This window comes from Bradyrhizobium diversitatis, assembly GCF_016031635.1.
Lineage (GTDB): Bacteria > Pseudomonadota > Alphaproteobacteria > Rhizobiales > Xanthobacteraceae > Bradyrhizobium > Bradyrhizobium diversitatis.
In genome coordinates this window covers 1-56,934 of sequence record NZ_JACEGD010000035.1, presented here as the reverse complement: position 1 = coordinate 56,934, position 56,934 = coordinate 1, and the positions used below count along the sequence as shown (strand labels likewise).

The window sequence follows — 56,934 nt, the reverse complement described above, 5'->3', positions numbered from 1 at the left end:
GCAGGCTTTCCCTTGGTGTCGCGTGAGCTTCGGAAAAATACGCGGCTTCCAATTTATGACATCGCCGACCTGTGCCGGATGGTATTCGCGTCTGTAACATGACGTTTCATGCTCCGCAGGTGCAACACCACTAAGTCGCGGCTCTTCACCAGTGAAATCTAAATAGTTCTCACACTCGTCAGGAGTTCGTAGATATGACTATCAAGAAGGCGCCGCAGCCGTTCCCGAGAGCCGAGTACTTGCGAAGGATGGCAGCAATAAAGAAAGAGATGGTTCGACGTGAAATAGACGCGCTCGTTGTCCCCAGCTCCTCGAATATTACTTATTTGACAGAAAATTGTGCCAGGATCTTTTCACTGCATGCGCTCGTGCGCGCCGACAAGGAAGAACCGGCGCTCATCGTACGTGTTATTGATGTCTCCGCATTTGTTTATCTGACGTTCCTCGATGCGGGCCACATTATTGGTTATTCAGACGACTACGTCGGCAAAGCGGACAAGAACGGTTATGACGCTGTAATAGACTTCCTCCATCAGGAGGGGTTGGGCAATAGGATGGTTGGGGTCGAATTCAACGGCAGCCGCGGGCTGATCTGGGGAATGATGACGATAGCCTCGGCGGAGAAGTTCAAAGCGAGGCTGCCGAACGCCGTTGACTGTACAAGGCTACGCATCGTTAAATCCGACCTTGAGATTGACGTGATCCGAGATGCCGCTTCAATTGCCGATGCCGCAATCCTCCGTGCAGCGGAAGTGCCCTGGAGCAAGAGAAGCCGACGTCGTCGCAGAGATCGTTGCGGCGCAAAATCCGCGGAGCGCCGGGCGGCAAGTCTGCTACTGGGGTGTTCGCGCCTATGTGAACGTCGCCCGTACGGACGCACCTCACATCCTTTGGAGAGAGGATGAATTGCGAAAAGGGCTCACAAATCAAGTATTGAACTGAGCGGTAACAGGTATCAGTAAATGGCCGCCATCACGCGCACATTCACAATCGGCCCCGCGCCGGATCGACTGCGTCGCCTGCACGAGGCAGAAGTTGCCGGTCTTGAGGCTGCGTTAGATGTACCGCGTCCTGGCAATACAGCCGGTGACGTTGCGAGCGCCCTCTACCGCACCATCGAGAAGATGGGTCTTAAGAAGGAGTCCCGCTGCGGGTATGCCATAGGCATCGATTGGCCGGAACCAATCAGCTTAGAGGTAGGTAATATGACTGAGCTGAAGCCAAACATGACGTTCCATCTGATGCTGGGTAACTGGGTGGAGGAAGAGTTTGGCTATGTCGTAAGTGAAACGTGTCGCCTCACCGACTCCCGCGTCGAGGTGCTGACAAAAGCACCGCGCAAGCTATTTGAACTTTGAGTCAGATACGTGACGTCGGGAGCATCGAATACCAACCTCTTCGAAGTAATTAGACGGAGATTAGCATGAGCCTCAAATCAAAGATGCAATTCCTACTAGTTGCGTTGATCGGCTTTTCAGGCCCGGCACTCGCGCAAGCGGATGACCCTGTCATAGCCGCGCTTCGCAAGGCAGGGCAGGTCAAGGCGGCAGTTTCGTCGGTGCCACCCCTGTTGACAATCTCGCGGGATGGAAATGCCACGGGTTACATGGCAAAAATCACGAATCTTGCGCTCAAGGGCCTCGATCTGCCCGAGATCACACCAGTGGTTACAGCGTATGGGTCGATGATCCCTTCTTTGAAGGCAGGCCAGGTTGACCTCGTAGTCCCGATTATGCAGCCCAACAGAGAGCGATGCGAGCAGGTACTATTCTCGGCGCCCGTTTTTCTCAACAGGAATGTCCTATTCGTAAAGGCCGGAAATCCGAAGCACTTGACGAATCTGAGCCAGATTGCCGGCACGCCAGACCTCAAGGTGGCGGTTCAGCCAGGCGGGAGCAATGAAACTCAAGCTTTGAAGGCGGGGGTGAAGCGCGGCCAGCTGGTGCCCACACCGGACAATCAGGCGGGCATGGCCACGGTCATTGGCGGACGAGCGGACGCTTGGTTAGGCGGCCAAGCCTCATTTCCAGCTTCGACGCTGAAGAAGTTGGGCGCGGAGATCGTGGTCGACCCTCAGCTTGACATAGTCCTATACGGCATCGTGGTGCGGAAGGAGAACACTGGTTTTCGCGACGCGCTCAGCGAGCAGGTTAATATCTTGCGCGAGAACGGCAAAATGAAGGAAGCACTGCAAAAGTGGGCCGTTGAAGCTGACTTTGCGGAGAACGACTTTGCCTTGATGTGGGATACGCTATCGAAAGTTCGGACGATTGGAGAATCTATGCCGGATTGCCGATGAAATCGGCGATGATTGTCGGTGAGGTGCAAGAGGCATGATGGCAATTCTGGAGTACTGGCCGGTCCTCTTGAAGGGTTTATGGATTACCGTGACGGTATCGCTATGCACCATAATCGGTGGAGCTATCGGCGCGGTAATCATCGGCGGGCTGAGACTGTCCAGCTCAACGGCTGTGCGCGTTGCGACGATGGTCTTCGTAGAATTGTGGCGCAGTCCGTCGGCGCTTGTCTGGCTATTTTGGGTTTACTACGCGTTGCCGATGGTAACCGGTACACGCATCAATCCTCTCACTGCGGCGATCCTCGTCCTGTTGCTTGAGGCGTCGGTCTACGGCTCTGAGGTTGTTCGCTCCGGCCTCGAAGCTGTCAATCGCGGACAGTCAGACGCATGCTACGCCCTTGGTCTCAACAAAAGCCAAAGTTTCATCAAAGTGGTGCTGCCGCAGGCGCTTTCCCAAATTGTGCCTGGCTTTGGCAGCATGGCACGGACGATGTTTAAGTGGACAGCGATAGTGAGCTTCATAGGCGTACAGGATCTTCTCTACGTATCACAGTTCGTTCGCGCCCAAACTTTTGAGACAACGAAGGTATTCCTCCTTCTCGCCGTTGTCTATTGGATCCTTTGCCTAGGTGTAGCCTTCGCTTTCCGGGCACTTGAGCAGGTGCTTCCTCTCAATCGGGCGTTGCGGGCTGCGCAGGCCTCAAGCAGTGCCAGCCAGCTTGGCGACAACGTCTCCGCCATAGGTGCCGCATGACCTGGGATTGGAATTACGCGTTCGAGATTATGCCCGACCTCTTGGTGGGGGTCTGGTACACGGTGGTGGTTACTTTAGCGAGTTCAGCGATTGCGCTGTCGCTAGGGCTGTTGCTGGCGATATTAGAGAGCGTAAGCACAACATTCGGACGAGCATTTGTGCGGTTCTGGCTCGAGATCTTTCGTGGTGTTCCGATCTTGGTGCTGCTCTACATGGCTTACTACGTTCTGCCAGAATATGGGCTGAATTTTTCAGGAATGGTCATCGGGATTGGCGTCACCGGCCTCGTCTATGCTGCGTACTCCTCGGAGGTGTACAGAGGGAGCCTTATAACGATCCCACCCGAATTGCGCGACGCGTGTGTGGCGTTGAGCCTGAGCCCTTCGGTGACATGGCTGAGTGTTCTCATTCCGTTGATGGTAAAGCGGTCTATCCCAGCATTGCTTAACTACGTCGTTGGCATGTTCCGAGCGACCGTCTTTTTGTTCGCGATAGGAGTGCCAGTACTCATGGGCGAGGCACAAACCGCGGCCGACAGATCATTTCGATACCTTGAACCGTATACTCTAGCAGGCTGCATCTTCATTCTGCTCAATCTGCCCTTCATCTACATTCTATCGAAAGCAAAGGCCGACCATGTCTAGGACCACTGAACTTAGCTCGGCGGGAAATCGAGTGAACCCGGGCGGCGTGGCATCGAGCGAGAGAAAGGTTGACGTGTCAACGAGTAGCAAGCAAGAGCCCGTGTGGGCCATTGAGTTCAAGAAGATCTGCAAATCATTCGGTGCGTTTCGCGTGCTCGTCGACCTCGACCTTAAGGTGCAGCCGGGCGAGAAGGTGACGCTGATCGGGCCGAGTGGCTCCGGCAAGACCACTGTCTTGCGCCTGGCGATGACGCTTGCCAAGCCAACCAGCGGCGATATTCGCATATTCGGCGAAAGCATCCTTTTCGATCAGGCAGGCACTCTACTTTCCAGCGCCGAGGAGGCACGCATCCGGCGGCGCTGCGGCATGGTCTTCCAGCAGTTCAACCTATTTCCGCATCTGACTGTACTGCAAAACTTAATCCTAGCGCCCACGACCGTGTTGAAGCAGTCAAAGGCAGAGGCCAAGGAGAGCGCACTTCGCTATTTGAGAATGGTGGGGCTCGAAGGAAAAGTAGATGCCTACCCGGCTCAGCTTTCCGGAGGCCAGCAGCAGCGTATCGCGATCGCTAGGGCGCTGGTGATGAAGCCCGAGATCCTGCTGCTTGACGAAATCACCTCTGCGCTCGACCCAGAAATCGCCGGCGAGGTGCTCGACGTGGTGCGACGCATCGCGCGGGAGTCGGGCGTCTCAATGCTGATCGTCACGCATGAGATGCGTTTCGCGCGCGAAGTCTCCGACCGCATCGCGGTCTTCGACGGCGGCCGTATCATCGAGCAGGGCACTCCCGAGAAGATTTTCATCAGCCCAGAATCCGAGCGCACGCGTTCATTCCTCCAATCAGTCCTGAACCACTGATCGCCGGATCGGGTGGTTTAAGGTGACCTGCCACTGAGATTTTTTATCCTATCTTCTAATCGGGGAGGAGCGCATGAGCGAAAATTTCCGGCCGCTGGAGGAGTTCCGCGCCAAAATGAGCCACATGGTAGTGGGACCGTCCTGTGGCATATTCCTGACAATTCTGGGGGCGGAGGTCATCAAGATCGAACCCCTGACGGGGCGACAAAACCCATTATCTAGCTGGCAGGCGGCCCGCTGTTCAACCGTGGGATGAGATCCGTCAGCCCAATATCGTGCAGATGATAACGAATGTGGCCCAAATCACGCGGCCGAGCGGGCACGCTTGCCATGGGATTGTCGGTGAATGCCATTGTGGGCGGGAACGGTGAAATATACTGAAGCGATTCTGTCGGCTCCTGGTTTCGAGAAAGAGATCGTCGAAACTGCGAGCCGCGAGACCAAGTAGGCCGCCTGAAATGTCGACCACCACAGCTTATCGGGCCGACGGTGTGACCCTTCGCGAGGTAGCTCTCCGAGATGGCCTACAGTTGGTGAAAGCGTGGCCGACAACGTCGCAGAAGCTTGAGTGGCTTGTTCGTGAACATTCGGCTGGCGTAACGCATTTTGAAGTGGGGTCGTTTCTGCCGGCCAACCGGGCGCCGCAGTTCGCCGATATTCGGGAGTTGCTCTCTTGCGTGACGAGCGCATCTGCCATTCACACATCGGCGCTCGCCATGAATGAGCGAGGCATTGATGAGGCCTTGACCACCCAAGTCTCTGAAATCGCCTGCGTTGTCTCCGCGACTGAAGCGCACAGTCACGCCAACATCCGCCGCTCGCGCGATCAATCCATCGAGCTGGTGCGTTATGCAGCAAAGCGCCGCTTAGAAAGCAATCACGGCGCTCTGATTTCTGTCGGCATCGCGATGTCATTTGGGTGCTCGATTGCGGGCCCTGTGCAGCCAGCTGAGGTCCTGAAGATCGCCGAGGCGTGCTTGAGCGCTGGTGCCGATCTGGTCGGAATCGCTGACACGGTGGGATTTGCTGGGCCAAATCAGGTTTATGAGCTGTCCGCCGCTCTTCACGCGCTGGTTGGATCAGGCCGATTTGTCGTTCACCTTCACGACACCCGCGGTCTGGGCATCGCGAATGCGTCGGCCGCGTTGGATGCCGGCTGCCGCGTGTTGGACGGCTCATTGGGGGGCTTGGGAGGCTGCCCATTCGCACCGGGAGCTACCGGCAACGTCGTCTTCGAGGATCTTGTCTACCTCTGCGAAACGAAAGGATTTCGGACGGGCATTGATATCGATGCCCTTATCGATGTCCGTAGGACCCAGCTCGAGGCCATGCCAGAAGAGAGGCTCTACGGCGCAATCGCGCGCTCGGGCGTGCCAAAAAACATCGACTGGGCAGCAGGAGGCGAACTTCGACGCCAATAGCACCCTCCAAAAAAGGGAGGAAAACAATGAAACGACGCGGATTTCTGAAGAGCAGCCTCGCTATCGGTGCGGCAGTTGGGTTTCCACGGCTGGCATCGGCCCAGAAAACCTCGATCGTGAAGTTCATTCCATCATCGAATTTGACAATCTTTGACCCTCTTGCGAACACAGCCGATCCCACTCGGCTGCACGGGTTCATGGTGTTCGACACCGTGTACCGTCTCGATAGCAATTTTCTTCTGCAGCCTCAGATGGTAGAGGGCCACGAAGTCTCGGCAGACGGCCTGGAGTGGAAGATCAAGCTACGAGAGCGGGTGTTGTTCCACGACGGAGAGCCTGTGCGCGCGAAGGACGTCATCGCTAGTCTTAGCCGCTGGGCGAAGCGCGACATTTTTGGCGAGACCTTGTTCAGCCAGACGAACGAGCTCTCAGCTGCCGATGACAAGACGGTGTACTTCAGATTAAAGCAGCCATTCATCTTGCTGCCCGCTGCATTGGGGAAAGTCGGGTGTCTCGGTCAGCGTCGCTTTGCCTCTGGAGGTGCTCGCTGCTTGGAAGCGCGGAACGCTGATTGATCGTGCAATCATGGTTTTTTGCGCCGCCGGTTTGAATCTCATTGTCGACCTGCTTTACACTATATTCGATCAAAGGATCAGCTATTGACCACGACCGTTGAGGACCCACGAGCTAGATGAGGGGCGTACCTAGTATGGCGGAGCCGCTCGACGGCGTAGATCTGAAGATCCTGGTGGAACTGCAGCAAGACGGTCGTGTCCGCAACAATGAGCTGGCGCATCGGGTCGGCGTGTCTGCGCCCAACTCTTTGCGGCGCCTGAAATCTCTGTTCAGTCGCGGCGTGATCAGGGCCATCCACGCTGTCCTCGACGAGCGCTTGCTCGGCTACGAGATGGTGTCGTTCGTCGCGATCCAGCTGTCCAGCCAGGCCCAGCCGATACTGAAGACGTTCGAAGCCTCTATAACCACAGTCCCGCGCATTCAGCAATGTTGGCGGATTTCGGGCGATACCGACTATCTGCTGAAATGCGTCGCCCCGAGTGTGGAGGGTATGCATCAGCAGCTTCTATTTTTCGCAGCAATGCCTAGCGTGAAGAACGTGCGCAGCTTTCCGGTGCTGGGCGTGGCGAAAGACTCGCCGCTGCCGCTGCAGTACCTCGCCGTGGCATCCGCGCCGGCAGGCCAGGAGTAGAGGCCCGCGCGTGCTTGCAGCATCGCGATGTCCTCTTGTCAGGCCAAAGCGTGCATCATCAGTGCACGAGTCTGTTGAAGGGGAGGCTATTGCGAGGCATCAGTGGTTCAGTTCGGTGAACTGGTAGGGCTGACGCCGGCAAGTCGGAACGGGCTGTATTATTCTACGAATTCTGGTTCGAAAGTAAGCCTGCAGCGAAGCCGCCTTGCGAGTTGATCTCTGATGTTCAGAACGGTCCTTAGGGAGAGTGATAGGCACAGTGCCCAAATCGGGCGGCTTGAAGTGGTGGAGATCGGCCGGCGGCGGCGCTGGTCCGAGGATGAGAAGCTCAGGATCGTACTAGAGAACTGCAGGACTGCGACAAGTGTCTGCGACATCCCGGCGATACGGCGTCTCGCGTTCATTGCTCCTCGAGTGGCGACGGTCACTTCGAGCCGAGCAGAATAACGCTGATGGACGACCAAATCGGGTTCGTGCCGGCGACGGTGATCGCGGAACCCGAACTGCAGATACCTGCACAAGCATCGGCCAGCCAGCGGTGCGATCGAGATCGAGTTTGCGACCGGGGCGCGGATGCGGATCGCGAGTGCGGTCGACGCGGCAACAGTCGTGGCTTTGTCCGATGGTCCACGACAGCGATGATCCCGCTTCCGACGGGCATGCGGGTGTGGCTTGCGACCGGCCACACCGATATGCGCAAGCCCACTCGCTGCTGGCCGAAGTTCTCGGACATGGGATATGGACGTGCATTACCTGATCCTGATCTTTGCATTCGGGATAGCACTCGCTTACTGCATTATCTACACTCCGACCTTTGCCCTTTGCGTCCTCCACATGCCCGGCAGCAGCGGGCAGTTCGCCACAATTGTGGCTGGCGCCGCAATAGCAGTGTTCAGGCCTCTCGCAGGGGTCCTTAGTGAGTGGCCCGTGAAGAACGGCTAAGTGGCTGATCTGGAAGCGGGTTTGCAAGCCGCCGCGACTTTGCCATTGCAGGCTTGATAGGGCTGTGAGTCGGAAGCCTGCAATTTCGAGATTGAGATTCCGTCGAATCGCCAGCTCTGATTCATTGGCTGCATCGGAGGGACCGATGCGACCGAAGAAGCCGAAGGCGATAGGGGAAGGCGATCTGTTCCGGGCCAGGCTCGATCAGATCATCAACATGAAGCACGAGCCGGTTCAGCTCGCCGCCAAGGTCGATTGGGAGTGGATCGACCAGCAGATCGCGCCAATCTACAGCGACAAGGGCCGACCTGGGATCGAGGCCCGGTTCGTGGTTGGTTGGCTCCTGCTCAAGCACATTTACGGCCTCTCCGATAAGGGGGGTGTGCGAGCGCTGGGTCCATGATCCCTATTTCCAGTACTTTACCGGCGACTTTTTTCAGCACGCATTTCCGCACGAGCGCTCGGATCTGAGCCATTGGCGCAAGCGCTTCGGCGACAGGCTGGAACTTCTGCTGGCGGAGAGCTTAAAAGTGGCACACGACACGGGTGCCTTGCGCACGCGCGACGTCACGCGCGTCACGGTGGACACCACGGTGCAGCCCAAGGCCATCACCTTCCCAACCGATGCCAAGCTGCTGCACGCAGCCATCGAAGGGCGCAATCGGCTGGTCAGCAAGCACGGGGTGCAGCTGCGGCACTCGTATCGGCGTATCGCCAAGAAGGCCGCGATGATGGCAGGGCGATATGCCCACGCCAAACAGTTCAAGCGCCACCACCGCCAATTGCGCTTGTTGAAGAGCCGTCTCGGTCGGGTCATCCGTGACATCCGCCGCAAGATCGAGGGCGCCCCGACCTCGAAGCGGCATTCGAAGCGCCGCTGGCGCGCGCTGCTCAGATCAGGTCGCAGCAGCAGCGCCAGCGCGGCTGGAAGCTCTACTCCTTCCATGCTCCCGAGGTCGAATGCATCGGCAAGGGCAAGGCCTCGGCACCTTACGAATTCGGCGTCAAGGCATCGATCGTCACCACCAACGGGCGCGCGCCGGGCGGCCAGTTCGTGCTCCATGCCACGGCGTTGCCAGGCAATCCGTACGACGGCCATACGCTCGCCAGCGTCATCGACGCGACCGAGAAGCTGACCGGATGCCCTATCGAACGGGCCTATGTCGATAAGGCTATCGCAGCCACACAACGCAAGGCTCGCGCCGCGTCTTCATCTCCGGCCAGAAGCGCGGCGTCTTCGGTGTCATCGAGCGCGAACTCCGGCGCCGCTCCGCCATCGAGGCGATCATCGGCCACATGAAGAGCGACGGGCACCTCGGCCGCGGCCATCTCAAGGGCCGGGAGGGCGACGCCGTCAACGTCATCCTCACCGCCGTCGGTCACAACCTCCGCCGCGTCCTCGCTTGGCTGAGGGCTTTGCTGACCTCAATCCTGATCACCCTCTGGCGGGCTGCCGCACCCTGTCCAGTCGTCAAACCAGCTTCTTAACGGACGACGAATTATCATTTGAGGAGCCTGGAAGTTACGGTTGGCGATGAACGGCGTGTATTAGGTGCTGGCGATGCATATTACGTTTCCAGCCGCCGTCCACGTCGCTTCAGATTCATTGAGCAGGAGACATGCGAATTAGTGAGCGCGTGCGTGCCGCCATCACTCTACTCATGGAGGAAGCCTACATGACTCCGCCTGTCGCCACACCAAGCGCCAACGATCCCGACGCCTTCTTCGTGCGTTCTCGGCAAGCGAGTCAGGAACCGCCGGGTGCTGGCCAGAGCGTGCTTACTGGACGCCGGAGAGGCCGCGCATCATCGGCGAGCCTTGGTGCGTCAAAATTTGGCGCGACGGATCTTTTCGTCTCCACTACTAGCATCCAACCTCGGCTTCCGCGACGCGAACGGAAGCCAATACGGGCCTTTGTCCCGAGTTGTCCGATTGTGCGACCACCCGGAAACGGAATTCCTATTTCATGCCGGCACACACCCATGATGTCACTGAAGGAAGGAACCCTGCGAAGCGTCATCGCGCAACATCGGCAAATGCCGTGCGAGTTTCGTAAGGAGCGGACAGAAAGCCGTCGTGCGAGGGCAGGAGCATCGTGAAAACTCGCGGCGCAACGCTTCTGCATCGAGACGGCGAAGCGCTGCTGATTGTCATTGAACACCTCGGCGGTCAAGCAAAAGTCGAGAAGGGTTGGCTGTGGATCTCAGACAGCTTCGTTAACTTCGCTTCGATCTATGAGCAAGGAGGACTTTCGCGAGCCGCCGAACAATGCAGCGTCGCTGTGTCAGCCCTCAGCCATCATCTATCACTACCGCACGGAATTGTTCACGCGAGAGTCACGTGGCATGCTTCCGACCGCAGCCGGCGAACGCCTCCACGTTCACGCAAAATCGATCCTGAAGGCTGTAGCGACCGCAGAAGACGATCTGCGTCATGCTCGAACCGAACCACCCGGCGAAGTTTCAGTTGTAATGGCGCAGTCAGCAATAAAGGCAGTTGGCATAGATTTCTTTTATCGAGTTGTCGGCGAATTTCCAAAACTTAGAATCTCCATCACCGAAAGCTTATCGGGATCGACATTAAGCGTTTTGATGTCGAACAATGTTGATATCGACGTACAATCCACCAAGCGATCCCAGCCTAAGATCCATACCGCTTCTGGAAGAGGAAATGGTTCTCGTCGGGACGACTCCCATCATCGGCAACACCGATGAGCCGATCACCTTTTCTGAGGTGGCGGCCGGGATCGCGATCAGCATTACCGGCAGCATGAGCGCCGTGTTGCACCAGCGCAACCTGGTCGGCAGAAGACGTCATCTGCGTCATCGCCCAGGCTGCGCCGACGCCTTGATCAGGATGCCGAGATTGGTGAACAGGCTCGCAAACCAGATGCGGTGGAAGTTAGGACAGTGCAACGGTGCCGTGATGCCGTCAGTGCCGGACCAAAGTGGCTTGGACTGATGCGTCATCTCGGCTCCTGCCTGGCTGCCTGGCCTTCCATGATCTAATTCGGGACCACATCAGTGATGATCTAACGACTTTACCGATCGAAAGTGGGCAGGTGCCTCTTCAAGCTCGCCTGTCTCGCACACGCTGTGTCCGAGAACCTTATGAGGCCGGCCAATGTCTCGAGGCTTTCCTCGTAATTCGCAATTGCCTCGGTGCGCGAGAGACATCGTCTCTCGCACCCAAGGCTGAGCGCCAGGCACTTCTCCCGCTGCCTGAATTCTGTAGATAAAGCAGCGCTATTGCCCGCCTGGGACGCGATGATGTCCCGTGACTTGCTTTGGAAATTGATGCCGCCAGCGCAGCGGGCGGGCATGGCATGACATCTCGGTCGTTCGAGACGAGGCCGCCGGTTCGATCAATCGAAGCTCAAATGAACCTCTTCAAGCGCCGAGTTCCTATTCTTGGGACCCTGGTGGTCCAGGTCAACGGCAAGAAGCGGGGTGAGGTCACAGTTGCAACAGCGGCCGAGAATCCGGAAATCGAGGCTGCCGTTTTGGCCCTCGACGCGGTAAAACTGGCGCTGGACGGGGGTGATCTCGCGGAGTGGATGGGTCACACAACCAAATGAAGGGCGATACTCATGGCCTCAGTCGTTCAGAACGTCAATCTGAAGAGAGCTCTCACCGCATTTCGGTGGTGGCATAGAGTAGAGGGGCGACCGTGAAGGTTTTCTGCGTTTTGTGCGAGTCACCGATGCAAAAGCGTGCGGACGTATAGGTCTGCGGAGTGGGACACTCGCATCAATCCTCGGGCGGAGCCTCAATTGGAATGGCAAAGCCCGCCTTTACGCGGTCCATGATGACCATCGTCTTGAAGCCCTTAATGTCCGAGTTCTCATAGAAGAATCGTCGGGTGAACTGCTCATAATCTTCCATGGTACGGGCGGTAATGTATAGGACAAAGTCAGCATCGCCGGTGACGTAAAATCCATTGACAACTTCAGTTGACGATTTGATCGCCTTCTTGAACTTATCGATTATGTCTGAACGCTCGCGCTCCAGGCTCACGAGCACAAGCATTTGAATAGGTCTTCCAACGGCCTTTGCCGAAACAATCGAGACATCGGCCTCGATGATGCCTTCCGAACGCAGCCTCTTCAGGCGTCGTTGACACGCGGTAGCGGAAAGGCCCGCCAGTTCGCCGATCACATCGGAGGTTACGCGATTGTTTTTTTGCACGATCTCGAGGATGCGGGCGTCTATTCGGTCGTACTGCATAGTCGTCTCCAGCATTGAGGTGAATTTCGTCGCAAAATCCCGTGTGATGCAGGAAATCATCCGAACCACGGGAAAATGCGACGCAAATATCTTTGCGATCCCAGTATCCTGAATGCGAAGGCAAATTCAACAATTGGCTGGCTGAGGACCTTCAGATGGCCCTTCAAACTATTGGGCGCAAAAGTCCCCATTTGGTCGGTCTTGCTGCCCGGCACCTGCGGAATCTGCGTCGTCGGGATTTCGCGGCGGGGGCCGCACTCATCGACGGCCGCTGGATTGCGGGTGAACAAAGAGACGTTGTGGTCGATCCCGCTACCGGGGAAGAGATCGCGGATGTTGCTCGTTGCTCTGCCGTAGATATGACTGTAGCGATCGCGGCAGCCGAACGGTCATTTGCTGCATGGCGAGAATTGTTGCCGGCGAGGCGCGGGGCGATCCTTAGGACTTGGGCGTCATTGATGCTCGACCATTCGGAAGAACTCGCCGTCCTGGTGACGAGCGAGCAGGGCAAGCCGCTCGCGGAGGCGCGCCAGGAAATTGCGTACGGTGCGGGATTCCTTGAGTGGTTCGCTGCGGAAGGGGAGCGCGCATACGGAGAGACGATCCCGAGTCACAAGCCTGGAAGTCTGCTTCAAGTGCGAATGCAGCCAATCGGTATTGCGGCGGCAATCACCCCGTGGAACTTTCCTGTTGCCATGATTACACGAAAAGCGGGGGCTGCTCTTGCAGCCGGTTGTCCAATGATTGTGAAGCCTGCCCCCGAGACGCCGCTTTCTGCTCTTGCCGCGGCTAGATTGGCCGAAGAAGCCGGCGTCCCGGCCGGTGTTTTTCAAGTGGTGATTGGCGATCCGATCGAGCTTTCGGCGCCTCTGTTGCGCGATACAAGAATCCGCGCTCTTTCCTTCACCGGTTCTACTCAAGTTGGTCGTCTGCTTCTGGAGGGGGCGGCTGACACAGTAAAGAAGGTGTCGCTGGAGCTGGGGGGGCATGCTCCCTTCCTCATCTTTGATGATGTGGATCTTGGGAAGGCTGTCAAAGGGGCGATGGTCGCAAAATTCGCTACCTCAGGTCAGGATTGTCTGGCCGCTAACCGCATCTACGTGCAAAGGGGGGTCTACAAGGCCTTCATTGAGGCGTTTGCTGCGGAGATGGCTCAGCTCAAAGTCGGTCACGGTCTGGAACCCGCGACAGATATCGGACCGATGACGAAGTTGTCAGTCGCCAAAAAGTGCAGAGGCCAAATAGATGATGCGGAGAGAAAGGGGGCGAGAATTATTTCTGCGAATCAAGAGTCCGTCCTAGGACCGAACTTCGTTCTTCCGACCCTGCTTAGTGACGTCACTGAGGACATGCTCATTGCGCGTGAGGAAACATTCGGGCCGGTAACTGCAGTGCTGCCGTTCGAATCTGAAGAAGAGGTCGTCGCTCGAGCCAATACTAGTGAAATGGGGCTGGCTGGGTACGTCTACACGGACAGTCTGCGTCGGGCGCTCCGACTTTCTGAACGGATCGAGTGTGGCATGGTCGGGATCAATACCGCATCATTCACCGGGCCGCCTGTTCCGTTCGGTGGATGGAAGCAATCTGGCCTTGGTCGCGAAGGGTCGCGGCACGGACTAGCGGAATACATGGAACTCAAATACGTTTGCTTCGGTGATTTGGTAGTCTAGGAGAATCCGTATGATTGATATCAAAATTATCGCCGAACGAGATCGCTCGACGGTTCTGCATCCTTTCACTCAGCTCAAGGAATTTGCCACTGGTAAGATCGGTGATCCCACTATCTTTGTTGGGGGTAAGGGCATCCGCGTCGAGGACGCGCAAGGTCGTAGTTACATCGACGGCTTTGCTGGCCTGTACTGTGTAAATATTGGATACGGCCGGACCGAAGTCGCTGAGGCCATCGCGCGGCAGGCCTATCAATTAGCATACTACCACACCTATGCGGCCCACACGACTGAAGAGCTGGCGACTCTGTCGGAGCGACTCGTACGAATGGCGCCGGGTAAGCCAAGCAAAGTGTTCTTCGGGCTGTCCGGATCGGACGCCAACGAAACCCAAGCGAAGCTCGTCTGGTACTACAACAATCTGTGTGGTCAGCCTAAAAAGAAGAAGATCATCTCGCGCGAGCGAGGCTATCATGGCTGCTCAGTCATTTCCGGTTCGATGACCGGTATGTCGTTCTACCATGATCACATGGACCTTCCGTTCCCTGGCATTCTGCACACGGGCACACCGCACCACTACTGGGGCGCTGAGTCAGGTGAGACGGAGGAATCCTTTTCTCGCCGGCGTGCAGGCGAGCTTGAAGAGCTGATCCTGCGAGAGGGGCCGGAAACGATTGCTGCTTTCATTGCTGAGCCAGTGCTTGGTACGGGCGGTATCACACCGCCTCCTACCGGTTACTGGCGTGAAATTCAGACGGTGCTCAAGCGCTACGACGTTCTTCTGATCGCGGATGAGGTGATTTGTGGATTCGGTCGGACCGGCGCGAACTTTGGCTGCACTCTGTATGGCATCGAGCCCGACTTGGTGACAGTCGCCAAGGGGCTGACGTCCGGTTACGTACCCCTCTCGGGAGCCATTGTTGGTGAGAGGGTTTACGCGGTTATGGAGGAAGCGGCGGATCGAGTGGGGGCATTTTCGCATGGATACACCTATTCGGGCCATCCGATTGCGGCTGCAGCTGCCAACGCGGTCCTCGATATCGTTGAGAAGGAGCGACTAAGCGACCGAGCGAGGATCGTCGGATCGCACTTCCAGAAGCGACTTAAGGAGCGGTTCGCTCAGACGGAGATCGTCGGGGAAGTCCGAGGGGTGGGGTTGCTCGGCGCGATCGAGTTTGTTGCAGATCGCCAGACGAAACGCCGATTTGATCCGCAGCTCAAGGTGGGTGCCCGCATCTCGAAGGCTGCTCGGGATCGGGGGCTGATTGCACGAGCGATGCCGCACGGAGACATTCTCGGGTTTGCACCACCTCTGGTCGTGTCCGAAGCCGAGATAGACGAGATTGTTGATCTAGCCTATCGAGCGACCAGGCAAGTAATGGATGAGCTCGCGAAAGGATCGGTCGGTTGAAAATGGATTCTGGCAGGCTTCTGCCGATTCCGTGCAGAGATTTTTCAGGTCGGCTCCGGCATCAGAGGCGGTTCGAGACAGTGGCAGTCGCAGACCAGGTGAGGGCGCGAGTTTCTATCTATCGAAGGCCGAGCCGTTCCGAATTGGTACCCATAATACCGCAGACGGGCAACTTCGTGAAGCGACGGATCGCTGGCGCGATGATCGGAAAACCGCGGACTCGAACGGAATTTCTTCGGATCGCAGGGGGTTGTTGCGAGTCGCTGCCCGCGACGACCTCACTCGCCCCCGCCGCATGATCATACCAATTACTAACCCGATTGAGCCCCACGTAGCGGATGATGTTCGATTGTCAGAGAATCTCCTTGGCGAGTTATTTGCCAGGAGCTCATGTGAGAACATACCTCTGACACCAAGAATTTCGAAGTTATCACGGCCACACCCGAGCGGCTTGCGGTCAGTCCGGGGGCGAAGCTATCGCACCTGGCCGCGGGAGGCGAAGGAGCGGATCGTCAAGGAACCGTTTTTGCCGGGGGCCGAACGTGTCGGTGATCGTGCGGTCTCACGGGCTCGATCCAGCGCAGTTATTTGCGTGGCGGCGCAGGGCACTGGCCTCGGGACTGGTCGCACCGGTTTCGGGCGCGCCGCCAAGCGGTCAAGTTCGGGCGGTTTGATGCGGTGACGAGCGGTTCGTGCCTCCAAACTGAGGCACGAACCGACGAGCGACATGGTGGAAATCGTGATCGGCGATTTCGTGGTCCGTGTCGGCAGCGGCGCGCTATACTCTTCCTTCGAAAAGAGCGGCCAGGACAAGCCAAAACGCGCGCCGCGGCCGCGCAAGGAGTTTGGCGCGCATCTGGAGCGGGTCGTTCGTCGAGCCGAGGTGCCCTTGGTTGTCGAACTTTGGATAAGGTCCTGATCGGCGAGGATGTGTCGATGCGGCTGGACGTGACACCGGCGAAGTTCCACGTGATCGTCACGCGCCGCTCGAGATACGTCTACCGCGACCGCTATGGCGTGCTTCAGGCCCCCGGGACCCATCCATCTGATCGAGAGCGCCTTCCGACCGAACGCTTCTCGCCCAGATCGCGGTGGCCAAATATGCCGACGGCTGCCGCTCTACCGGCAGGAAGCGATCTACTCTCCGACGTCGATCTCGATGGGTCGTTGATGGCGCAATGGATGGGCAAGGTCGGCTTCGAATTGCAGCCGCTCGCCGACTATGTGCTGGAGAAGATCAAGCAAGGCGAACGGATCTTCGCCGACGAGACAACCTGCCAACGCTCGGCTCCGGTTCCGGCATACGCAAATGGCCTGGCTGAGGGCCTATGCGCGCGCGACAATCGGCCATTTGGCGGCATCGGTCCACCGATGGTCGCTTATCGCTTTGAGGAGTGTCGCAGCGGTGAATGCCCCGAGCGGCATCTGGCGGCTTTACCGGAATCCTGCAGGTCGACGGCTATGCCGCCTACAATCGGCTCGCCAGGTCATCGGGGATCAATGAGGGCGTGACGCTGGCAGTGTGCTATGCCCATGTCAGGAGACGGTTCTACGAGCTTCACGTCAAGGAGGGTTCGCGCCTGGCCCCAGACCGTCACCACCATGGCCGGGCTGTGGGAGATCGAGGCCGACATCCGCGGCTAGAATCCTAAGCGCGCCGGGAAAGTCCCGCCGCTATCGTCGCGGCGCTGTTCGATCCGTGGGACAAGGAGCTTCCGCGCATGTCGGGCAAATCCAAACTCGCCGAGGCGATCCGCTATGCTACATCTAGCCGTACCGCCCTCAGAGCGCTTTCGAAGCGAAGGCCGTATCGAGATCGACTCCAAACACGGTCGAGCGGGCAATCCGGCCGCAAACCATCACAAGAAAAAATGCGCTCTTCGCGGGCGGCCATGGCGGCGGCCGAACCTGGGCGACCATCGCCACCCGCGCGCCTGGCTCACGCAACTCGAACGGATCGCGCAGGGCTGGCCGATCTATCAGATCGATGCTCTCATGCCTTGGCGCTTCAAAGCCTGAACGGCCTCATCTTGGCGCTTACATTGGATCGGAACTCGCGAAGGCCGCAGCGGCGCGCCGCAACCTTCGCCATGTAGGTCTCTCGGACTATGCCGAGATAAGGCGGAAGAAAATTCCGCCCATTGCGCAACGCGAGCTGCTCAAGACCAGACCAACGCCACGCCGTATCAGGCTACAATGAAGGCGACGATGCTCCAAGCCTACCTACGCTTACGACTTTCGAAGCCATGCATTTGGAGCGCAAGTAAGGTTGTCCCCAAACGCGTCGGTGTAATAAGTGTCGACTAAGAATCCTGATTGCTCGACCAACTGCAAGCCATTGATAATCTCCTTATCAGCTCTTATAGGATCATCTTCGATTACATAATAATCTCCGGGCGCTAAAAAGCGGTTCAGGTAAGAAAATATCGAAAACACTTGCACGTGCGCGTCGTCGGTCACAAGCCAAGGATGGGGTAACCTCATCAGCAGGTTTTCATCAAACGCGGCAACGTCCGAAAGGTCAACCTGATGAAACGTAAGAAGGGGGTGCTTTGCATTTTCATGGATACATTTGGTTTGCAGATCAAAGGAGTGAACTTCACCGGGATTCTCACAAAGCATCGACATATGATCAGCAAACCACAGTCCGCTGCCACCCTGATAAGAACCGAGTTCTAGAATTGTCCTCGGCTGAAGTTCCCAAATGAGCCTAGTATAAAGAGCCAGATCAAAGGGGGTCTTAATGGTTATTAACCCTTTGTACGTTAGCGCCAAGGCTCCGATTGTTGTGGAGCGCTTGTGAAAACTCCTTGGGTGCATGGACGGCATCCATCCGCGTCCCGATGGTTTTGCAAAGCGGTCAGAATAGTCAGATTCCACGACGTTGCTTATTCCGAGTCCCATATACAGAAATCCGCCTTCCCCTATTTGATCGGGATAGTTCTTGTGGGCCGCCTCCCAAAACGCCTTATATCCAGAAGCAAGTTTCATAGGTCTTTCTCCGTTCTATGCTGTCATTGATTGGTTTCACAGGTGCAATAGTGCGACCGCAAAAACTTTCCGATTGCGCCAAAGCTCAACATGGCTCGTGCGCGTCTTCTGCTTGAACGACGCTGCAATCTACCGCTTCATCTCGCTGAAGTTCCAGACGACCGCACATCGTTGTTCGCCGCTCCTGCATCCGCACCATCACAGTTGCATCCTGGCAATTGGCGTGCCACTCGCGGAATATGGCCCTTGCTTGCTTAACGAGAGTGAAACACGCGTAGGTGTCACCCCGAGGCTTGGAATGGCCGCGACGCGTCGTAGGGTTCGCGGCATCGGCGTCATCAACCGGACACGGATGGTACGACAAAGATGGAGCTTAACACAGCGTGGGCTGCCTCTCGTGCCGAACGCGGACGTCTGCCTGAGGATGAAGTGCCGTTGACCTGCCACTGAACTTTCATCCAGCGGCAGTAAGAGTATCGGAGTTTTGTACGCCAAGTGGCGCGGTTGTAGCATCGGACGATCGGCCAAGCTGCTCGGGGTTGCGTAGTCGATCATCCGTTGCGGTGGGGTGGGCGGCATAGGTCGCGGGGGTAAGATATTTCAGCGGCGAGTGAGGCCGCTGGAGATTGTAGTCGGCGACCCAGTTGGTGATCTTGGCGCGGGCGTCCGCTAGATCGAAGAACAGGGTCTCGTTGAGCATCTCATCACGCATCCGGCCATTGAAGCTTTCAACGAAACCGTTCTGCATCGGCTTCCCCGACGCAATGAAGTGCCAGTCGGTGGCAGCGTCCTTGCTCCAGGCGAGCATGGCATTGCAGGTGAACTCGGTGCCATGGTCGGATACGATCATGCCGGGCTTGCCTCGGCGTGCGACGTCCCGAGATCGACGTCTCCGGAATGGCGCCCAGGCATTCCTTGGTGACGTCGTCGACGATGTTAAGGATGCGGAAGCGCCGACCGTTGGCAGACTGGTCGTGAACGAATCCAGCGACCAGCGGGCATTGGGCTTGACCTCCACCAAGATCGGCGCGGGGTGCCTGCAGCCTTGCGCCGGGCCCGCCGCTTGCGGACGGTGAGCCCGTCCTCCCGAAAAGGCCGGTAGATCCGGTTGATCCCCGAGGGCTCTCCCTCCCGTCGCAGCAGGACGAACAGCCGGCGGTAGCCGAACCGTCATCGTTCGTTGGCCAGATCACGCAACCGGCCGCGTAGAGCCGCGTCCGGGAAGGCTGGAACGATAGCGGATCATCTTCCGATCCACACCCACGATCGAGCAGGCTCGTCGTTCCGACAGGCTCATGATGACCTGCAGATGCGCGACCGCAGCGCGCTTGGCGGCGGGCTCTACCATTTTGTTGAAAGAAGCTCGCGAAGGGCGGCCGCATCGAGCATCTGCTCGGCCAGAAGCTTCTTCAGCTTCGCGTTCTCGTCCTCCAAGGCCTTCAACCGCTTCGCCTCGGACCGTCCATGCCGCCGCCGAATCTGGCCTTCCAATTGTAGATCGTCGCTTCGGAGATCCGATGCTTGCGAGCCAGGTCGGCCGTCTTCGCCCCAGCCTCATGCTTCTTCAACACCGCGACAATCTGCTCTTCCGTGAACCTGCTCGCTTGATCTGTCCGTCCTTCTTCGGGCCAGACTCCAACTCCTTCTGGAGGAAATACGCAGTGGCAGGTCAAGCCGTACAGGGATGCGGCACACGATACGAAGAGATGCCTCTGCGACAGTCTGTGTGGACGCCAAGTTCCGTAGAGGTCTCCGGACCGATGAAGACGGCCCGGCGGTCGGTGCCGCGCACGTTCGCCTTGGTCAGTTCGTGGTTCGTAGCCGATAGTTTTTAGACCTACTTCTCACGACCGCGGTCCTCGTCATTGATGGCGATGGATTGGCCCGGCTTCGACCGGCCGGGCAGCGACCCACCGTTCTCGTTGCAGACAAGCTTGCATATGCGGGCTACGCTTTTATCAGAAACGTCAGATCCTTTAGTATTGGCTGCCACTGGCGTAAATAAATCGAGCCGTGTCGGGGGAACGTGATTGCGCCCCGGGTGCACAGTTCGGAATCGGCGATGTCGCGCGCAATTGACCAGCCATAGCCCGACGGAACAGCTGTACGTCTTGCATCACTTCGTGGAAGGCCGCACATCCTTCGGAGCGATGCGATACTCGATCTCCACCACCAGTGGCCCGCTGCGGTCGATAAGCGATAGCTGCACCTCGGGATCGGCCATCGCCTCGGCATTCTCGCTGCGCGCTCTAAGGCGCGGCATCCGCAGCCAGAACTCAGAGCGCTGAGAGCAGCATGAGCATGGCGACAAGATGCAGCGCTAGCTTAACGCCAGCGGCATCGCTGAGGCCGCTTCACCCCCAGCTGTCGATGCCAATGCCGCCGGCGTACGAAGCCTGATAAAACCGCAAGCGATCGGCCCGCCACCCAGCGCAGCGCCGTGAGGTGCGCGCCGATATCGATCAACGTAAACGCCATCTCCACATCACCTGGTCCGGTCTCGGGTCAGAATCGACTGGCGGCTCAGCGCAACGAACTCCAATCGCGTCGCCCATCGGAGCGCGCAGGTGCGCATCGCGGCTTCACTGCTTATGCGCTTGCGTACCTCACCGATACAGAGTGCCCCGATGAAGGCGCCAAGGCCAAAGTGCGCCGAGCATGATCCTGTAGGTCTGCGCGCCGCGGTGTAAGAGCGCGCGCGACCAGCGGCATGAGCGCCCAGATCGACTCTCCGATCGCGCCGGTTGCCACGGCTCATTTCAGCACATTCCTGGTGGACGGCGAATTGGTGATGCATCGCACGCTCGAAACAGCGGCGCCAGTCAACTGTCGGCGCGACAGCCGCGACGGCTCCGTCACGATTTTCCAGACGACTGCGTCACAAAGCACCCCATTGAGCACGAAAAGCTGCAATTGCGCTCGCGATCGCAACCACAATGCCGCCGATCGCGGGTCCGAAACTGTACGCGATGCTGAAGCTGATGCCGCTGAGCATAACCGTCGCCGGCAGCGCGCCTCAGTCGGAACCTGCTCGCTGACAGAGGGTTGCCAGGCAGGGCCCATCAGTGCGGCGCCGCTGCCGATCAGAAAGACAGAGTGCAAGCAACAGATTTGGTGTGGTGAGACTCAGCCACTCGAGCGCAATGAGCGCGGTCGCGCCGAAAAGCGCGATCGAGACCGCAACCAGCGCCACGAGGCGACGGTCATACGTGTCGGCAATGGCGCCGGCGGGCAAGGAGATCAGCATCACTGCAGCATTAGGGCCGTCTGCACCCGCGCGACCATGTCGCCCCCTCAGTAGGTCTGTCAAGGAATCCCACGAGTCCACACCAGCTAAGGGCACAGTAAATATCAGCCAACAGACCAGGATTTCTGGTCGACAAGGCCACCGAATGTGACGACCGGGCGACGAGGCCTCTTTGGTGAAGATGCAAGACGCGTCATGCGGGCAAGCTCGTCCGCCCTCATGATCTGTGTGGTTGATTCTATGACCAGCCTCGCTTTGACGCCGTCCTCAACCGAGCGCCTCGGCCGACGCCCGCGATTTACGTCTTGCGAACTCGTATGGATACGCGCCACGGCATTTGATTGCGAAATAGGCAGCAGGCCGCGGCGTCGAACATTGTGTCCCGTCGGCGTAGGCTACCTGTTCTTAGGTTTTATCCATTGATGGATGAGTACTCTGGTCCGCATAATCCGGCTCCCATCGAAAAACCGCGCCCAAGACACTCTGACATGCGAGAACGGGCCTACAAATTCTTCCTCGGAGAAGCGATAGGCCGGAACAGCACGGATGAGTCTGCCGCTACCCTGCCGTTCGCGAAAGGAAGCGGACGAGATTACGAGCGAGTCGCCGGAAGGCACGCGCGTACCCCTCGTCATCTGTATCAGTTTTCACAGTCTGAATCGGAACCCTAACACGCCCCTATTCGGATTTTAACCCTTCACCATCCTAAGCTGGCGTTTCGATCATGAGTTGGCCGTAAAAACTAACTTTTGGAAGTATGAAATTCTGCACACCTTGCCGCTTATTCTCCCATTTCCTTCGCCGTCGAAGCCAACTTCGATTATGTGTGCTTTCCTATCGGTGATATCCCAGTGGCCGCACGAAAGTGGTCGGCCAGCGGGTGCCTTGGATCGCTTTGTTGCTGTCACAAGGGAGTGGAGCGGGACGATGATTGGGCTCAATACAATTCAGGAAGCACGCAGGCGTATCGCGAGCCACGTCCTTTTGACGCCCCTTGTGCCTTCACACACGCTGTCTGAAATTGCGGGCGTCCCGGTGAGCTTAAAGCTGGAGCACCACCAAAAGACTGGTAGTTTCAAACTCCGTGGTGCGACCAATGCCCTCCTTCAACTTTCTGAGGCAGAGAGGACTCGGGGAGTTGTTACAGTTTCAACTGGCAATCACGGCCGCGGGCTCGCTCACGTGGCGCGCGCAATTGGATCTCGCGCCACAATCTGCATGTCCCGGCTTGTCCCGGAGAACAAGGTATTGGAAATCCGTCGTTTAGGCGGCGACATTCGCATCGTAGGTCAATCACAAGACGATGCATTGGCGGAGGCTGAACGTCTGGCTGACGAGCATGGGCTTGTGATGCTTTCGCCATTCGATAATCCCGAGATCGTGGCAGGTCAAGGAACGGTTGGTTTAGAAGTGGTTGACGCGATGCCAGATGTTGCAACGCTTATAGTGCCGCTCTCCGGTGGAGGACTGGCCGCCGGTGTCGCAGCGGCGGTCAAGGGGCTGCGGCCCAATGCTAAAGTAATCGGCGTCACGATGGAGCTCGGTGCCGCTATGAAGGCGAGCTTGAACGCCGGGCATCCTGTGCAAGTCGAGGAGTGGCCAAGTCTCGCTGACTCGCTGGGTGGAGGGATCGGACTCAGAAATACGTTGACCTTCCCGATGTGTCAATCGCTTCTAGATGACGTTGTTCTTCTTAGCGAAAGTGAAATCGCCGCCGGAATTCGCCATGCCTACGAGCAGGAGCGCGAGATCCTGGAAGGTGCGGGCGCGGTGGGCATTGGAGCGCTACTTGCTCGCAAGATTCCCGAATTGAAGGGCCCCGTCGCCCTCGTCCTCTCCGGGCGGAACATCGACGTGGAGCTTCATCGTCGCGTTGTGAACGGCGAGAACGACCCATTCAAGGAGCCAACTAATGGCAAAACTGAAAGTTCTGACAGAGCGCGAGTTAAAGAACATCATTCCACTCGACGTCGAGGCGGTGCAATGCGTTGAGAGCGCATTTCGCGCGCTTGCCACAAAGGCCGTGGCAATGCCCCCTATCCTGCGTCTCGACATTCCAGAATATCGCGGCGAAGTCGATGTGAAAACGGCTTATGTTCCTGGACTCGATGGCTTTGCCGTAAAAATCAGTCCTGGATTTTTTGATAATCCGAAGATTGGCTTGCGAAGCACCAACGGCATGATGGTGCTGCTCTCAAGCAAGACCGGTCTAGTACAAGCTATCATGTTGGACAACGGTTATCTCACGGATGTTCGGACCGCGGCTGCGGGGGCCGTGGCTGCAAACTATCTCGCCCGTCCGAAAGCTTCCGTCGCGGCAATCCTGGGTGCGGGTGTGCAGGCGAGATTGCAACTTCAAGCGCTTACACTCGTTCGCCCTATTTCAGAAGTACGCTTATGGGCGCGGAACCTATCGAAGGCAAAGGCGGTCGCTCAAGAACTCTCGAACCAGCTCGGCATTGTGGTCACCGCCTGTTCGGAGCCCAGAGAGGCTGTAGCTGGCTCACATGTTGTCGTGACCGCAACGCCTGCGAATGAGCCAATTTTTAGCGCTGATTGGTTGGAGCCCGGCCAGCACGTAACAGCAGTGGGTTCGGACGCCGAACACAAGAATGAAATAGATCCAGCCGCGATCGCCCGTGCGGACCTTTATGTCCCAGACAGCCTCAAGCAAACTATGCGACTCGGTGAACTCCACCACGCTATTGCGACCAAAGCGGTTGCGAGCTCCGTACTTTTTCCAGAGCTTGGCGACATTGTCTCCGGAGCCAAATTGGGCCGAGTCAACCAAGGTCAAATCACGATCGCTGACCTCACTGGCACAGGGATTCAAGATACAGCGATCGCTACCTTCGCCTTTGCCCGGGCGGAAGCGGCAGGGGCGGGTATCGTTTTTGATAGCTGATCTGAGCCCTCGGCCCATGCCGGCGGGGCAACCGTGCCTCCTGACCTTGGCAATGACCGTGCTTTGCACATTGACGGGTCGAGCCTTCGGAGTGGGCGCGCGACGAGTTGCATGCCCACTGAGCCAATATTGGAAGCCATTTTGCTCGTCTTCCCGTTCATTCCCAACAAAACTCCAGACCGCTGTCGCAGCATTTCTTTCGTCTGAGCGCCGTGACTTTCTTGTCACCCGCTGCACCGGTCGCAAGTTCAGCCTCCCAGCACGGTGCCAACCGGCGGCGGCGGCTTTTCACATTTACGCATCTTGTCGCGGGTCAGACCGGCAACGGCTTCCGCCATGAACCGCGGCTGCCAGCGCCACACCACCGGCTTAGCCTTGAGCCGCATATCTCGGTCGTGCCACGGCCATCGGGCGTCCCCAGGATGATTTTGGTCCGCCAAACGTGCTTTTGGGGCGCATGCGACGCCCGACGATCGCCTCAGGCTGATTGCAATCGTCAGGCGTGGCCTTCACCATAATGACTGCTCTCATGACACCCGCTTGTCGAGGCCGGCATTTGCCGGCTTTGCGGCAAGCCTCTTACAGCGTGGCGACGCTCACTGGATTGTCCGGATCGCCGCCCGGAAACAGCCAATGGCGCGGTTTGGTCAGACACCAGTAGGATCGCAGGGTGCTGAGCAGCCGCGGCGACAGCATCACGTAACGATGCTTGCCGCCCTTACTTGCAGTGATCAGGATCAGCATGCGCCTGCTGTCGATCGCGCCGGGCTTCAGGCGGCTGACCTCGCCGACCCGTAGGCCGGCAGCGTAGGCCGTCACCAGCGCAACGCGGTTACGCAGGACCGGTACAGCCTCCAGGAAACGGGCGACTTCCTCCTCACTCAGCACCAGCAGTTGCTTGATCGGCTCGTGAGCCGAAATGATGTTCTCAATCGCCTCCTTCCGTCCGAGCGTCACCGCATAGAAGAAGCACAACGCGCGCGTCACTTGGCTTGATGTGGGCACAACCGCTTCAACCCGATCAGCTGCAGTTGGTACGTGCGCACCTGCGCAAGGCTGAACTTGTCAGGCGATCGGCCGAAATGTCAGCTAAAGTTCGCAACCGCGTCGACATAGGATTGCTGCGTCGATGGTGACAAGTTGCGCACCGTCATATCCTCGATCATGCAGCGGCGTAGCGGGCTCTTAGGACATACAGGCTTATAACCAGTTCTTCTGCGGCGCGGAGTTCTTCCAGCACCTGTTGGTGCTCAAGCTGCGCAATCCTACGCCAGGCTGGGCAAGAGTTCGCGCTGATCAAGCATCAGCGCTATGCCTGCGCGTTCCAGACGATCGTGATCACCAATTCCAGCCCATCGTGATCACTCTTGAACGAACCCGCTCCGCGGGAGGGCGTGGCGAGGCCGTTTATCTGAGGGGCATCTGTTTGAGAGGATTGGACTTCAGGTCCGTCCGTGTCGCCCGGAAAATCGGCGCTTGATCAACCGCTTGGATGGTTCTTCACGGAGGACTCGATGCGGCCACCCTCGCAAGGTAGGCGCGTCGGCAAGCGCGCACCAGGCACGCATCTGCAGGCTGTCTTGGGCCTGATCGTCAGCGCCGATCGCAAGATGATCTGCCGCCGCTCAGCCATCCTTTGGACGCGAGTCTGCGCGACAGGTGGTTGCACGATCTCGCTACGAGTAACCGATCGGCTACCTCGGGCTGTCGTGCTGCGGCGCTACGCCGTCCGTACATGAAATATTGAGGCCGACGTGCGCGAGCAAACGCACTCGAGCACCATAGGCGGGCAATTATCTCTCTCGCGAGGAGAGTGCAGGTGACTATGTCGGTCAGTGGCACAGGCGATTTCCATTGCGTTCCCGGTATCCGTCCCCGGGAGGTGCACTCGGTTTGCTGTCACAATGTTCGCGAATCCTCGCCACATCTGATTCGAAATCTCGAATGTCGTTGCTCATTACGGTCCCATCGACGTGTTCGGGCGCTTCTCTGCGCCTCGTCTTGTCAACTTACATAGCTCAAGTATGGCCGGTACAACGAAAAGGTGATGGCTTCAGGTATTTTGGCGATTACCGCCAATGCCGTGATCGCATTGTAATAAATTACCTTTCTCGGCATTCCCTTGTAGCATTGCGCCAGCGCATGCAATACGCTCCGATTGGTGTGCCAATCAATATTGAAGGAAATCGAGGACGATAAGCTGCGAACGTGGTGGAGGGTTCCGGGCGGCATATACAGCATGTCGCCGGCACTTACGGTGATAACTATGGGCGTCGTTTGCCGATACTGCGGAAAGCGCACATAGTCCGGCTGCTCGGGGTCCACATCAAACCACCTCCAACCGCGGCGCCCACAATACGCAGCTTGGTTCGCTGGCAGGATCGTGAACTGCTTCTCGCCGTAGATCTGGAAGAAGAGATTGTGGCTAAGTAGGCTGTCGAAGTGGAGCGGAGTAACCGTGCCTGCTGGACCCATGAAGAACTGCGAGTAGCGCCACCAATGCCGACGATACCAGGGACTAAGAAAGTTTGCGGGAAAGGGCTGACAATCGCTAGCTAGACTTTCAACTAGCCCGAGCAATGGAATGTCGTGGCAGTACGGGATAGGCGCCGGGTCAGATGAGACACCATCCCCGACAGGCGGCTGCCCCATGATGAGCCGCACGTATTCTGCTAGGCGCCAAGACGAGACTTTGATGTCGCCGTTCTTAAGCGTCTTGACGGGCACAGCAAGTGACCCGGCGACCTGATCAAAATACTGAGGGGACCAGCGCTGGCAGGCACTCCAAGCCGCGCACGCGCCACGTACGAGAACCGGCCGCATTGCATCTCGGTAATTCGTCCCAAAGTCCCAGTCGGATAGGTGTGTTACGATGGGAACCGATGACGAGCCTGAGTCTTCCGCCGTCGACAATAATCGATCGCATGGCGCTTGTGGCGTTCCTGCTTTGATTTCAGCCATTTTGGTGCTCTTTGCGAAGTGATTACATTGAAGAACGACTTCCAACTTCGCCAGCGGTCAGGAACACCGGCCAGCAGACCAGCAGAGCATATGACCCTTGCGACTGTTTCATTCGTCTTCCGAAGTCTTCCTATTGTTTGAATAGGGCTCCGTGTGGCTCAGAGTATATGGCGCGCCGAACTTTGAAACTACCAAGATCGATAGCTCATATTGTTGTCACCGAGCAGCATCGAATGCTCAAGAATTCCAGTGATGGTTTGTAAGATTATCGTCCCGCAATTCACGTGTGAGGCGCGTGTGATCACGGCGGATTCGGGCGAGTGACATCGCCCCATGTTTTATCCAATCCTGAGTTCGCCCGTGGCAATAGTGTTGGGCGGTGATAGCGACGGGAGCTAGGGCGGAGCCTTCGGCATAGCACAGGGCCAGTATCCGGCGCGGATTGTAGTTGCTGGCGAACTCGGACGGGGATCTTCCATCCGAGCTGCGAGTGCGGTCGAGTGTTGTTGTACAACGACGTTTGAGAACGCCCACAGGACCGTTCTTCGTGAGGTTCTTTATCGCTTCGTCCTTGGTTTGGTCCCCGAGTTTGTGTTCATGGGGCTGTCGACAAGGCTGCTGATGTCGTTTTTCGCTGCACGCTGGTGGGGCGCGATCGGATCATTGGCTGGAAGTTCCGGCATGGATGTTCGACCGGACGGCATTCCCTGACGTCCAGCGTTTGACAGCCCAGCCGTTTGTCAGCATCGACGAACTTGCGGCGCCCTCAGCGCTTCTCGATCTGCCGTTGGAGGATCGAACGCCATCAGCTGGCCCCTACGAGTACAGTCTCGATCTGCCGGTGAAGCAGACCAATGGCGGCACGGCCTGGCCGCGACCGAGCTACTCCGCGATCCACCGGTCATTGAGAACCCGACTATGCCTATGGTAAGACGGCTGTGGCGGCGGGATACAGCGCCGTGGGCGTGAGCGTGAAGATCCGCCGCAAGGCGCGCAACGAATGGCTGGCGTTGAAGCCCAACACCCACAAAGGGTATGTGAGTTGGCAGAAGTTCGAGGCGATCCGCACCATGCTCAGCAGCAACGTTCCCACGGGTCGGCATCACGGTGCGCCCAAGCATGGTGATGCGCTGCTGGCCGGTCTGATCCGGTGCAAGCGCTGCGGCCGCGAGCTCACACTCTGGTAGTCCGGCATGAAGCACCATATCCCGCGCTACAGCTGCAGCCGTGCCTGGATGGATAATGGCGACCCTCACTGCATCGTCTTTCGCGGATTGCGCGTCGATGATGGGATCGAGGAAACCCTGCTTGGCGTTGTCGGCCCAGGCGCGATCGCCGCTGCAACCGCTGCTGCCAAGGAGGCCGAAGAACGACAGGATCAGGTGCGCGATGCCCCCAGTCGCGATCTGGAAGCGGGCACGCTTTGCCGCAGACCGGGCTTTCCGGCAATACGATGCCGCCGACCCCACGGGCCGGCTGGTGGCGAGTGAACTTGAAGCGCGCAGAAACAGGGCACTCGCTCACGCGGCGGAGGCCGAGGGGCAAGATCGCTATGCAGGTGCGGGGACGCCTGCACCCATTGCTGATCCGGCTTTACTAGTCGTTCTCGCCTAGAACCTCAAAACGGTCTGGAATGCGCCGACGACGGATGCTCGCTCAAGAAACGCATTGTACGCACCTTCGTCGATGAGGTCGTGGCCGATATCGACGACGCAGCGTCCGAGATCATCTCATCGTCCACTGGGTGGGTGGCGCTCATAGCGAGTTGCGCTTGCCCAAGCGCCAGCGCGGACAGCGCAACAGCACTTCTGCTGATATTATCCAAGCCGTGCGTCAACCGGTGCTGATCACCAGCGACGATCTGGCCTCCTCAACCGCAACGGCTTCAAGACGGGCAACGGGAATCGCTGGACCCGCGAGCGCGTCACAGGAGGCGGCTGGATCGAAGCCCTGCTTGAACGGCGTCGGCCCTCGGTCGTCGCCATCGCCGTCGCCAATAAGTTGGCCCGGATCGTCTGGGGGATGATGACACCGGGGAATTCTATCGGCCTAAGCTGGCGGCCTGAGCTACCGCGCATGCTGGCCACATTGTGGTGCGAGGGCAGATGATAGCATGATGGAAACCGGCGGAGCTGGGGATCGAGCAAGCCCGAAGAGCTTTAAGCGCAACAAGCGGGTCCCGTTGATGAGGCCTCGATCCGCGATGTCCATCAGGGCCAGCGGCCATGCCATCGGTCGCGCTAACAGGCCGCATACATGAACGCACCCGATCGGTATCCGAAAGTGCTGCTGAAATCCCTTGCATCCGCGGGGCCGTCTATACATGAAGCTTTCGATGAAGGCATTCTGCATGGGCTTGCCCGGCGCGATGTAGTGCCATGCCGCGCGGCTCTGATCAGCCCATGTCAGGATGACGTTGCTGGTGAGCTCGCTGCCGTTGTCCCTGACCACCATCTTCGGCTTGCTGCGTCCGGTGATCAGTCATTCAGTTTCAGGACCACCCGGGGTACCCGCGAGCGAGGTATCGGCCACCAGCGCAAGGCTCTCGCGGCTGCAGTCATCGCTCACGGTCAGGATACTCGGCGTCGGCCGTGCTCATCCGGCGTGTCCGATCTGGTCGAGACATTCATAGGCGCGAGATGCACCACGACTTTCAGAACGTTGGCGGTAAGCGTGGCGCCGAGGCCCTTCAGATTGCTTGTGCGCAGTCTTGGGAGCACCGTTAGAAGAGTCATCTTCGGTAAGGGTGCTCACAATGGATGAGCATTCGGACGACATAAGACGACCCTTGTCGCCGCGTATTGAAGTGTATGCTGGCGTGGGTCGAAAAGCGCTGGCCGGACGAGAAGGCACAGATCGTCGCTGAGAGCTTCCAGCCGGACGCGGCTGTAACGGACATCGCGCGCCGCCATGGCTGCCGGCCACAGCAGGTGCACGGCTGGCGGCGCATCGCGCATTTGGGCCAATTGTCGCTTCCCGCCTCGGCGGATACAGTATCGTTCGTGCCGTTGGTGTCGGAATCTTCGCGGCCGACGGCTGCGGAGCTTTCCGGATCGCCGGAAGCAGCCGTTGTTACGGTTGAGCTCCTGGGTGTGCGGGTAGAGGTACGCGGAGCGCCTAGCTTTGCCGTGCTGAGTGATATGTTTATGGCGTGCCGAAACACAACTTCTGGGCGCTGTCGCGCGATGACAGGGCTTGGGCCGGGCCTGACCCGCCTGGCGTGGCTTACGCCTATGCACCGGGCCGGGGTGCCGTTCATGGCTTGAAGTTGCTCGAGGGCTATCGCGGCATCATCCATTGTGACGGCTATGAGGCCTATAAGACCATGACCCGCGCGATACGTGGGGACGCGCTGTCTGGGACGCTCGCCTTCTGCTGGTCGCATCTGCGGCGCCAGTTTGTGAAGATCGAGCGCGAGGCTGCCCCGGCGCCGGCTCCCGTTGCCCACGAGGCGCTTGACCGCATCGCCCAGCTCTACGCGATCGAGAAGGCACTGCGCGGTCGAACCGCGGCCGAACGCCGCGCTGGCCGGCAGGCGCATGCCCAACCTCTGGCCGCGGCGTTGAAGCAGTGGTTTGAGGCAAAGCTTGGTGACCTCGCGCAGAAGAGTGAAACGGCGAAGGCTTTGCGCTGTGCGCTGCGTCATTGGGACGATCTGACGCTCTATCTTGATGACGGGCGCATTGAAATGGACACCAACGCGGTCGAGCGTGCGATGCGGCCGATGAAGCTCAATGCCAAGAACGCTCCGTTCGCTGGTTGCGACGAGGGTGCCGAAATTGGGCATTGCTGGCGTCGCTGATTGAGACGGCCCTATGCCCAGCGCGGTATAGGGCCGTTTATGCCGCCCGCCGAACTATGCCGGGTGGGGTCGTTTTCCCCAGATCTAGCCGACCGGCGTTTGGTCGGTTCGGCATAGTTCGTTCTGTGCCTCCGCTTTCAACAGCGGAGAACAGGAAGATGCAAGTTGAAGAGTACTTGGGCCGAAGCCGGCTGTACCGGCGTCTCAGAAGCGGGCCGCACGGACAGTTCGTCGAGCGGTACGCCGCTCGTCTCGTCGAAGAGAGGCTCGTTCAGCACGGCACGTGGCGTTGCCTCAACGTGGTTGGCGAGCTCCTGAGTTGGATCGCGGGCCGTCACTACAAGCTGGTCGATCTCGATGAGCAGGTCGTTGAGCGGTACCTCCGACCTCGAAGCGGGAGGCAATCTATCCAACCCGGTGACGGAGCTGTGCTCAAGCGATGGCTGTCGATGCTGCGCGAGTAAGGCGCGATCGCGGCGTTGGTGCTACCGCCTCTCACCCCGCACGAACGAATCTTCAAGGAGTTCGATGCCGACCTGCGATCAGAGCGCGGCTTGGCCCCGAGGTCTATCGTCCGCCATCTCCCAGTCATGCGCATGTTCCTGCACGAGGTGTACTCCGGCGGCGCCGGCGCCCTGTGCAAGATCAGCCAAGAGGACGTGATCCGCTACGTTGAGCGCCACGCCCAGGATTGGAGCCCGGGAACAGGCAAGGCGATGTGCTGGTCGTTGCGAGCCTTTCTCCGTTACTCCACCATCGGGGGCTGAACTCGCGCCCGTTGGCGGATTGCGTCGTCAAGGCGCCAATCAAAAAGGCCGCAGAGCCACGCTTACCGTTGGCGGGATCAAGGGCCAAGCGAGCGCAGGTTGATGTCGGCCACTCGGCCGGCATCCAGATCAGCTGCGAGTATTCAGCGAGGCCAGCCGCGCAGCCGCGCTCATGAGCGAGTGTGAGCAGGTCGACGTTGATCCAACAGGCCTTCTTGTTCGGCAAGCGTTCACACAGAACTCGAAGTTCCGGCGGTCGGCGTCACATGGGAGCAGCCGGTCGCGATAGACCAGATTGAGAAGCGCCATTGGCTTGCGCAAGCAATGGACAACGTGCCGATAATCGAGGTCCTGGTCGTACTTGCTATTGGGATTTGCGCGCCCGCGCTGGAGTCGAGTAATGCTCGATGGGGGTACGTGGTCCGTCTGAATTCGGGAGTGCGCCTTCGCCACGGCTTGAGATCGTTCTCGCTGCTCTCGGCGCCCATGCACGCCCAACAGTTCCGTCCCACGCACGCAGACAGCTCAAATCAGCGATCATCCGCTCGTTAATCGATCCAGACGTAACACTCTCAATGACAGAAGACTACCGCACTTAGTAGGTTCGCTGTTCCCAATTCTGAGGTAAGTGAGTCGAGCCATTCTGGTGAACAGTATCACGCAACTCCGCCGAAATGCGCGTACGACCGGTCCTATGTCCACACTTGGCGCAGCCGATTAAAGCGTCATTGAAAACTTGCGGAGAAGATGACCATGGAGGGAGTGATTGATACACGGCGTGAGATGAAGGCGTTTGAAGCCCTAGAATCAAACGTCCGCTCATACTCACGTTTGTTCCCGGCTATGTTCAGTCGAGCGCGCGGATCGATTATGTTTACGGAGGATGGTCGAAGGATCATCGACTTCTTCTCCGGTGCTGGAACGCTGAACTATGGCCACAACGATCACACGATCAAAGCTGCTATTGCTGAGTATCTAGCGTCGGATGCCGTCGTCCACGGGCTTGACATGGCCACTCCTGCAAGGTCGGAATTCATGGAGACTTTCAGCTCTGTCATACTCCGGGAGCGGGGGCTGCAATACCGCTTCCAATTCACGGGGCCAACTGGTGCTAATGCGATTGAGGCAGCTTTAAAGCTGTCTCGCAAAGTCACAGGACGGCAAAATACGATTTCATTCACGCATGGATATCATGGCATGAGTCTAGGAGCCATGGCTGCGACCGGTAATCATTTTTATCGGGCAGGCAGCGGCGTTTCTTTGTCTGGCGCAACTTTCATGCCCTATGATGGCTATCTTGGGCCAGCTGTTGATACTGCTGACTACCTGCGAAAGGTATTGCTGGACAAGAGTAGCGGCGTCGACGCTCCAGCGGCCATTCTTGTCGAAACTGTGCAGGGAGAAGGCGGTATAAACGTGGGTAGCAGGCAATGGTTGCGATCAATTCAGACCATAGCAAAAGATGCTGGCGCTCTTTTCATAGTCGACGACATTCAGATGGGCTGTGGTCGTACGGGAGAATTCTTTAGCTTCGAGTTCGCAGCATTGTCGCCAGATATTGTTGTACTGTCGAAATCGCTAAGTGGCTATGGTCTGCCATTGTCAATGTTGTTGATCAAGGAGGAGCTAGACGCGTGGCGGCCAGGAGAGCACACTGGCACATTTCGAGGAAACAACCTTGCGCTTGTATCTGCAACGGCAGCGATAAACATTTATTGGCGCAGTCGGTCGTTCTCGCAGGGGGTTCAGCACATCGGAGGGCTTATGCGGAACCGACTCGAGGCCATTGCAGCCGGGCATCGAAACAGTTTTGCTGTTCGAGGACGGGGTATGGCGATGGGGTTTGACTGCCAAATGGCCGAAATCGCGGAAGCGGCGGCGCGCAAGGCCTTCGATAAGGGATTGGTCATCGAACGATGCGGACCCGATGACCAGGTCGTAAAGTTCTTGCCCGCACTCACGATCGATCTTGAGACACTGAATCAAGGTCTTGACATATTTGAGCAATCTTTGGCCGAAACATTGAAATAGCCCAGCGTCGCAGTCAGTATCTGCTTCAACCAGGCGAGGCCAGAATGGGGTAGGACTTTCATGACTCAACCTCGCGCGTTGGCGCAAAATGGCAGTGCTTATGCTTCGATCCTTGGCAGCGCAATGTGCGCAGATCTGTTGCTGCTGACAGATCGGCAAGACAGTATTTCTTCTCCCCCTGACGTCCTGTGTTAGCCGATCCGCCAGACCTCCTCGTCGCGAAGATGCTGCTGGTCCTTGATCCGCTGCGGCGGCAATCCGCCCCGAACGGCGGCAAAACGGGCTTTCAGTCGGACCTTGGCCTCGTTCGCGAGCTCACATTTTGCCAGTTCGAACCGGCGAGCATGTCTTCGGTTGCCCTCGAGAGGATGTCCGGAATGTGCCGCTTGCAGGAACTGGCCAGATTAGCTTGGCGCAGACGGGGTAAACCTTGAGGTGACGGGGGATGCCAGCGGCCCAGGTAAGCCCGCATGCCGTGAGCTCTTATCGAAACGGCGCGCTGAGGCCGTATCTCGCATCCGCCAGCACAGAACCGAAGCCACGTCGCCTCCCATCACGTGGTCATGTGGCGAATGCAGGTCAAGGTGCTGGGTGCCGAGCGTCGGCGCCGGTGGAGTTACGACGAGAAGGTTCGCCTGGTTGAGGAGACTTTGCAAGCTGGCGAGACTGTGTGCGGCGTTGCGCGCCGGCATGGAATGGCTCAGAGCCTGCTGTTCACCTGGCGTCGGCAGGCGCGCCAGAGCCGCCTAGGCGGCGAGGCTATGCCGGCTCTTGTTCCCGTCGAGATCACATCCACGCCGGCTCCGGCGTCGACGTACGCACCGCAGCCGTCATCTTCGCCTCCTGCAGCGTGCGAGGGTCGGAATAATCGAGATCGACTTGGCGGCTGTCGCGTGCGCGTTGACCGGGACGTGGACACCGAGGCATTGCAGCGGGTCCTTGAGCTTCTGAGGCGGCGATGATCCCGATCCCGAGCGGCGTCCGGGTCTGGATCGCGACTGGCCACACCGACATGCGCCGCGGGATGCGAAGCTTGGCTCTTACGGTTCAGGAGAGCTTGAAGCGCGATCCTCATGCCGGCGATCTCTATATCTTCCGGGGTCGTCGCGGCGATCTGGTCAAGATCCTCTGGCACGATGGGTTGGGCATGTCGCTCTACGCCAAACGCCTGGACCGCGGCAAGTTCATCTGGCCCTCAGCGTCAGCTGGTGCGGTGTCGATCTCGGCCGCGCAGATGGCTTATATGCTCGAAGGCATCGATTGGAGGAATCCCCAACTCAGCTGGCGACCGTTGAGCGCTGGCTGAGCGCAGGAATCTGCGGCCTTTGGCATTTTGGGGAATCACAACGCGTCCCATCTGTGATTCACTGCGTCGCATGATTACTGATCGCGACGCTGCTCCGGCTGACGTTTGCCGCCCTGAAAGAGGCGCTGGCAGTCGAGCGCGCCAACGGTTTGGAGATCGCTGCTGAACTCGCGGTCGCCCGCGAAGGCGTCGGAATGCAGCCCTGATCGCCCAGCAGAAACTTCGGATCGCCAAGCTTGAACGCCAGATTTATGGACAGCGGTCGGAGCTCTCGTCGCGGCTGATCGAGCAATTGGCATTGACGTTCGAAGAGCTGGAGCTCGACGCCGCCGAGGACGAACTGGCGACTGAACAGGCCGTAGCCAAGACGACGACCGTGCGGGGATTTATCCGCAAGCGCGTCGAACGCCAGACCTTCCCTGAGCATCTGCCACGCGAGCGCGTGGTGATCGATCCACCAACGGCTTGCGAGTGCCGTGGCAGCAATCGCCTGCGCAAGCTCGGCGAGAACGTGACGCGGACGCTGGAAGTGGTGCCGCGCCAGTGGAAGGTGATCGAGACGGTCCGGGAGAAGTTCTCCTGCTGCGACTGTGAGAAGATCAACCAGACGCCGGCGCCGTTCCATGCCATTCCCCGGGGATGGGCCGGCCCGAGCCTTCTGGCCATGATCGTGTCCGGGAAGTTCGGCCAGCATCAGCCGCTAAACCGCCAGGCCGAGCGCTATGCTCTGGAGGGCGTGCCGATCGCGCTGTCGACCATGGCGGATGCCGTGGGATCGGCCCGTGCCTCGCTGGATCTCCTCCTGCGCCGCCTCGAAGGCCATGTGAAGGCCATGTGATGCCGGCCGAGCGCCTTCATGCCGATGACACAACCGTACCGGTGGTGGCCAAGGGCAAGACCGACACCGGACGGTGCTGGGGCTACGTCCGGGACGACCGGCCGTTTGGCGGTGCGGGTCCGCCGGCAGCGATGTTCTACTACTCACGTGATCGCAAGGACGAGCATCCCCAGGCGCACCTGGCAGGCTATGCCGGCATCCTGCAGGCCGACGCCTATGACGGACATAACCAGCTCTATCTGGGCGGGCGGCAACCTGCACCAATCCGAGAGGCAGCGCGTTGGGTCCATGCGCGGCGCCCGTTCTTCGCCATGGCCGACATTGAAGCGAATGCGCGACGCAAGGCTGCGGGCAAAAAAGAGATCCTGTTGTCCCTCATCGCTGTCGAGGTCGTGCGTCGGATCGATGCGCTGTTTGAGATCGAGCGCTCCGTCAATCGCAAGAGTGCCGAGGAGCGCCTAGAGGTGCGGCAGACGCTGAGCCGACCCCTGGTCGAGGATCTTCAGGTCTATATGCGCGAACAGCTCGCCAAACTGGCCCGTGGGCACGACCTGGCCAAGGCATTCAATTACATGCTGAAGCGCTGGGCGAGCTTCATTCTGTTCCTCGAGGACGGGCGAGTTTGCCTCTCAAACAATGCCGCCGAGCGGGGGTTACGAGACATCGCGCTTGGGCGAAAGGCCTAGCTGTTCTGCGGCTCTGACCGCGGCGGGCGGCGCGCTGCGGCCATGTACAGCCTGATCGTCATGGCCAAAATGAACGGGGGCGATCCGCAGGCCTGGCTCACGGACATCATGGCCCGCATCGCCGCCCATCCGGATCATCGGCTGGACGAGCTCTTGCCATGGAATTGGACGCCGGTGTCAGCGATCTCCGCTCAAGCCGCATGACCACTCACGTCAACAAGGTCCATCACGTCACCACTATTACCAAGATTTGCAGAAGGACCTCGGTGAAGACGAAGACTGGCTGCGCGACATCGCCCTTGGGATGGACGTCGAGGACGGGCTCATCTGGGTCTCAAGGAGAATCCTGCGCTGCTCGGGCGGTGACCGCGATGCCTGGGGCCTACGCCGGATGGATACCTCTCTGGCTTGGATCGTGGCGCTCGGTATTCGACCGGTACGCCGGCGCGCTTCAAAACCTATCGTATAACTTGTTCAGTTCTCGGGGAGGGAAAGACGCTGTAAGCATCACTGGCACCTCACCACGCGCAAGCGTCAGCGTAATTGCGACCGTTGGCTGAGCTGGATACGCCATGAAGCTTAGCGACTCGAAGTAAGCCCTGATGATGCGAGGAACGCCACGTTCAAGCAAAAGGGCGCGGTACGAGGCGTCTTTCTAGCACTTCGGTGCAACTCTCACCCTGGCTGATTCGACTTGCGCGGCAAATCGAGAGCGGACTCAACTGACCCGATGAGCTATATCATGGCGCTCTCCAACAAAGAAGCATAACCATGGCAATCGGCGCGTGAGGATGTGACTTTAGCTGTGGTCTAACCTGAACCATTGTCTCATCTTTACAGGCTGAGTGTCGTAGCCTGCTCGAAGTTCCTCCCCGTAGCTTATGGCAGCGATTTCAGTTTCAACTAGATTGACGCTGTTTCGTCAAGCTGCATCCGATCCATGATCACTGCGCACTCCGTGCGCTGGCGCGATCTTTGTGCTTTTGCTTGGCCATTGAGGCCTTTCTTGCCACGGTGAGGGACTTGAGGCGACCCGGATGGGACGACCTCTTCTATCGCCGCGATAGTTTTGCAGTGAACCGACTGGCGATAATCCAAATGATCGTTGGCAGAACTAGCTACGATGGTGACGGCTTTCGCGCCGAAATCGTCGATCGCGGCGCCAAGCCCGTCATCCCGAACAAATCCAACACGGTGACTTCCCACAGCTTCAGCAAGCGCGCCTATAAGGGCGCAACGTCATCGAGCTTTGCTTCTGCAGGCTCAAGGATTTCAGGCGTGTCGCAACGCGCTATGACAAACTTGCCAGGAATTTCTTGGCTGCCGTCCACCTCGCTGCCATCGTCTCCTATTGGATGCAATTGAGTCTGGACCCTAGCAAAGTTGATAGTATGCACCGTAAGGCCGGTGGTGTAGCTTCTCTTGAAGAAAGAGTTGCGGTGCGCCCAGTGATCAGACGGGGCGGTCAGACACAGTTCGCGGTCTCGCGCGAGCACAATGTGCGCGGCGAATAAGTAGCAGGAGCCAACGATATCAAGAACCTGCTTACGCAACCGAGCGGATTGGAGGCTTGGATTGCTCATCTTTGATCGACTCCAGAAGGAAGTCGTCGACGCAAGCACAACGGCAGCGCCAGCTTACTCCTCAGCAGCCCAACCACAGCGTTAACTCCGCAGGGCCAGTGTCTGATATGAAGCGCACCAGTGCGAAGCGACGATGCGCCGTTAACAGTTGCCGAAAGGTGATCTCCGTGGATCCTGTTGGGACTGCTATCGCGAGGGAGTATTCTCGTGTCAGCTGCCTATAACGGAGCCAACGTTTTTGGCACAAGTTAGCAAGTAGAAAGGACGGTTCTATGATTTCTTTAACCCCGACCGCTAAGAGCGAACGAATCCTTGTCTTCGATACAACCTTGCGTGACGGTGAGCAGTCGCCAGGCGCGACAATGACTCTTGAAGAAAAGCTTCGGATAGCGGAGATGCTCGACAACATGAGAGTTGACGTAATCGAGGCGGGCTATCCAGCCGCATCGAAAGCAGAGTATGCAGCTGTACATGCGATTGCCAAACAGACAAAGGATGCCGTGGTATGTGGACTGTCGCGTGCTACGCGCGAAGACATCGATCGTTGCGCCGAGGCGATCAAGCCTGCAAAGCATGGCCGTATTAGTACGTTCATTTCCACTTCGCCGATCCACATGAAGTGGAAGCTTCAGATGGAAGAGGAGCAGGTTCACGAATTGGTAGTCGCCCAAGTAAAAAGGGCGAGAACTCATACTGACGACGTCGAGTGGTCCGGCGAAGACGCAACGCGCAGCGATCACGATTTCCTATGCCGTTGCATTGAGGCGGCGATCAACGCGGGAGCCACCACGATCAACCTACCAGATACTGTCGGCTATTCTACGCCGGAAGAATACGCGGCAATGGTTAGGATGGCGCAGGAACGCGTGCCCAACTCCCATAAGGTTAGGTTTTCGGTCCATTGTCACAACGATCTTGGGATGGCCGTTTCGAACTCCCTCGCTGGAATCCACGCTGGCGCTAGACAGGTTGAGTGCACGATCAACGGAATTGGTGAACGCGCAGGCAACGCGTCTCTGGAGGAAATCGTCATGGCTATCAAGGTTCGCGACGATGTACTGCCTTACTGGACCAATATTGAGACTCAGATGCTCGCCCGTGCCTCTAAGCTAGTAAGCGAGGTAACTTCATTTCCGGTACAGTACAACAAGGCGATCGTCGGTCGGAATGCGTTCGCGCACGAAGCCGGTATCCATCAAGATGGTATATTGAAGAATGCTCAGACATACGAAATTATGAAACCGGAGAGTGTTGGTGCAGAGCACACGTCGCTCGTAATGGGAAAGCACTCCGGCCGACATGCGTTCGCACGGAAGGCCCAGGAGCTTGGCTATCGGCACTCAGAGGCCACCTTAGAACACGCATTCGTGCAATTCAAAGCTTTGGCGGATCAAAAAAAACACATCTCCGATGACGATATCAGGTCCTTGGTTGCTGCCGCGCTGGCGCGACAGTAATTCCGGAGAAAGACTCGGCAAAACCAACGTAGCCCACCTTGGAGCCTCTAAATCAGCGGAATTCGTCCTAACGGGCCCGGCAATACTTTGGCAATTCGCCGTTTTTGCCGAGACTCGATGCAAATTGCGCAGCGACACCAACTGAGCGTTCGCCCCTTCTTCGGCATTGCCGTGTCATCGATGAACAGCACCGCAACCTGACGGCCGACGAGCCCGGTCGGCCCGAATGAGCAGTTCTGACGTTACCGGTGCCGCCTCCCAGATCCCATCAGCGACGCAGTGGTGCAACTGATCGCGATCGCCCGCTGCATGGCCCGCCCTCCAAAAGCCGCCACCTATGAATAATTGAAAGATGGATAACAACAAAAGCTGAAATATCTTACCCCCGCGGTAATTTCCACGAACACGTCAGTTAGGCCTAGCAAAGTTGATAGTATGCGCCGCAAGCCCGGCGTTGTAGCATCGCTTAGACAAAGAGAAGCGCTGCTCCCAGTGGTGAGATGGCGTGGTGCGACACATACTCTTGCGAGAGCGCGGATGGTGCGCGGCTACAGAAAGCAACGATGGCGAAGAACCTGAGACACCATCCGAAGAGTCCGCAGCGCGAGCAGCTAATCCATCTTGACGGCATTCGGCATGTCAAAACTGAAACCATGACGACTGACAAGTCGTCCTCTCGGTCAGTGGTGGCGTCGCTGCACACCACGGTTCTGCATCGCTCGATTTCGGGGCTCCCTGACGTCAACCGGAATGCGCTGGGTCCACGATTCCCAGTGAGAAGGCGAGCGAAGGAATCCGAGCCGTGACCATGAAGGTCGTCCATTTGGAGCCGATCGTTCCAAGCAATCTTTGCGAGCGACCTGACGGTCGAGATGGACTGCGCAGTTCTCGATGCGAGGCGGCTGTCTTCAACACCCCAGATGGTCGAAGACGATGACAATCAGCAAAGGATTGCAGGTTTACCCGAGAATAGAGTACCTGCGCAGGCTTGCCGCATTGAAAGCTGAAATGGGACGATGCGAAAACGGTGCCCTTGTCACAAACTCATCGAATATCACCTCTCTTACCGGCAGTTTTGCGCGGAGTTACTCACTTGATGGACTGGTAGTGATGGCCGACAAGAAGCGTCGACGCTCATCAGGCGTGCCGTCGATGTTTCGGCCGTTTGTCCACCCAACGTTCGTGGAGACGGGCAACGTGATCGGATATTCCGACGACTACGTCGGCAGGGCCAACAAGAACGGCTATGACACAGTGACCGATGTTCGCCATCAAGCCAGTTTGGCGAACTGCAGCGTGGGCATCGAATTCGACGGCAGCTACGGCTTGGGCTTGGGTATGACGACCCCGCACTTGGCGGAGAAGTTCAAGGAGAGGTTGGCGAAAAGCGTGGCCCGCACGAAGGTCGACTGGGTGCGTATCGTCATGTCCGACCTCGAGGTCGCCGTCATGCGGGATGCAGCCGCCATCGCCGATGCCGCCATCCTGTATTCCGCATCACCGAAACATGCGTGGGGGTACTGACGCGTGCGCCTCGGAAGCGTTTTGCGCTTTAGCCGGAGTCTTCGTCCATGACATTACACGCTTTCGGAAGCCTCGGGACGGAACGCGGGCTGCCGCCCGACGCCCGGCCCCCGCCGCGAGCACGATCCTGGATGCGGCCATTTTTGACTTCTCGATCATCTCGGACTCCATCGAGCGAGCTTCGCCAAATCGGGGCGCCGGGGGCGATCGGACACTCGAACCGACCGATGTCGCAGCCGTCGGGCGGTAGGTTGCGAGGTGTCATCGCGATCGGCTCGACCTGCGGCTTCATTATCTGGTGTCACTCGCCGCTGGTCGCGGCAGCGAACATGTGCGGATGAGGTTTAGGCAGAGGACGGAATGGATAAGCTCCCGCTACGCGGCATTCAGATAGTCGAAATGAGCCACATGATCATGGGACCTTGTTGTGGTATGATACTCTCTCAACTCGGTGCGGACGTCATCAAGGTCGAGCCGCCCCCAGGCGATAAGACCCGGGCGCTCGAGGGAATGGGGACCAGTTTTTTTCCGCTCTTCAATCGCGGAAAAAGAAGCCTCGTTCTCGACGTAGCCACCAAATCGGGCAGAAACGCATTATTCCGTCTTCTCGAACGCTCGGATGTTTTCATCGAGAACTTCAAGGACGAGACGATAATGAAAAGTGGATTGGACGGGACCAGCCTTACGAAGCACTTTCCAAGACTCATCATCGCGGCTCACAAAGGCTTTCTAAGCGGCCCCTATGAACATCGACCTGCACTCGATGAGGTCGTACAGATGATGGCTGGCCTCGCATATATGACCGGGTCACGCGAGGTGCCGCTTCGGGTCGGCGCTTCTGTGAATGACATCATGGGTGGGATGTTTGGAGTAATCGGAATTCTCGCCGCATTGCGCGAACGGGAAATGAACGGGAAGGGCTCCGAAATTCGCATCGGGCTCTTCGAAAATTGCCTTTTCAGTGTGGCACAGCACATCGTCCAGTTTCAGATGACGGGCGTACCTGTGCCGCCGATGCCGCAGCGAATTCTGTGCTGGCCTGTCTACGACATCTTCACCACGCGAGACGATAAGCGGCTCTTCATCGCCGTGACCACCGATGGTCAATGGAAAGCTCTTTGTCGCACATTCGGCCTTGATGCGCTGCTGGCTGATCCGGACCTTACGAAGGTTCAGCAACGCATCGACGCTCGGCCTCGGCTGTTACCGCCCATCGCGGACCGGCTGCGGCAGCACGACCTAGAATATCTCATGGCAAAGCTCGACGACGTGAGTATACCGTTCGCACCGATCAACGCACCGGAGGAACTGCTAGACGATCCACACGTCCGTCGTCCAGGCGGGCTGGTTACGATGATTGATGAGAAGGGGCATGCAATCGATGTCCCTACGCTGCCGCTCGAGTTCGATAGAGCCAGCATAGGACGAGTTAGCGTCGTCCCGTCGCTAGGCGGCGACACGTTCTCGATCCTCACTTACCTTGGCTATTCAGAGTCGGAGATTCAAGAATTGGCCAAGGGAAGGAGCTTGCGGCCTGATCGCCCACCCCGCTAGACGAAACCTATAATTAGGACCGAATTTTGATCAGCAAGCTTGGATTGTAAGACGACCTCCAGATGGCGAGGCATTTTCGTTCACCGCGAAGAAGAGGGCTCAGCCGGACTGCGTAATTTCGAAATAGGCTCATACCTCCCAAGCGACCGGCTTGGGCAATTCGCCTACTGGTCGATGAGGTTCGACGCGTTAGGGGTGGGACTCAACTGATCCACCAGGTAAATGAACGGCCGCGATTCTTCTCGCGCAATTCGCGGACCCGAATATGTGTCGCCCACGACCAGGAAGAGGCTCTTACCTCGTCGGATCGCATCGTTGTCATGCGGACCGGTCCGAATCGAGTAGATCGACATTTCGGAAGCACATGATATTTCCGCAACATCCTGCTCGCACACGATGAGCCGGCCGCTCCCCACGCGCACGATTGCCGCCGTGGCGTCGCTGCTGACCCTTCTGCCCCTGCTTTGGCTAAGTGCCCTCTACGTCACTTGATGGCAATCGAGTTCAGGTCCTCAGCAAGCGCTCCCGAGAACGGGCCATCAGGCATCAGATGATGGTCTGTCCCGATCGGCAGCGCGAAACCACACTTCATCCCATACATCACGGCGGGCTTGGCGCGTTCTTCTGAAGGACTAGGTGCAAAGTCATAGCCCATCCGCGACCGCAGGCGGGATCATTCTCGTCGTGCCCTTCCCAGTTGTCCATTTCGACGATGCGCCAGCGGCCGGCAAAGGCGCTGGCGAAGCATGGTGCGGCTCTCAGGCTGATTCGAAGCCCGGCTGATGGTCAAGGTGCCTGAGATTGTAGGCGGCGGCAGCGAAGGTAAACCCCACCCAACGCGATCACGGCCACTGAAGCTGGTCTTGTCTCGCCGGGTGACCGTCTTCATCCAGCCGAACGCCCTGCAGCGAGGCCACCCGTTCGGCATGCCCGTCAGCCAGCGTCAGGCAGGCGTCGACCAGCAAGTCGTGGCGGTTCTCCATCAGCCCACGCCCGATGAAGCACAGCTTCGTCTCCTTGCCTTTACCCTTGCGGTAGACCCTGGCATCGGGATCGATGGTCGAAGCATGGGGGTCGTTCGACCGTTTCTAACCGTGGAAGTCCGCTTTGGCATTTCGCGCGCCGCTTGGGTCGGCGGCTCGCCAGAGCCGTCCTTCGGCTTGACGCTCTTCATCGGGGGATCATGCCTCGATCGGCGTGCCATCGACCGAGAAGTGATCGCTCGACAGAAGCTTGTTCCTCCTAGGCTGCGCGAGCACCCGACGCCAGGATCTTCGCCGCTATGTCGCCTTCCAGCAGCCGCTCGGGGTTCTTGAGAAACACCGAATGGTTCCGGGCCGCATCGTCGACGCCGTTTCCAGCGGAACAGCAGGGCGTCGTAATCCGCTCCATCAATACCGCTCCGACCGGATCGAAAAAAAGGCCTGCAACAGCATCGCCCGCGCTCCAGCGCCGGCAGCGCCTCGTGCACAATAGTCCGGATCGCTCGCAGCGGATGGTCGCGGCGCACCCGCGCCTCCAAGTCAAGGTACCTGAACAGCTCATCCGTTTGATTGTCCCCGCAGCGCACGCGCCATCTCCGAATTTCGTCGGAGCCAATGAATCACCCTGTCGGTCGGCGGCGAGCACCCTTTTTAACAGCCTTCTAGTGCTCCATATGATCGGCCGTATGATCTCGGCCACCCGCACGCGCATGACGCCGATTGCCCATGGCTCGGCTAATTTCTCGGGAGATGGCAACATCGCGTCTGTCACGGGTCGCAAACAGCTCTGGAGCCTTGCGGGGCGCGTTATATGCCAACTGCCATTTTGCGAACTCTATAGACCTTGACGAGACATTCCCGGTCATACTTCGGCAGCGGCTGCTGTCGCTCTCGCGCTAGCGGAGGTGCGCAAGGCAACCGATACACAGCTTCTGCGTGTCGTGATCACGGGATAAAAATTGGGGAGCGCGTCTCGAGTGCGCTGCGTTGTGAAAGTCGTGGGGTTCCCTTGCGGTAGCAAATCAGATTCAAGACTGCTTTTTCGGAGGACCTTGGGTATGCTAGACCGTCTGAGCGCGCCGTTCCGTCAGGAACTCACGGCCCGCAGGCTTGCCGCGGCGGTCGTGATTCCGCGGCACCTCAAGATTACCCTGTAGATGTTCAGATGATCGGGCCGGTGGCCAAGCGCGGTCGTCCTCGTCAGCGGCACGTCACGGACATTCTATCGATGCCGACCGAAGACATGCTTGCCAACGACATCAGTTGGCACACCGGCACGGAGAGGAAGCTCAAGGCTCTTGCTGCCGTCCGCGTGCCGGAGCACCGCAGCGGGTCAGGGACAAGAGTCTGCAACATTTGCCAGGCGACGAGGCTTGGCTTGTCGGCGAACATAGGATGTCGGGAGAGAAGAAATACTATTTCGCCAACCGGCCAGCGAAGACGGACCTGCGCACCCTTGCGGCCATCATCAAGGCGCAATGGATTTGCGAGCAGGCTCACCAACAACCTGGGCCTCGACCACTTCGAGGGCGATCCTGGCAAGGCCTTCACCGCCATGCGCTCTTTGACCATGATCGCTTACGCTTTCCTTCAGCATCGCCGGCTCAAAACTGCCAAGGCGGGAAAAAAGAATCAACGGGCAACCACCGCAACCGACCTTGCCCTATCCTGGAACTCATCACTTGACCAGCGCCGCAATGATGCTCGCATTGCCAAAAATGGATTTGCGACGAGTCGCAGCGTGAGTAAATCTACCAAAGTAACGCTAGCTAGGGCAGCCGGTGTTCTTTTCGGATACCCGCAACTTTACAGTTACTCAACGCCGTGGTATTTGCGGCGGCGCGGCGATCCAATTTGAGTCTCTGGCTCGGCAAGTGCTTAGCATTGGCGAGTGTGCCGTGTCGACAGATCTGCCGAACTGAAACTACGCAGACATGGTTTGGGCAGTGTTTGTCGGCGTGTTTGCGGCCCTGCCAGCTGCGTTTGGCGCAACCGGCCATTCTACAATCTTGATGGCGGCCGTGCCTTGATCAAAATGGCCGGTACGGCATCGTTTCGACCGGTACCTCCTGGTCAGCGGATTGGCTCCCGCTATTGCGGTGTGCAGCCTGAAAGACTGCTAGCAACTCCCCATTCAGCTGTGAGTGCACACGAGAAGTGTTCTTGACGCCGCCGGTCGTAAGCTCACATCGCTTGGGCACGTCCACACAGCGCGAGCTCATCGCAATTTCTTCCAGAAAAATGCGTCGTTGTGCCATTCGCCATGAATACGTGCCGTTTCGTGTAGTACCGCCACGCGTTGAAATCCGAAAGGATCAGCGCTTTTTATTGTTCGGATATTTCTTTCATACGCGCGCGACACCAGTAGTCGTAACCCCAAATTGGTGGCTGTTTCAATCAAGTGTGCCAGCATAAGTCTTCCAAGTCCCTTCCCTCGATGATTCTCGTCAATGTAGCGTGACGTTTCGGCGACTTCTATATATTCAGGGCGCACGCAAAATCTGCTCAATGAGCACCAACCAATCACTATACCATTATCAGTTTCATAGACGAACGCAGGATACGGATCTTTATGTTCGCTAAGCCAGAGGGCACGTTCCTTGTAAGTATCGGGAGCGATGTGACTTATAGCAAAAATGCCAGGCTTCATCGCCTGATTGTAGATCTTTGCGATCGCCCCGGTATCGGCATAAGTTGCACGTCGAAACATTGGTCTGACCCGTCCGTTCTTGTTTAAGCGCGCGTACGCGGTGCCTTGTGACACGCTAAACGCCTCAGTATCCAACGAGGTCTGCAAATCGTGACTCGGTAACTTCACGCCCGTTTGTCATCTGCTGAGACGCCATTTACTTGCGCAAAGTGCGGATATCCGCTGCCTCGTCTCCATTACGCCGAACAAACCACAGTCAGGTCTGTCCGCAAAGCTATCAGCTCTGGTAGGTTGCTGCGAGCTCCGGAAACAGGGACTGTCAGATAGCTGTTGCGATCCGAAACGAGATCGGAGGAACGTATTATGTCGTGCCAAGTGCGTCCGTTGCAAACGGCTGACCTGCCAACCGTGACAGAGATCTACAACGCTGCATGCCAGGCCAGAGAATCAACTCAAGGAACGCGCCCGTGGAGCGTCAATGAAATGAAGGAATTCCTTTTCGAATCGCGTCCCTCATTTGAGTCCTACGCCTACGTAGACAAGGACGCCGTGGTCGGCTGGACAGCGCTCACTCGGTATCGCGTCAGGGACGATGTTGAGCACACGGTCGAGATGTCGCTCTTTGTTCAAGAGTCATTTCGTCGTAGGGGAGTTGGGGCCGCCCTTGCGCACACTCTTCTAAACCGAGCAATTATCCTTAATCTACACTGCATTTTCGCGATGGTGTTTAAACATAAGGCAGACGTCGTTTCCTTCGCAGAAAGGAAATGCGGGTTTTCGGTCACGGGATGCCTTCCAGAGGTCTTTTCCGACAGCGGAAACCATTACGACATTTTGGTGCTTGAAAGGCATGTTGGGCCGTGAGCCTGTTGATGCCAACGTGAGTTGCTGCAGATGAACACGCATGCTGACCCTGCCCGGAGGAATGACGATTTTATGGTCATCGAGTCGGCGGGTGCCGCTTCAGCAAACGCCGTCTAGAGGTCGATAAACGTCAAGCTTGAAGACCTTCACGACGTTGCCGCACATGGTCGCAAAATTGTCATGGCACCCACTGTGCTGGAGCTGTTCCAGAAGGGGCGGGCCCAACTCGAAAATCGACCGAGTTCCCGTACGATAATTTTATGGCATCAATACGAGTTTCGGGGTCGACAGTAATCTAGTGATCCCTGGACGATCAGTTGGCGCTCCACCAGAGCAATATTCTTATGTTCTCTATCAGAGGGAACAGGCGAAATGCCTTGCAGAGGAATACGTGCGGGCAGGCTAATGACTAACGATGTCGGCGCTGGCTAGCGGTTGTTCCGCGGTACGTCCCGAGATCGTGAGAATTCTTGCTGAGTACACTAATGTCGGCATTACTGCAATAGCGTTGCGATATGGGTCAGTCGCCGCGAGCGGGATTCGATCCTATCGCGAGCGCGCGCGGTCGCTTTGGTGGACAGAAAATGGGCGCCAATGAAGCGTTCGCTCGCGCCGGCATTGGGCCAGTCCAATTGCACGGAAAGGAGGGGTTGGCTTTTCGCCAATGGAACGAGAGTGATGACGGGCATTGGCATCCTAACTGGGCCGCGACTGCGGATGACGTTTCGAGCCGCTCTCAGTGCGCTATCACTCGCAGCAGAGCATTGCACGCCTTCGAGAGAACACGAGGACCTCCGTATTCAAGCTGCGAAGGTAGTCCAGCGCAAATTGCGGCCGCGCCGGCGCTTCGCAAGATGTTGGCGTCGTATCCTTCTTCAGGTGTTCCGCAAGCCGACTGAACCGAGTGGACTCGTTCAACTCGCGGAAGGCGTCGTCCAAGAGAGATAATCAATCCGATGCGCGCCACAGATACTCGGCATTTGTGCCAGTATCGCCGCGTGAAGCGCGTATCGTGATAGAACGAGAGCCGGGCTCAGCAAACAACACCCATTGATGGATCCGGACACTGGCGATGGTCCTTCACAGCGGAAACTCCATGGGCGATGCGCTTGCGTGTGTTTTTAGCGTTGTGCCCATGAGCCTTGGCGCATGCGGTGGCAAGCAATTTGTACCACCTTTCGCCTTGACCAAGCTGTCCGGTGATGAGCTCAAAATTGACGGCGACCTTCAATGATTGGCCGGGCTGCTTCTCGCGCATGCGCTTTGCTGTATTCTCAACAACCGAAACCAACCACCGTTCGCCGCTAAAGCGCAGCATGTGTAGGTGGGAGGCGACGCGCCAAAGGACTGTTTGACGTATCAGAGGTCGCGAGAGCTCTCCAAAGGCTTAAAAGGCCGCATATTAGAAAGTCACAAAGGTCGGCCGGCGCATAGTAGGTCTTATAAACCACTCACTTGCCCAACAGCATCGTCAGGATGCGGCCTACGCATGTTGCCAGCTCAAGCGCGACGGGGATTGTGCACGTCGTGGCCGCGGTATCCTGTCGACATAGGCCGCTCGATCGCAGCCGGTGACTGTCTCATGTCTTCGAATAAGGGCTCGTAGGGTGTGACCGTCGAAGGGGTGTCGGGCAGCGCCCTGCCGTGCAGCACGTTAGGCCGCCGGCAGCACGGCGGTTGGTGATGACGATGGAGGCCTTCACTCCGAACTCACAAGGCGCGACTGCCTTATCCTTGCCGATGCATTCCACCTCCAGGGGTTGGAAGAGTAAAGCTTCCAGCCGCGCCGGCGCTGCTGCTGCGAGCGGATCTGCATGGCCCCGCCAAGGGCGGCCAAGGGGGAGGGCGAACGTCTCCTCCAGGGCTGGCTGGCCCTCGATTTTGCGGCCGATGTCGCGGAGTCGCCGGCTGACCGTTCTGGATGATCGAATGACCGCAATCATGATCCTGGCGATCGGCTCTTCGTGGAGCTCAGGCACTCGACCCTCCTCAATTGCATCGGCGTATCAGCCACGCGAATCGTCTCGGCGATCGCCGGATCGGTGGAAAGATCGAGTTCGATTTCGTACGACACCTCGACGACGGTTTCTGAGTGATGGCCATTCTCGAACAACGCGTATTTGAACGCTTGAGCACGGTTCGCGAATAGGCCGCCAAAAATACCGTTCTGTTCGCGAGCAACCCAATCGCCGCGACGATTCCTGCCAACAAAGACAGTCGACGCCGCGGAGCTGCACGAAGCAGGTTCGACGAACTTCATGATCATACTCCTTCCATGACCTCAAATGGTATGCTCCCCACCCGGCACCTGCAGCCTGCAGGATGCTTGACTTACAGAGCGCGAATATCCGCGCCGCCGAAGACCAGCATAGTGTCCCATCTTCCACTAAACGTGGCGCCGCTTGTGCCGACGTGTCGCACGGCCCCATGGTCCAGTTCTGTAAAAGCTGCAATAATCTCCTTCTCGGTGAAGTTCGCGGCAACTGCGACATTGATGTTCGCTGCTTCAGCGCTCCCAGTTAGAAGCCACATCGGCGCATTCGGTAGGATCAATCGGGCGAGCTTCGTCGGCAACTCCCGGAATGACCCGCCGTGTCGGCGGTCGCTCCGTCCTTCTCGTCTTAGCAATCGGCGTGCCACTAGCGGAATCTGATAAGCGCCTTGCTTGACGAAGCAAACACGCTCGCCCGACAAAGTCCCCGTGAACGTGCCCACAAGGTTAACGGCTTCGCGAATCCCGAGATCACGACAATCATTCTGGCTAAATCAGGAGTACGAGGACGATCAGAAGCGGCTGCCCTATAACACGCAGATGAGCATTGTCCCCGTAAATCGGCGGTTGCCGGCCGCGCTCCGCTCACCAGCATGATGCATGTGGTCGGTGGGACGATGCGCGACTTCTGCGATATTGGCGATGGAATGCTCATCGTCCGCAATGCCGCGGCTGATAAGCGCGATGTGAGCCGGGCGGCTTGTCGGGAGCTTGTAGATCGGCTGGCGACCGCGGGGCATGTGCGTGCTTCTGTCTGAAACCGAACGCACTTGATGTCTAGGAGCCGCCAAGCTGTTTGGAGCGTGACATTGCGCCCTCAAAAATGGTCGACGTTCCGCCGCCACGTGGTGGCACAGATCCTGCTCCGTCCTCACTGGGGGAAGAGCCAGGAGGACGCCATGCCAGTCGACGGTTCGCTTCCCATTGTCTTCAACCACGCGAGAATTTGTGTATCTTTCTACTGCAATCTTCATTGCGAGCACTGCTATGTTCCCGAAGAGTATCGGGATCAATACAAGCGGCTTTTGGAGCCATCACAATTATCTATCGAGGAGATGACGGAGTTCGTCGACCTTCTCGTCGACAAATATTCCCTGAAGAAAGTCTCATTGACGGGTGGCGAGCCGCTTCTCAAACGCGTGTTTCCGCGGTCCGCAGCCGTGATGGCCCATGCAAACAAGCGAGGCCTTCAAGTCCAGTTGAACACAGGGGGCCTCGGCCAGGTGCCAGTTTATGACGTGGTCTCGTTCTTTGACGATCGCGAGAAGCTGACGTTCCAGTTCAGCTTTGACGGTGCGAAGCGGAACACGGTGGACCGCTTCCGGGGCAAGGCGGGTGTTTACGATTCTGCGCTCCGGCAGATGGCTGAGGCGGCCAATTGCGGGGCCTTGGTGCAGGCCAGGATGACTGCCAACCGGCACAACATCGGTGAGGCGCTCGACGCCTACCGGCTGCTGTCGTCAATCGGCGTCTACTCCTTCAGGGTCAAGCCGATGTTCGCCTCGGGCGTGGCGCTCGGTAATGAGGATGCGCTCTTGGGCTCGGCTGACGAAATTCGAGAGCTGCAGGAAGCCCTGATGGAGATTGCTGCGCAGCCCAGCTCAGCGCGCCTAGAGCTGCCGCCGCCGATTTTCGTCGATACGTCGCAGCCGCGGCCAAACGTCAGATATACCGAATGCGATTGTGGTGCCACCGCGGTCTACCTCTCTACAAACGGCGATTTGTATCCCTGTTCCTTCGTCGTCGGGGATCCCGATAGCCAGGAGTTCCTCCTTGGCAACATCCGATCGCCGGAATTCGACCTGGAGAACGTTTGGCGTACCTCGCCGGCTCTGAAGAAATTTCGGGCGAACAGCGGCTGCGGCCAATGCCCGAGCCAGGTCGCCCTCCTCAAGAATATCGAGAACCGGGCGCTTGCCTGCGCATGACGAAGCGATCGTTGAACGGAAGGTGTCTGCATATCGGCTGGTTCTGAGTGCGCGAGGAGCCAGTATCCCACCTTGTCAGCGTCCGTCAGGTCGACCTAGTGTCTGCCCTCATCGTGTCCGACGTTCCGATTGAGGCAAAGATGAGAGAGTATCAGAAGGCATGCGAGGAGATATCATTCTCGTCGGTCTGGGTGCTTATGCCCGGGCGAAATATCTTCCTCTAATCGAGGATGCCGTCTCCAGCGATCGAGCATCGTCGTTCCATGTCGTCGAGCTCGACAGCGCGCGAGACGACGTGGATGCCTTTTTCCGGACCCGCACCTGCAAGCCGGCGAGCGTCTCATGGGTGCCCGATCTCCGGCGACGGGCAATCTGGTATTCCGGCCATGGGGAGGACGTGCTGACCGCTCTGGCACGTCCGGGCACGAAAGTGATCGTCGCGACCGAACCCAAGGCTCATTTGGGCTACCTTCGCGCGGCTCTTGGACTTGGCCTTGATTGCCTGGTCGACAAGCCCGTCGTTCTTCCCATGGGATCGAATGGACGCCCCGCAGCGGACCGTCTGGTTGATGCGGTAGCCGAGCTCAAGGAGATCTGCGATCGGACTGGCGGCCGTTGCGTGGTCATGACGCCACGCCGCTACAACGCAGTCTATGAGCTGATTGGACGCTATGCGCGCCGCGCCTCCCCGAATCTTGGCACGCCGATCACCTACATTGGTATCGAGCATCATGCGGGAGTATGGAACACGGAGGAGGAGATCCTCTCCCGGGAGGACCATCCTTACCGTTACGGCTACGGAATGCTTTGCCATTCCGGTTATCACTACATCGATATTCTCTCCGGTCTCCTGGCTCACAATGAGGAGCACTTCGGGAAGTTGGCAGTCGAGCTGGATGTGCACCGGGCGACCGCCGCCGACCAGGTCGGGCAGGTTGGTCCGGATCCGGTTCGCAGGCTTCGCGGCGACGCGCCAGTTGCTCGATTGCTTCCCGCGCCACCGTTCTGGGGTGAGACGGATATTGTCTCGTCCGGAGCCGCACGCCGTCCCGGAAGCCGCGATACCGTCTGCCTGTTTCGGCTCGACCTTCTGCAGACAAGCGTGTCGTTGCGCAATTGGCGGCAACTGCCAAGCGATGTTTACAACAAGAACGGACGGTACGGGTCTGAGACCATTCGCTTGAATATCGGTCCCTTCGCAGCGATCGAGGCCAGGATCTTCAAGCGCCCACACCTGAGCCTGGAGGGTTATCCGCAACTGACCAGGGAGGCGCACATCACGCTTTGGCGGAATGCCGGTTTCCTCGGCGGCGCAGTCTTACGCGAACGGCATTACCCCGCGCGCGACACGCTTGTCCGAAACGCTGATCTGGGCGCCGGCCGCAAAAGGTTGTTTGACGATTGGCTGGCGGGACGGAGCGAGAAGAGTTCCCTTGAGTCGCACACCCGGACGATGTCGCTCTTTGCTCACTATTTGGCAGCGCTCACGACGGATGGAGCGAACAGAGATGAAGCGATCCCATCACCCGCCGTCGGCAAAGTGCCGGCATGAATGTCGTTGCTTCCACTTCAGCGCACTTTGGCCATTCTGGGCTTGCGGTGTCCGCCGGATACGGCCCGACATTGGCCCGTGGCCGGGAAGGTGGGGCTCTTGGCCGTGCGTACGGTATGCCAGCCGTATCTTTTCTGACCAACTTCGAGACAATGGATGAATAGTGAGCGTCACGACGTCCTTTTTGACGGTAACCATCCTCTGCCCCGCAAGTACCTTGCCTACAGGCACTCGGTTCTGGCTCGGCTGGTCGAGATCCTTCGACAGAATCCGGGGTGCCGCTTTCTCGAGATTGGCGTAGGACCGATATTCAGGCAGGAGCGGTTCAGGGCCATCGACGAGCTCGGCATCCACTATGTCGGCCTGGACTTCGAACATGTCTGCGCCGAACGCCGGGTCGATCTGGCGGCGGCCGGCATCGCCGATCGAAATATCACCTTTCTGGGAAATGCGTCAGGAACATACCTGTTCAACCTGATCAGGCTGGCCAGAAATCGAGAAACTTTCGATATCCTCTATCTCGATGGGAGCCATTCGATCTATGTCGATTTGGCGGCTGCCATCGCAGCCGTGCGGCTGTTGAGGCCTGGGGCCTTGTTCCTTTTCGTTGATGTGAGGTTTTCCTTCGGAAGGAGACGTTTGATCCCGACCACAACTCAATATGCGGATGCCAATGAGGCCAAGCAGTTGACCGAGGATGAAGCCAGCGAAGCTCATGTCACGATCATCATACGAGACTATCTGATTCCTTTGTTCAGCTTTGAGGTGGAGCGGTCGTGGTCGGATCCTGATTGGATCGCGCTCCGAGCGCCAAAGGCCGCTCCGTGGATGCGGATTGGACGATTCTCCCACGATCGTGCTCCGCGTCGACGTCTGCACCGCTGTCACCAACGAAGCCGGCAGGGTTCGCCATCTTGGCACGCCTGAAGTTGCCGCCATGATCGTTCGAAGCGTTGAACTTGCAAAACCTTCCCGATTGCCGTGTCGTCGTTCTTTCGAAATCGATGATCGATCTATGATCAAGGAGCGGGCGGCAAATTAGCTGCCAGCTCGACACGACGCGCTTCGCACTCCAGGCGCCGGTCGAGGGCTCGGGTCGCGTCGCGCCGCAGGCAAGCTGTGACGTATGCTCGGTCATGGCCTTTGGTTTCTGGTTCACGTGTTCAATTTTTGCAAGACTGCCCCTTGCGCGCGTGGCTAGAGTGAACGAGGCCCATGCTGCTTCCAGTTGACGGCTTTGATGGTCCCCAGCCCAGGTCAGGATGGCGTTGCTGGTAAGTTCGCTGCTTTTATAGCTGACCGCTATCTTCGACTTCCAAGCTCAATCGCCGGCCGCTCCAGTTCCTGCGGCCATCCGGCTGCCGGAAAGCGAGAGGCAGGCGAATTTGCCTTGTCGATGGCGCGCAATCATTGGTCGGGTCGCATCCTCTGAATCCTGCGCAATGGCGCAAAAAATGCTGGATTTCTGCATTTTTTAGTCCTGCGCTGCGAGCTTGCAGCAAAGCGAACTGCTATCCGGACGAGAAAAAGTGTCTCAGGCGACATTGCTAAGGGACTTCGGTGTTACCAAAGAAGTCATGCTGCAGGGTATTAATGTCGTGTAAGCTTTACGGTTAGAGCCGACCGAAAGCATATGATGGCGGCAGGCCACAGCGCGGCAATCGAGACAAATACCGGTGGTGGCATTGGCGGAAGGATGACAAATATGCGCAGGACGTCGAACGATTCTGGATTTCTCTCGCAACGTATTTGCATCGCACGAAATGATCGTACGGCCTCAAAGAGCCGGGCCTTCCGAATGGCCTCACTGCAAGAGAACCGGACTGTCTTGACTTATTTCCATCCCATACGTGTTTTCCACAACGAGAATCACATTACTGGCCAAATGACTAAGAAGAGCATCTGCAGCGAGCCCGTATTTGCAGTGGCGCGCGAACACTCCGTGTGCGGATTCGGCCTATCGGTGAGGTCATGGCGGCCGATCTCTATCGCGCGGACGCGCAGCCGGACATCACCGGCAGCGTACTTGAGCAAAAGCTGGAACGTCTCCACCCTCGCGCTGGCATCGAGGATATGAATATGTGTGTGAGCTGCGGCCTTACGAACGTTGTTCGGGCGGAGCTCTGCGGCGAGGGCGCTTCATGAAGATCGACTGCGAGGTGCATGCTTTCCGTCTTAAGAGCCGGCAGGCTGCGCCCATCGTTGAGGGCTCCATGGAAACGCTGGAAGGCGCCGCGCGCGAGTCGGAGATCACTGGGCTGGTCCTGGTCCAGCCTGCCTTCCTGAACGACGATCCGACCGAACTCTTCGACCAGGCGAGCCAGGACCGGATGCCGGTGAGGCTCATTCCGCCTCTCGTGCAACCGCTGGCGCCTGAGGTGCTGGAGGAGTGGGCCCGATCAGGCGCCGTGGGTTTGGCGCTAACCCTAGCCGATCCAGATCCACTGGCCGAATCCCTTCAGGCCGCTCTCCGGCTGGGCTTTCACTTGCAGGTGTCGGGTGCCTCGAAGGACGTGAGCACCTCGCAGAGTTGCTTCTCGCGGACGGCCATCGACTGGTTTTCCGCGGCTTCGGACTTGCGGATAGTGCCCGCGATCCCGCCTGGGATCCACGCCTCGCACGGCTTCTGGCGCTCGCCAAGGGCGCCGAGGTGTGGGTGAAGCTGTCGGGGATCCGACGGGTCGCAGATGGCTGGGCCCAGGCAGTTGCGGCAACGATGCTGGAGGAGCTCGGCCGAAGCAGCTGCTCTGGGGCTCGGAGTGGCCGCACGTCGCGGCCTCCCACGCCTACGCGCCATCCTATGCGCAGACATTTCGAGTGGCTTGAGGAACTCGTCCCGGACGAGGATGCGGGAGGGCGAATTCTTGGCGATACGCCCGCCGCTCTCTACCGACTTTCCGCCTGCAAGCCAAAGGGACCAAATGAGCATCGTCCACCGGAGCACGGGTTCACCGCCGAAAGAGATTTCGCTCAAGAAGTCGACAGGTCGAAGCGATCCATCAAAGCTTTCCGAGAACCCACACCGACTGCGCGTAGAACCAGTAGAGCGGAAGAGGAAAGCCAGCACCGTATAGGTTTGGCTTTGGATGCAGAAATGCAGGTTACGGTGGAGGTTATCTATTGAGGGGCTGACGACATGTCTGATCGATTTCCAGTCTTCGAGAGCTTCTTGCCATGCACGCGATTTGGCGAACCTGCGCAAACAAGTTGCTCGTTGTAGACCTCCCAATCATCGGCCCGCTCGATCATCGAAAGATCGCGAGCAATCAACATGTCCTGGTCATCCGACGATGTCGGCTGAGATAGCGACCTAGACGACCGATTCCGTGAACTTGGCAGTGATGGAACGGTACGTTCGTTCGTGGATTCCTCGTTTGCGATTGACTGAACGAGGAGTTTCACCATGGCAGGACGGCGGCAAGCGGTCGAGTTGGCGATGACCGATGAGGAGATTGAAACGTTGACGGCTCTTTCGCGGTCGAGGACCGAACCGGCACGCCGGGTGTCGCGGGCCGCGATGCTGCTTGCCTACCGTGAGAACCCGTCGTTCTTTGCGGTAGGTCAAAGACTTGGCGCCCATCATCAGACGGTCCAGCGCTGCGT

General features: G+C 58.1%; 44 protein-coding genes and 18 pseudogenes (1 of these 62 only partly in view). 42 read left to right on the top strand and 20 right to left on the bottom strand.

All coding sequences use genetic code 11. From position 1 onward, the window contains the following. From H1B27_RS31050 to H1B27_RS30990, 14 genes and pseudogenes are all read left to right on the top strand, one after another. Positions 1–102: the final stretch of an aspartate/glutamate racemase family protein gene (locus tag H1B27_RS31050; protein WP_311977234.1), read on the top strand. The gene continues 594 nt to the left of window position 1, outside the view; 102 of the gene's 696 nt are visible here — the last part of the coding sequence; its start codon lies off the left edge, out of view; its stop codon occupies positions 100–102. A gap of 92 nt (positions 103–194) precedes the next feature. After that, positions 195–905: an aminopeptidase P family N-terminal domain-containing protein gene (locus H1B27_RS40435; RefSeq protein ID WP_246515825.1), complete on the top strand. Its 711-nt coding sequence runs from the start codon at positions 195–197 to the stop codon at positions 903–905. A 57-nt stretch (positions 906–962) separates the two neighbouring features. Next, positions 963–1,358 carry a M24 family metallopeptidase gene (locus H1B27_RS40430; RefSeq protein ID WP_246515823.1) on the top strand — a complete coding sequence of 132 codons (396 nt, stop codon included), beginning with the start codon at positions 963–965 and terminating at the stop codon, positions 1,356–1,358. 65 nt (positions 1,359–1,423) lie between these two features. Continuing rightward, complete coding sequence (locus tag H1B27_RS31040) at positions 1,424–2,299, top strand: transporter substrate-binding domain-containing protein (RefSeq protein WP_197968656.1); 876 nt, start codon at positions 1,424–1,426, stop codon at positions 2,297–2,299. Between the two features lie 34 nt (positions 2,300–2,333). Further along, on the top strand, positions 2,334–3,053 hold the full coding sequence (locus tag H1B27_RS31035) for an amino acid ABC transporter permease (protein WP_197968655.1): 720 nt from the start codon (positions 2,334–2,336) through the stop codon (positions 3,051–3,053). After that, positions 3,050–3,697, top strand: a complete 648-nt coding sequence (locus H1B27_RS31030) for an amino acid ABC transporter permease (RefSeq protein WP_197968654.1) — start codon at positions 3,050–3,052, stop codon at positions 3,695–3,697. The genes H1B27_RS31035 and H1B27_RS31030 overlap by 4 nt, the downstream gene beginning before the upstream one ends. A 100-nt stretch (positions 3,698–3,797) precedes the next feature. Then, positions 3,798–4,556, top strand: a complete 759-nt coding sequence (locus H1B27_RS31025; RefSeq protein ID WP_311977228.1) for an amino acid ABC transporter ATP-binding protein — start codon at positions 3,798–3,800, stop codon at positions 4,554–4,556. A 73-nt stretch (positions 4,557–4,629) separates the two neighbouring features. Next, positions 4,630–4,812 carry a CoA transferase gene (locus tag H1B27_RS40425; RefSeq protein ID WP_311977227.1) on the top strand — a complete coding sequence of 61 codons (183 nt, stop codon included), beginning with the start codon at positions 4,630–4,632 and terminating at the stop codon, positions 4,810–4,812. 202 nt (positions 4,813–5,014) lie between these two features. Next, a complete protein-coding gene (locus tag H1B27_RS31015) occupies positions 5,015–5,977 on the top strand; it encodes a hydroxymethylglutaryl-CoA lyase-like TIM-barrel protein (protein WP_197968652.1) in 963 nt (320 codons plus the stop codon). A 26-nt stretch (positions 5,978–6,003) separates the two neighbouring features. Further along, entirely contained in the window at positions 6,004–6,552 is a 549-nt protein-coding gene (locus H1B27_RS31010; protein WP_197968651.1) for an ABC transporter substrate-binding protein, read from the top strand. Between the two features lie 134 nt (positions 6,553–6,686). Beyond that, a complete protein-coding gene (locus tag H1B27_RS31005; RefSeq protein WP_197968650.1) occupies positions 6,687–7,184 on the top strand; it encodes an Lrp/AsnC family transcriptional regulator in 498 nt (165 codons plus the stop codon). A 1,087-nt stretch (positions 7,185–8,271) separates the two neighbouring features. Further along, positions 8,272–9,614, top strand: a pseudogene (locus tag H1B27_RS31000) (IS5 family transposase). Positions 9,615–9,641: 27 nt separating this feature from the next. After that, positions 9,642–9,806, top strand: a pseudogene (locus H1B27_RS30995) (cupin domain-containing protein); the annotation flags it as partial. 554 nt (positions 9,807–10,360) lie between these two features. Then, a complete protein-coding gene (locus tag H1B27_RS30990) occupies positions 10,361–10,840 on the top strand; it encodes a LysR family transcriptional regulator (RefSeq protein WP_197968664.1) in 480 nt (159 codons plus the stop codon). A 24-nt stretch (positions 10,841–10,864) separates the two neighbouring features. Here H1B27_RS30990 and H1B27_RS30985 read toward each other — a convergent pair. Beyond that, a pseudogene (locus H1B27_RS30985) lies at positions 10,865–11,095 on the bottom strand (MFS transporter); the annotation flags it as partial. 410 nt (positions 11,096–11,505) lie between these two features. Between H1B27_RS30985 and H1B27_RS30980 the strand changes: the two are divergent. Continuing rightward, complete coding sequence (locus tag H1B27_RS30980; RefSeq protein WP_197968648.1) at positions 11,506–11,703, top strand: hypothetical protein; 198 nt, start codon at positions 11,506–11,508, stop codon at positions 11,701–11,703. A 172-nt stretch (positions 11,704–11,875) separates the two neighbouring features. On the opposite strand, the gene H1B27_RS30975 is transcribed toward H1B27_RS30980, so the two are convergent. Further along, complete coding sequence (locus H1B27_RS30975) at positions 11,876–12,352, bottom strand: Lrp/AsnC family transcriptional regulator (RefSeq protein WP_197968647.1); 477 nt, start codon at positions 12,350–12,352, stop codon at positions 11,876–11,878. A gap of 191 nt (positions 12,353–12,543) precedes the next feature. Between H1B27_RS30975 and H1B27_RS30970 the strand changes: the two genes are divergently transcribed. From H1B27_RS30970 to tnpC (H1B27_RS41400), 3 genes and pseudogenes are all read left to right on the top strand, one after another. Then, positions 12,544–14,022 carry an NAD-dependent succinate-semialdehyde dehydrogenase gene (locus H1B27_RS30970; RefSeq protein WP_197968662.1) on the top strand — a complete coding sequence of 493 codons (1,479 nt, stop codon included), beginning with the start codon at positions 12,544–12,546 and terminating at the stop codon, positions 14,020–14,022. 10 nt (positions 14,023–14,032) lie between these two features. Further along, positions 14,033–15,430 (top strand): aminotransferase, encoded by a 1,398-nt coding sequence (locus H1B27_RS30965; RefSeq protein ID WP_197968646.1) that lies wholly within the window; start codon positions 14,033–14,035, stop codon positions 15,428–15,430. Between the two features lie 802 nt (positions 15,431–16,232). Next, positions 16,233–17,449 (top strand): annotated as a pseudogene (tnpC, locus tag H1B27_RS41400) (IS66 family transposase); the annotation flags it as partial. A gap of 210 nt (positions 17,450–17,659) precedes the next feature. Here tnpC (H1B27_RS41400) and H1B27_RS30935 read toward each other — a convergent pair. The 4 genes and pseudogenes from H1B27_RS30935 to H1B27_RS40405 form a co-directional block, all read right to left on the bottom strand. Continuing rightward, complete coding sequence (locus H1B27_RS30935; protein ID WP_197968642.1) at positions 17,660–18,421, bottom strand: CmcI family methyltransferase; 762 nt, start codon at positions 18,419–18,421, stop codon at positions 17,660–17,662. A 454-nt stretch (positions 18,422–18,875) separates the two neighbouring features. Next, positions 18,876–20,001: pseudogene (locus H1B27_RS30930) on the bottom strand (IS3 family transposase). A gap of 536 nt (positions 20,002–20,537) precedes the next feature. Further along, positions 20,538–20,684, bottom strand: a complete 147-nt coding sequence (locus H1B27_RS40415) for an MFS transporter (RefSeq protein WP_246515821.1) — start codon at positions 20,682–20,684, stop codon at positions 20,538–20,540. 753 nt (positions 20,685–21,437) lie between these two features. Continuing rightward, positions 21,438–21,668 (bottom strand): MFS transporter, encoded by a 231-nt coding sequence (locus H1B27_RS40405; protein WP_246515818.1) that lies wholly within the window; start codon positions 21,666–21,668, stop codon positions 21,438–21,440. Between the two features lie 927 nt (positions 21,669–22,595). Between H1B27_RS40405 and eutB the strand changes: the two are divergent. Further along, positions 22,596–23,573, top strand: a pseudogene (gene eutB, locus H1B27_RS30920) (hydroxyectoine utilization dehydratase EutB); the annotation flags it as partial. 7 nt (positions 23,574–23,580) lie between these two features. Then, positions 23,581–24,573, top strand: coding sequence for an ectoine utilization protein EutC (gene eutC, locus H1B27_RS30915; RefSeq protein ID WP_197968640.1), 993 nt, complete (start codon positions 23,581–23,583; stop codon positions 24,571–24,573). Between the two features lie 248 nt (positions 24,574–24,821). Here eutC and H1B27_RS41285 read toward each other — a convergent pair whose 3' ends face one another. From H1B27_RS41285 to H1B27_RS30900, 3 genes are all read right to left on the bottom strand, one after another. Next, positions 24,822–24,959, bottom strand: a complete 138-nt coding sequence (locus H1B27_RS41285; RefSeq protein WP_197968639.1) for a hypothetical protein — start codon at positions 24,957–24,959, stop codon at positions 24,822–24,824. Positions 24,960–25,152: 193 nt separating this feature from the next. Beyond that, on the bottom strand, positions 25,153–25,578 hold the full coding sequence (locus H1B27_RS30905; RefSeq protein ID WP_197968638.1) for a tyrosine-type recombinase/integrase: 426 nt from the start codon (positions 25,576–25,578) through the stop codon (positions 25,153–25,155). 999 nt (positions 25,579–26,577) lie between these two features. Continuing rightward, positions 26,578–27,534 (bottom strand): cupin-like domain-containing protein, encoded by a 957-nt coding sequence (locus H1B27_RS30900; protein WP_197968637.1) that lies wholly within the window; start codon positions 27,532–27,534, stop codon positions 26,578–26,580. A gap of 965 nt (positions 27,535–28,499) precedes the next feature. Between H1B27_RS30900 and H1B27_RS40395 the strand changes: the two genes are divergently transcribed. Together H1B27_RS40395 and H1B27_RS40390 are read left to right on the top strand one after the other, a co-directional pair. Further along, positions 28,500–28,721, top strand: a complete 222-nt coding sequence (locus H1B27_RS40395) for a hypothetical protein (protein WP_197968636.1) — start codon at positions 28,500–28,502, stop codon at positions 28,719–28,721. Positions 28,722–28,727: 6 nt separating this feature from the next. Beyond that, entirely contained in the window at positions 28,728–29,024 is a 297-nt protein-coding gene (locus H1B27_RS40390) for a hypothetical protein (RefSeq protein WP_197968635.1), read from the top strand. A 577-nt stretch (positions 29,025–29,601) separates the two neighbouring features. On the opposite strand, the pseudogene H1B27_RS40895 reads toward H1B27_RS40390, so the two are convergent. Then, positions 29,602–30,111, bottom strand: a pseudogene (locus tag H1B27_RS40895) (integrase core domain-containing protein); the annotation flags it as partial. Between the two features lie 233 nt (positions 30,112–30,344). On the opposite strand from H1B27_RS40895, the gene H1B27_RS41280 reads away from it, so the two are divergent. The 3 genes and pseudogenes from H1B27_RS41280 (at position 30,345) to H1B27_RS30870 (ending at position 32,103) form a co-directional block, all read left to right on the top strand. Further along, complete coding sequence (locus tag H1B27_RS41280; protein ID WP_197968634.1) at positions 30,345–30,800, top strand: transposase; 456 nt, start codon at positions 30,345–30,347, stop codon at positions 30,798–30,800. Beyond that, positions 30,701–31,344, top strand: a pseudogene (gene tnpC / locus H1B27_RS30875) (IS66 family transposase); the annotation flags it as partial. The gene H1B27_RS41280 and the pseudogene tnpC (H1B27_RS30875), both read left to right, overlap by 100 nt. Before the next feature lie 582 nt (positions 31,345–31,926). Further along, positions 31,927–32,103, top strand: coding sequence for a hypothetical protein (locus tag H1B27_RS30870; protein ID WP_246515816.1), 177 nt, complete (start codon positions 31,927–31,929; stop codon positions 32,101–32,103). 98 nt (positions 32,104–32,201) lie between these two features. On the opposite strand, the pseudogene H1B27_RS40385 reads toward H1B27_RS30870, so the two are convergent. Further along, a pseudogene (locus H1B27_RS40385) lies at positions 32,202–32,538 on the bottom strand (IS21 family transposase); the annotation flags it as partial. 348 nt (positions 32,539–32,886) lie between these two features. Between H1B27_RS40385 and ectB the strand changes: the two are divergent. Continuing rightward, positions 32,887–34,134, top strand: coding sequence for a diaminobutyrate--2-oxoglutarate transaminase (ectB, locus tag H1B27_RS30865; RefSeq protein WP_197968659.1), 1,248 nt, complete (start codon positions 32,887–32,889; stop codon positions 34,132–34,134). A gap of 121 nt (positions 34,135–34,255) precedes the next feature. Here ectB and H1B27_RS30860 read toward each other — a convergent pair. Then, a pseudogene (locus H1B27_RS30860) lies at positions 34,256–34,671 on the bottom strand (transposase); the annotation flags it as partial. A 26-nt stretch (positions 34,672–34,697) separates the two neighbouring features. On the opposite strand from H1B27_RS30860, the gene tnpA reads away from it, so the two are divergent. The 5 genes and pseudogenes from tnpA to H1B27_RS30835 form a co-directional block, all read left to right on the top strand. Further along, on the top strand, positions 34,698–35,096 hold the full coding sequence (gene tnpA / locus H1B27_RS41275) for an IS66-like element accessory protein TnpA (protein WP_376709010.1): 399 nt from the start codon (positions 34,698–34,700) through the stop codon (positions 35,094–35,096). Beyond that, on the top strand, positions 35,093–35,440 hold the full coding sequence (gene tnpB / locus H1B27_RS30850) for an IS66 family insertion sequence element accessory protein TnpB (RefSeq protein ID WP_197968631.1): 348 nt from the start codon (positions 35,093–35,095) through the stop codon (positions 35,438–35,440). The genes tnpA and tnpB overlap by 4 nt, the downstream gene beginning before the upstream one ends. A 70-nt stretch (positions 35,441–35,510) precedes the next feature. Next, positions 35,511–37,168: pseudogene (gene tnpC, locus H1B27_RS30845) on the top strand (IS66 family transposase). A 912-nt stretch (positions 37,169–38,080) separates the two neighbouring features. Next, a pseudogene (locus H1B27_RS41270) lies at positions 38,081–38,322 on the top strand (transposase); the annotation flags it as partial. A 497-nt stretch (positions 38,323–38,819) separates the two neighbouring features. Beyond that, positions 38,820–39,998: pseudogene (locus H1B27_RS30835) on the top strand (2-isopropylmalate synthase); the annotation flags it as partial. Between the two features lie 87 nt (positions 39,999–40,085). On the opposite strand, the pseudogene H1B27_RS30830 reads toward H1B27_RS30835, so the two are convergent. Beyond that, positions 40,086–40,313, bottom strand: a pseudogene (locus H1B27_RS30830) (transposase); the annotation flags it as partial. Between the two features lie 624 nt (positions 40,314–40,937). Here H1B27_RS30830 and H1B27_RS30825 point away from each other — a divergent pair. Both H1B27_RS30825 and H1B27_RS30820 read left to right on the top strand, forming a co-directional pair. Next, complete coding sequence (locus H1B27_RS30825; RefSeq protein WP_197968629.1) at positions 40,938–41,528, top strand: hypothetical protein; 591 nt, start codon at positions 40,938–40,940, stop codon at positions 41,526–41,528. Between the two features lie 360 nt (positions 41,529–41,888). Further along, positions 41,889–43,082 carry a CaiB/BaiF CoA transferase family protein gene (locus tag H1B27_RS30820; protein WP_197968628.1) on the top strand — a complete coding sequence of 398 codons (1,194 nt, stop codon included), beginning with the start codon at positions 41,889–41,891 and terminating at the stop codon, positions 43,080–43,082. 484 nt (positions 43,083–43,566) lie between these two features. Here the strand turns inward: H1B27_RS30820 and H1B27_RS30815 are convergent, their stop codons facing one another. Both H1B27_RS30815 and H1B27_RS30810 read right to left on the bottom strand, forming a co-directional pair. Continuing rightward, positions 43,567–43,737 carry a hypothetical protein gene (locus H1B27_RS30815; RefSeq protein ID WP_197968627.1) on the bottom strand — a complete coding sequence of 57 codons (171 nt, stop codon included), beginning with the start codon at positions 43,735–43,737 and terminating at the stop codon, positions 43,567–43,569. A 250-nt stretch (positions 43,738–43,987) separates the two neighbouring features. Then, positions 43,988–44,652 (bottom strand): annotated as a pseudogene (locus H1B27_RS30810) (transposase); the annotation flags it as partial. Positions 44,653–45,135: 483 nt separating this feature from the next. On the opposite strand from H1B27_RS30810, the pseudogene H1B27_RS30805 reads away from it, so the two are divergent. Then, positions 45,136–45,810, top strand: a pseudogene (locus H1B27_RS30805) (transposase family protein); the annotation flags it as partial. Between the two features lie 473 nt (positions 45,811–46,283). Here the strand turns inward: H1B27_RS30805 and H1B27_RS30800 are convergent. Next, a complete protein-coding gene (locus H1B27_RS30800) occupies positions 46,284–46,775 on the bottom strand; it encodes a GNAT family N-acetyltransferase (RefSeq protein ID WP_197968625.1) in 492 nt (163 codons plus the stop codon). Between the two features lie 303 nt (positions 46,776–47,078). Here H1B27_RS30800 and H1B27_RS30795 point away from each other — a divergent pair, with 303 nt between their 5' ends. Together H1B27_RS30795 and H1B27_RS41265 are read left to right on the top strand one after the other, a co-directional pair. Continuing rightward, on the top strand, positions 47,079–47,579 hold the full coding sequence (locus H1B27_RS30795) for a GNAT family N-acetyltransferase (protein ID WP_197968624.1): 501 nt from the start codon (positions 47,079–47,081) through the stop codon (positions 47,577–47,579). Between the two features lie 415 nt (positions 47,580–47,994). Continuing rightward, positions 47,995–48,177 carry an aromatic amino acid lyase gene (locus H1B27_RS41265; protein ID WP_376709009.1) on the top strand — a complete coding sequence of 61 codons (183 nt, stop codon included), beginning with the start codon at positions 47,995–47,997 and terminating at the stop codon, positions 48,175–48,177. Positions 48,178–48,612: 435 nt separating this feature from the next. On the opposite strand, the gene H1B27_RS30790 is transcribed toward H1B27_RS41265, so the two are convergent. From H1B27_RS30790 to H1B27_RS30780, 3 genes and pseudogenes are all read right to left on the bottom strand, one after another. Continuing rightward, positions 48,613–48,897 carry a hypothetical protein gene (locus tag H1B27_RS30790; RefSeq protein ID WP_197968623.1) on the bottom strand — a complete coding sequence of 95 codons (285 nt, stop codon included), beginning with the start codon at positions 48,895–48,897 and terminating at the stop codon, positions 48,613–48,615. Between the two features lie 188 nt (positions 48,898–49,085). Further along, positions 49,086–49,486: pseudogene (locus H1B27_RS30785) on the bottom strand (IS5/IS1182 family transposase); the annotation flags it as partial. 32 nt (positions 49,487–49,518) lie between these two features. After that, a complete protein-coding gene (locus tag H1B27_RS30780) occupies positions 49,519–49,839 on the bottom strand; it encodes a hypothetical protein (protein WP_246515815.1) in 321 nt (106 codons plus the stop codon). A 911-nt stretch (positions 49,840–50,750) separates the two neighbouring features. On the opposite strand from H1B27_RS30780, the gene H1B27_RS30775 reads away from it, so the two are divergent. The 3 genes from H1B27_RS30775 to H1B27_RS30765 all read left to right on the top strand — a co-directional run bounded on the left by H1B27_RS30775 (position 50,751) and on the right by H1B27_RS30765 (position 54,258). Next, a complete protein-coding gene (locus H1B27_RS30775; protein WP_197968622.1) occupies positions 50,751–51,779 on the top strand; it encodes a radical SAM protein in 1,029 nt (342 codons plus the stop codon). Positions 51,780–51,939: 160 nt separating this feature from the next. Next, positions 51,940–53,331 carry a Gfo/Idh/MocA family oxidoreductase gene (locus H1B27_RS30770; protein ID WP_197968621.1) on the top strand — a complete coding sequence of 464 codons (1,392 nt, stop codon included), beginning with the start codon at positions 51,940–51,942 and terminating at the stop codon, positions 53,329–53,331. Positions 53,332–53,487: 156 nt separating this feature from the next. Continuing rightward, positions 53,488–54,258: a class I SAM-dependent methyltransferase gene (locus tag H1B27_RS30765; protein ID WP_197968620.1), complete on the top strand. Its 771-nt coding sequence runs from the start codon at positions 53,488–53,490 to the stop codon at positions 54,256–54,258. A 394-nt stretch (positions 54,259–54,652) separates the two neighbouring features. On the opposite strand, the gene H1B27_RS30760 is transcribed toward H1B27_RS30765, so the two are convergent. Continuing rightward, a complete protein-coding gene (locus tag H1B27_RS30760; protein WP_197968619.1) occupies positions 54,653–54,802 on the bottom strand; it encodes a hypothetical protein in 150 nt (49 codons plus the stop codon). Between the two features lie 500 nt (positions 54,803–55,302). On the opposite strand from H1B27_RS30760, the gene H1B27_RS30755 reads away from it, so the two are divergent. The 3 genes and pseudogenes from H1B27_RS30755 to H1B27_RS39835 all read left to right on the top strand — a co-directional run. Beyond that, positions 55,303–55,476 (top strand): hypothetical protein, encoded by a 174-nt coding sequence (locus H1B27_RS30755; protein ID WP_197968618.1) that lies wholly within the window; start codon positions 55,303–55,305, stop codon positions 55,474–55,476. Further along, positions 55,473–55,991, top strand: a complete 519-nt coding sequence (locus tag H1B27_RS30750) for a hypothetical protein (protein ID WP_197968617.1) — start codon at positions 55,473–55,475, stop codon at positions 55,989–55,991. The genes H1B27_RS30755 and H1B27_RS30750 overlap by 4 nt, the downstream gene beginning before the upstream one ends. Before the next feature lie 743 nt (positions 55,992–56,734). Next, positions 56,735–56,934: pseudogene (locus H1B27_RS39835) on the top strand (IS630 family transposase); the annotation flags it as partial.

Excerpts from the sequence above, each read along its gene's own strand:
- H1B27_RS30750 (WP_197968617.1), top strand. The coding sequence starts at position 55,473 with ATGAAGATCGACTGCGAGGTGCATGCTTTCCGTCTTAAGAGCCGGCAG.
- H1B27_RS30765 (WP_197968620.1), top strand. The coding sequence starts at position 53,488 with ATGAATAGTGAGCGTCACGACGTCCTTTTTGACGGTAACCATCCTCTG.
- H1B27_RS30965 (WP_197968646.1), top strand. The coding sequence starts at position 14,033 with ATGATTGATATCAAAATTATCGCCGAACGAGATCGCTCGACGGTTCTG.
- H1B27_RS31005 (WP_197968650.1), top strand. The coding sequence starts at position 6,687 with ATGGCGGAGCCGCTCGACGGCGTAGATCTGAAGATCCTGGTGGAACTG.
- H1B27_RS40390 (WP_197968635.1), top strand. The coding sequence starts at position 28,728 with ATGAAGCACCATATCCCGCGCTACAGCTGCAGCCGTGCCTGGATGGAT.
- H1B27_RS30800 (WP_197968625.1), bottom strand. The coding sequence starts at position 46,775 with ATGTTTCGACGTGCAACTTATGCCGATACCGGGGCGATCGCAAAGATC.
- H1B27_RS30790 (WP_197968623.1), bottom strand. The coding sequence starts at position 48,897 with ATGCTGCGCTTTAGCGGCGAACGGTGGTTGGTTTCGGTTGTTGAGAAT.
- H1B27_RS30975 (WP_197968647.1), bottom strand. The coding sequence starts at position 12,352 with ATGCAGTACGACCGAATAGACGCCCGCATCCTCGAGATCGTGCAAAAA.
- H1B27_RS30795 (WP_197968624.1), top strand. The coding sequence starts at position 47,079 with ATGTCGTGCCAAGTGCGTCCGTTGCAAACGGCTGACCTGCCAACCGTG.
- H1B27_RS41280 (WP_197968634.1), top strand. The coding sequence starts at position 30,345 with ATGCTGGCGTGGGTCGAAAAGCGCTGGCCGGACGAGAAGGCACAGATC.
- H1B27_RS40425 (WP_311977227.1), top strand. The coding sequence starts at position 4,630 with ATGAGCGAAAATTTCCGGCCGCTGGAGGAGTTCCGCGCCAAAATGAGC.
- tnpA (WP_376709010.1), top strand. The coding sequence starts at position 34,698 with ATGTGGCGAATGCAGGTCAAGGTGCTGGGTGCCGAGCGTCGGCGCCGG.
- H1B27_RS40405 (WP_246515818.1), bottom strand. The coding sequence starts at position 21,668 with ATGCTGATCTCCTTGCCCGCCGGCGCCATTGCCGACACGTATGACCGT.
- H1B27_RS30870 (WP_246515816.1), top strand. The coding sequence starts at position 31,927 with ATGCGCATGTTCCTGCACGAGGTGTACTCCGGCGGCGCCGGCGCCCTG.
- H1B27_RS31010 (WP_197968651.1), top strand. The coding sequence starts at position 6,004 with ATGAAACGACGCGGATTTCTGAAGAGCAGCCTCGCTATCGGTGCGGCA.
- tnpB (WP_197968631.1), top strand. The coding sequence starts at position 35,093 with ATGATCCCGATCCCGAGCGGCGTCCGGGTCTGGATCGCGACTGGCCAC.
- H1B27_RS30990 (WP_197968664.1), top strand. The coding sequence starts at position 10,361 with ATGAGCAAGGAGGACTTTCGCGAGCCGCCGAACAATGCAGCGTCGCTG.
- H1B27_RS30935 (WP_197968642.1), bottom strand. The coding sequence starts at position 18,421 with ATGAAACTTGCTTCTGGATATAAGGCGTTTTGGGAGGCGGCCCACAAG.
- H1B27_RS30775 (WP_197968622.1), top strand. The coding sequence starts at position 50,751 with ATGCCAGTCGACGGTTCGCTTCCCATTGTCTTCAACCACGCGAGAATT.
- H1B27_RS30980 (WP_197968648.1), top strand. The coding sequence starts at position 11,506 with ATGAACCTCTTCAAGCGCCGAGTTCCTATTCTTGGGACCCTGGTGGTC.
- H1B27_RS30755 (WP_197968618.1), top strand. The coding sequence starts at position 55,303 with ATGGCGGCCGATCTCTATCGCGCGGACGCGCAGCCGGACATCACCGGC.
- H1B27_RS30815 (WP_197968627.1), bottom strand. The coding sequence starts at position 43,737 with ATGGGCTATGACTTTGCACCTAGTCCTTCAGAAGAACGCGCCAAGCCC.
- H1B27_RS30900 (WP_197968637.1), bottom strand. The coding sequence starts at position 27,534 with ATGGCTGAAATCAAAGCAGGAACGCCACAAGCGCCATGCGATCGATTA.
- H1B27_RS40430 (WP_246515823.1), top strand. The coding sequence starts at position 963 with ATGGCCGCCATCACGCGCACATTCACAATCGGCCCCGCGCCGGATCGA.
- H1B27_RS30825 (WP_197968629.1), top strand. The coding sequence starts at position 40,938 with ATGACAATCAGCAAAGGATTGCAGGTTTACCCGAGAATAGAGTACCTG.
- H1B27_RS30760 (WP_197968619.1), bottom strand. The coding sequence starts at position 54,802 with ATGCAGAAATCCAGCATTTTTTGCGCCATTGCGCAGGATTCAGAGGAT.
- H1B27_RS41265 (WP_376709009.1), top strand. The coding sequence starts at position 47,995 with ATGTCGGCGCTGGCTAGCGGTTGTTCCGCGGTACGTCCCGAGATCGTG.
- H1B27_RS30770 (WP_197968621.1), top strand. The coding sequence starts at position 51,940 with ATGCGAGGAGATATCATTCTCGTCGGTCTGGGTGCTTATGCCCGGGCG.
- H1B27_RS30820 (WP_197968628.1), top strand. The coding sequence starts at position 41,889 with ATGGATAAGCTCCCGCTACGCGGCATTCAGATAGTCGAAATGAGCCAC.
- H1B27_RS40435 (WP_246515825.1), top strand. The coding sequence starts at position 195 with ATGACTATCAAGAAGGCGCCGCAGCCGTTCCCGAGAGCCGAGTACTTG.
- ectB (WP_197968659.1), top strand. The coding sequence starts at position 32,887 with ATGAAGGCGTTTGAAGCCCTAGAATCAAACGTCCGCTCATACTCACGT.
- H1B27_RS31015 (WP_197968652.1), top strand. The coding sequence starts at position 5,015 with ATGTCGACCACCACAGCTTATCGGGCCGACGGTGTGACCCTTCGCGAG.
- eutC (WP_197968640.1), top strand. The coding sequence starts at position 23,581 with ATGGCAAAACTGAAAGTTCTGACAGAGCGCGAGTTAAAGAACATCATT.
- H1B27_RS40415 (WP_246515821.1), bottom strand. The coding sequence starts at position 20,684 with ATGCCGCGCCTTAGAGCGCGCAGCGAGAATGCCGAGGCGATGGCCGAT.
- H1B27_RS30780 (WP_246515815.1), bottom strand. The coding sequence starts at position 49,839 with ATGAAGTTCGTCGAACCTGCTTCGTGCAGCTCCGCGGCGTCGACTGTC.
- H1B27_RS31030 (WP_197968654.1), top strand. The coding sequence starts at position 3,050 with ATGACCTGGGATTGGAATTACGCGTTCGAGATTATGCCCGACCTCTTG.
- H1B27_RS31040 (WP_197968656.1), top strand. The coding sequence starts at position 1,424 with ATGAGCCTCAAATCAAAGATGCAATTCCTACTAGTTGCGTTGATCGGC.
- H1B27_RS31035 (WP_197968655.1), top strand. The coding sequence starts at position 2,334 with ATGATGGCAATTCTGGAGTACTGGCCGGTCCTCTTGAAGGGTTTATGG.
- H1B27_RS41285 (WP_197968639.1), bottom strand. The coding sequence starts at position 24,959 with ATGCGGCTCAAGGCTAAGCCGGTGGTGTGGCGCTGGCAGCCGCGGTTC.